The organism is Pseudomonas sp. Pse79, assembly GCF_024519615.1.
GTDB classification, from domain to species: domain Bacteria; phylum Pseudomonadota; class Gammaproteobacteria; order Pseudomonadales; family Pseudomonadaceae; genus Aquipseudomonas; species Aquipseudomonas veronii.
Genome location: NZ_JALJRR010000008.1, coordinates 169,391 through 226,199, shown reverse-complemented (window position 1 = coordinate 226,199; position 56,809 = coordinate 169,391). Strand labels below are relative to the sequence as shown.

Sequence of the window (56,809 nt, the reverse complement as noted above, 5' to 3'; positions counted from 1 at the left end):
TCGTAGGCGTCGCGCTCCTGCTGGGCGCTGGTGCGCCAGTATTGCGTCCAGCGCCGGTCGTCGAAGGTGTTGACGTAGGTTTTTGCCGACCAGGCCAGCGTCTCGGCCAGGTCGGTGTCGAAGTGCAGGCTGACCTGGTTCATCCGCCGCGTGCCTTTGTCGGTGGCGTTGTAGCTGTTGGTCATGGTCGGGTGCTGGTGGGCGTCCTCTTCACTCAAGTAGCCGGGTTCCTGCGCCTCGGTTTCGTAGTGACGGGCGATCAGGCCGATGCGGTAGCTGTTGTCGTCCGGGGTGTAGAACCATTTGCCGGACATGGAAAACTTGTCCGCCTCGGCGTGATCGCGGTAACCGTCGGATTTCTGGTAGGCGAAGAAGTAGTTCTGCGTCCAGTTGCTGCCTTCGATGCCTTTGGCCAGCTGGGTTTCCTGGGTGTTGTAACTGCCATAGCGCACCCGCGCCTTGGTGTAGTCGCCGCCGGTGCGGGTCAGCATATTGACGTTGCCGGCGATGTTGTTCAGGCCGTAGCGCGCATCGCTGGTGCCGCGCACCACTTCGATGCTGTCCAGCTCCATGGGGAAAATCATGTCCATGAACGGCATGTTGCCGTCGTTGCTGTTGCTCGGGATGCCGTCGATCAGCAACTTCACTGCGTTGACTTCGCCTTCGCCGTTGAAGCCGCGAAAGGAAATCTTGCCGGAGGTGGTGCCTTGGTTGAACTCGGTGAGGATCACCCCCGGCGCGCGACTGAACAGTTCCCAGCTGTAGTTGACCGGCATTTTTTCGAGGATGTCGGCGCCGAGAATGTCCACCGAGCTGAGCACGCTGCTGGTGCTCAGCGGGCCGCTGCTGGCGCTGGCGCCCTGGACCGTGACGGTGCCGAGGGTGAGGGTGGAGTCTTCGGTTTTACCGGTTTCGGCCAGTGCCGAGGACAGCGGGTTGAGGGCGAACAGGCCGATGGACAGCAAGGGCCATAGCGGGCGGGACACAGAGACACGCTTTGCGCGAGGCAAAGTCATTCGAGCAGGCATAACGCACCATTCCTGATGATCAAGACACTTCGAGGACGCCCAGGCGGGCGGCTGACAAGCAGATCGCGCCGCCTATGGGGCGGCGCGGGTGTCGATCAAACGGTAGGGGAGGCGCGCGGGCTCAGGCTCGGCCAGCGGATTCTGGGGTGCAGCGTCGGCAACTCGGGGTTGTCGAGGGTGGTGTCGGGGGCGTATCGCGGTAGGAAATGTCTGTAGTAGTCGGACGGCAGCGCCGCCAGTCCGGCATGACCGCAGCAGCAATCGCTGTGTTTCATGGCGGTTTTCGACGGCGCCGACTGGAGCGGGTCGATCAGCTTGCTCAAGTTGGGAGGCAGCGCTTGCGAGGCGCCCCCCGAGCAGAATCCGCCCCACATCAACAGTCCCATGTCCGGCGTCTGCATGGCGCGGCTGAGCGGCATGGCCAGCATGTTCAGCACGATGGCCAGGCAGGCTAGCCAGGGACTGATGCGTTTGAGACGAGCCATGAACGAAGTCGACTGAAAGGGGTGAACATTTAGCGGCAGTTCAGGCGCAAAGTAAAAGCCTGTCTGTGCGCTATTTTGCCGCAGATCGTGGGCGTGATCCGCAACTCCGGTTAGCGATGCAACGGCCTGTTTTTGCGTGGCTTATGCCGAAAAAAATGCCCCGAGCATGTCGGGGCATTGGTCAGGCGGGCGTTTTGGGGGGCGCCGTTCAGCGACGAACCTCTGTCGCGTTCGGGCGGTTTTTCAGGTTCTTGTCGGCCTTGTAGCGCAACGCAACGTCCGGCACCGAACCGCTCTTGCCGGTCTCGACCCAGTTGCGGATACGGCTGGCGTCGGCGAAGTGGGTGAACTTGCCGAAGGCGTCGAGGATCACCAGCGACACCGGGCGGTTACCCATGCTGGTCACCAGCACCAGGCAGTGGCCGGCCTGGTTGGTGAAGCCGGTCTTGGTCAGCTTGATGTCCCAGTTGGCGCGGTTGATCAGGTGGTCGGTGTTGGAGAAACCCAAGGTGTAGTTGGGCTTGCGGAACGCCACGGTCTTTTCCTTGGTGGTGCTCAATTGGCTCAGCATCGGGAATTTGCGCGCGTAGGCCAGCAGCTTGCTCAGGTCCCTGGCGGTCGACACGTTATGGATGGACAGGCCGGTAGGTTCGACGTAATGGGTGCTGGTCATGCCCAGCGCCTTGGCCTTGGCGTTCATCGCCGCAATGAAGGCTGCGTAGCCGCCCGGGTAGTGGTGAGCCAGGCTCGCGGCGGCGCGGTTTTCCGAGGACATCAGGGCGATCAGCAACATCTCTTTGCGCGGCATCTGGCTGCCGATTTTCACCCGGGAGAACACGCCTTTCATTTCCGGCGTGTCGGTGATGTTGATGTCGATGTACTCGTCCATGTTCTGCTTGGCTTCGAGCACGATCAGGCCGGTCATGAGCTTGCTCACGGAAGCGATCGGCACCACCACGTCCGGGTTGCTGGAATAGATGACTTTGTTGGTTTGCAGATCGACCAGCATGGCGCTGCCGGAAGCGATTTGCAGTTTTGAGGTGTCACGCGGGGCCAGGGTGGTTTCGGCGGCGTGCGCAAAGGTGCCGGTGAAAGCAAATAAAAGGCTGACGAGAGAGAGACGAATTTTCACGCGGATGAACTCGCTAAAAAAAGTAAGAAATACCGTTCTGCAACGGGCTTTATGAAAAATGACGTTACATTTTAGGAGTATGGATCAGAAAACGATAGAGAGCCTTTAAATAAAGGCTGTAAGGCGATGATTGGTTAGGCTTGTAGCCCATCGCGGGCAAAAAAAGGCCCGCTATGAGGGCGGGTCTAATGGGGATTTTCAAAGGAGTAGAGGTAGGTTGCGCCCGATCCTGTCGATGGCGGGTGAAAAGGATGTCGAAGAAACGCGAAACCGGGTGCTGCGCCTGGGTGAACGAGTCGGATGTTCGGGGGCGTGTTCTATTGGGCAAGCCCGTCAGCGTCGGCAGTTCAAGGCGGCTACCTGCATTTTGCCAGCGTCCCCCACATTGACGATGCTCAGGCTGTCAGCGCCAGCCTCGGCGGCTTTATTGAATGCCGTGTTCAGAGCGTCGCCGTTGGATGAGCCCTGCACCGTGAAGGCTTTGACGACGTGGCAAGCGTGGGCGGATGAGGCCGTGACGAGGTTGACCTGTTTGCCCGCTTCAGTCAGTTGGGTGGTGCAAGCGGGAATCAATACCGCGATGAGGATCAGCAGAGGGGCGGCATGTAGGTTGCGCATGGCTAAAGCACTCCTGGGGTTCCTGCGGCATCTGGCGGGTGCCGAACATGTCAGCCGCGGATGCACGATAGCAGAGCGTGAGGTTCATCAGAAACCAAAAGCCCTGCGACAAGGCAGGGCTCTTTTCAGCGCGGCAGTTGATCAGCCGTGCAGGGTTTCTGCTGCATACAGCGTGTTTTCCAGCAGGCAGGCACGGGTCATCGGGCCAACGCCACCCGGTACCGGGGTGATCCAGCCGGCACGGGGCAGGGCGGTTTCGTACACTACGTCGCCGACCAGCTTGCCGTCTGCCTGACGGTTGATGCCGACGTCGATGACGATCGCGCCTTCCTTGATCCACTCACCTTTGACCAGGCCCGGCTTGCCGGCAGCCACTACCACCAGGTCGGCGCGGCCGACGTGACCGGCGAGGTCCTTGGTGAAGCGGTGGGTCACGGTCACGGTGCAGCCGGCGAGCAGCAGTTCCATGGCCATCGGGCGCCCGACGATATTGGAGGCGCCGACGATCACGGCGTCGAGGCCGTAAAGGTTGACGCCGGTGCTTTCCAGCAGGGTCATGATGCCTTTGGGCGTGCATGGGCGCAGCAGCGGGATGCGCTGGGCCAGGCGGCCGACGTTATACGGGTGGAAACCGTCGACGTCTTTGTCCGGGCGGATGCGTTCGAGCAACTGGGAGGCGTCCAGGTGCGCGGGCAATGGCAGTTGCACCAGGATACCGTCGATGTTCGGGTCATCGTTGAGGCCGTCGATCAGGTCGGTAAGGGCCTGCTGGGTGGTCTCGGAAGGCAGGTCGTAGGCCTTGGAAATAAAGCCGACCTCTTCACAGTCTTTACGCTTGTGCGAGACATAAACCTGAGACGCAGGATCGCTGCCGACCAGGATCACCGCGAGGCCAGGCGTGCGCAAGCCTTGCTGGCTACGCTCGGTGACGCGTTTGGCGATCTGCTGGCGCAGGCTGGCGGCGATTGATTTGCCGTCGATAAGTTGTGCAGTCATTACGCGTGATTAACCATCGAGAGGGGGAAGAAAAGTGCGCGCATTCTCGCATGCCAAGACGTGGGGGCAAAGGCGCTTGGTCTGCAAATTGGCCTAACCCCTTAAATAAAATGAATTTTTTTCAAAAAAGATTTGACGGCTTTCCGGCGCGTCTATACTATTCGTCGCACTTGTCGGGCACAGCCTAGCACTGGTTAAGAAGGTCTAGCAGGATTGTTGTTCTGCAAGGCTGGAAGCACTTAGTTTGTAATCCTCCAAGAGTACAGATTAATCAGGCGCCCGTAGCTCAGCTGGATAGAGCATCCGCCTTCTAAGCGGATGGTCGCAGGTTCGAGTCCTGCCGGGTGCGCCATTAGGCAGCTTTGGCACAAGTAGCGTTAGATGGTGGGCGTAGCTCAGTTGGTAGAGCACGGGATTGTGACTCCCGTTGTCGAGGGTTCGATCCCCTTCGTCCACCCCATATTTTGAAAAGGCGCCAGATTAATCATCTGGCGCCTTTGCTTTAAGAGCTTCAAGCGCGGATGTGGTGGAATTGGTAGACACACTGGATTTAGGTTCCAGCGCCGCGAGGCGTAAGAGTTCGAGTCTCTTCATCCGCACCAATTAAAGCTTTGCCCGGCCGGAAGGCGGGGTCAGGCTCGACAAAGAAGTGGTTTGGTTTCTTTGTTAACGCAATATGGTGGGCGTAGCTCAGTTGGTAGAGCACGGGATTGTGACTCCCGTTGTCGAGGGTTCGATCCCCTTCGTCCACCCCATATTCGAAAGGCGCCAGATTTAACAGTCTGGCGCCTTTTTTGTTTTAGTGGTTCGAGTATTCCGCGGCTGCAGGTTCTGGGTCGCAAGGCAGGGCGTTTCGTCGTATTTATGTGTCTCGATGATGCCGCGCTGCCTGCCGGTCCTGTTCGCAGGGGCGGCCGTCAGGGAGATGATTGGCGACTTCTTCTATATATAGAAGGGTCGGCGCAGAGCCCTGGCACGATTGGCTGTATTTGTCACCGGGGCGAGGCGCAACAGTGTCTTCGTACCGATAAATTGCCTGCTGTTTTTTTACCCGTTTCCAGTAGGGTGACTTCTTGAGTTTGACCCACTAGAATGCATGCCCTTGATTCTGGGGTCGGAAACGGCCGGCTAACGTCTGTGCAACGAGGAATATCCATGCAAGTTTCTGTTGAAAATACTACTGCTCTCGAGCGCCGCCTGAGCATCACCGTGCCGGCAGAGCGCATCGAGACTGCGGTCAACAAGCGTCTGCAGCAGACTGCCCAAAAGGCCAAGATCGCTGGCTTCCGTCCAGGCAAAGTGCCAATGAGCGAAATCAAGCGCCGTTTTGGTGCTGATGCGCGTCAGGAAGCGGTAGGCGACGTGATCCAGGCGTCGTTCTACGAAGCGGTTGTCGAGCAAAAGCTGAACCCGGCTGGTTCGCCTTCGATCGAGCCTAAGTCCCTGGAAGCGGGCAAGGACCTGGAATACGTTGCTGTATTCGAAGTGTTCCCAGAGTTCGAAGTTGCCGGCTTCGACGGTATCACGATCGAGCGCCTGAGCGCCGAAGTGGCTGATGCCGACCTGGACAACATGCTGGAAATCCTGCGCAAGCAGAACACCCGTTTCGAAGTGGCCGAACGTGCTGCCCAGAACGAAGACCAGCTGAACATCGATTTCGTGGGCAAGGTTGACGGCGAAGCATTCGCTGGCGGCTCCGCCAAGGGTACTCAGCTGGTGCTGGGTTCCAACCGCATGATCCCGGGTTTCGAAGACGGCCTGGTTGGCGCAAAAGCCGGCGAAGAGCGCGTTCTGAACCTGACTTTCCCGGCTGACTACCAGAACCTGGACCTGGCCGGCAAAGCCGCCGAGTTCACCGTGACGGTCAACAGCGTGTCCGAGCCTAAGCTGCCAGAGCTGAACGAAGAGTTCTTCGCTCAATTCGGCATCAAGGAAACCGGCATCGACGGCTTCCGCACCGAAGTTCGCAAGAATATGCAGCGCGAGCTGCGTCAGGCCATCAAGTCCAAGGTCAAGAACCAGGTCATGGACGGTCTGCTGACCGCCAACCCGATCGAAGTGCCTAAGGCTTTGCTGTCCAACGAAGTGGATCGCCTGCGCGTACAAGCCGTTCAGCAGTTTGGTGGCAACATCAAACCTGACCAACTGCCGGCCGAGCTGTTCGAAGAGCAAGCCAAGCGCCGCGTCGTGCTGGGCCTGATCGTGGCTGAAGTGGTCAAGCAGTTCGACCTCAAGCCTGACGAAGACCGCGTTCGTGAAATGATCCAGGAAATGGCTTCGGCCTACCAGGAGCCTGAGCAGGTTGTGGCTTGGTACTACAAGAACGACCAGCAGCTGAACGAAGTACGTTCGGTTGTGCTGGAAGAACAAGTTGTGGATACTGTTCTGCAGAAGGCTAAGGTGACCGATAAAGCGGTCTCTTACGAAGAAGCAGTCAAGCCGGCGGAAGCAGCACAAGCCGACTGATTGTCCAACTCGTTTGAAATACAACCATAAGCCAGCCTCGCGCTGGCTTATGCGTTTTCAAGACATGACTATTTGGGAGTAACTGCAGAGCATGTTCCGTAATTCCTATATTCAGCAGAACTCTGATATCCAGGCCGCAGGCGGCCTGGTCCCGATGGTTGTCGAGCAGTCCGCTCGTGGCGAACGCGCCTACGACATCTACTCGCGCCTGCTCAAGGAGCGAGTGATCTTTTTGGTGGGGCCGGTAGAGGACTACATGGCCAACCTGATTTGTGCGCAACTGCTGTTCCTTGAAGCGGAAAACCCGGACAAGGACATCCATCTTTACATTAACTCGCCGGGCGGTTCGGTGACCGCGGGCATGTCGATCTACGACACCATGCAGTTCATCAAGCCAAACGTGTCGACCACCTGCATCGGCCAAGCCTGCAGCATGGGCGCTTTCCTGCTGACCGCAGGTGCCGAAGGCAAGCGTTACTGCCTGCCGAACTCGCGCGTGATGATTCACCAGCCACTGGGCGGTTTCCAGGGCCAGGCATCGGACATCGAAATCCATGCCAAGGAAATCCTCTTTATTCGTGAGCGTCTTAACACGCTGATGGCCAAGCACAGCGGGCACACCTTGGAAGAAATCGAGCGTGATACCAACCGTGACAATTTCATGAGCGCCGAAGCCGCGCGTGATTACGGGTTGATCGACGCAGTGATTGACAAGCGCCCCGCTTAATATAAGCAGCTCAAAATAGGCCAGGTCGGCAAGTCCGATCACCTGCGGGCTTGAAAAAGCCCGCATAAGCCTTCATCTTGTGTTGCAAGCCTATCGGATTTGGATCGAACGAATGACTGACACCCGCAACGGCGAGGACAACGGCAAGCTGCTCTATTGCTCCTTCTGTGGCAAAAGCCAGCATGAAGTACGCAAATTGATTGCCGGCCCCTCGGTCTTTATCTGCGACGAGTGCGTCGACCTGTGCAATGACATCATCCGTGAGGAGGTGCAGGAAGCCCAGGCCGAAAGCAGCGCGCATAAATTGCCTTCGCCTAAAGAAATCAGCGGCATCCTTGATCAGTACGTGATTGGTCAAGAGCGTGCAAAAAAGGTTCTGGCCGTAGCGGTGTACAACCACTACAAGCGTTTGAACCAGCGTGACAAGAAAAACGACGAAGTCGAGCTCGGCAAGAGCAACATCTTGCTGATCGGTCCTACAGGCTCGGGTAAAACCCTGCTTGCGGAAACCCTTGCTCGCCTGCTGAACGTTCCGTTCACCATCGCCGACGCCACCACCCTCACCGAGGCTGGCTACGTGGGTGAGGACGTCGAGAACATCATTCAGAAGTTGCTGCAGAAGTGCGACTACGACGTAGAGAAGGCCCAGATGGGTATCGTCTACATCGACGAAATCGATAAGATTTCGCGCAAGTCCGACAACCCGTCGATCACTCGGGATGTTTCCGGTGAAGGCGTGCAGCAAGCCTTGTTGAAACTGATCGAAGGCACGGTTGCTTCCGTACCGCCACAAGGCGGCCGCAAGCATCCACAGCAGGAATTCCTTCAGGTTGATACGCGCAATATCCTGTTCATCTGCGGCGGTGCGTTCTCCGGTCTGGAAAAGGTTATTCAAAACCGTTCCACCCGTGGCGGCATCGGCTTCAGTGCGGAAGTGCGCAGCAAGGAAGAAGGCAAGAAGGTGGGCGAGTCCCTGCGTGAAGTCGAACCTGACGATCTGGTCAAGTTTGGTCTGATCCCGGAATTCGTTGGTCGTCTGCCGGTCCTGGCGACGTTGGACGAGCTGGATGAGGCTGCTCTGATTCAGATCCTCACCGAGCCGAAAAACGCCCTGACCAAACAATATGCCAAGCTGTTCGAAATGGAAGGCGTAGACCTCGAGTTCCGTACCGACGCACTCAAATCAGTGGCCAAGCGGGCACTGGAGCGCAAAACCGGTGCGCGTGGCCTGCGTTCGATCCTCGAAGGCGTATTGCTCGACACCATGTACGAAATCCCCTCGCAGTCCGAGGTGAGCAAAGTGGTGATCGACGAAAGCGTTATCGAAGGCAAGTCCAAGCCACTGTATATCTATGAAAACAGTGAGCCGGCTGCCAAGGCTGCGCCAGACGCGTAAGCGTCCGGCTGCTGCATAACAACAAGGGGCCTTTAGGGGCCCCTTTTGTTTTAAGGGCGTGTTTTTCCTGCATTTAACTGCTGGCATTGAGCTTGTTTTTTTTGCCGGCAGCCCCCATCTTGGTTTCATGCTTACTTTTCAACTGTCATAGAGGCGAAATCATGAAGACAACCATCGAATTGCCTCTCCTGCCGTTGCGTGATGTCGTCGTCTATCCGCACATGGTTATCCCGCTGTTCGTGGGGCGCGAGAAGTCTATCGAAGCCCTCGAGGCCGCGATGACGGGCGACAAGCAGATCCTGCTGTTGGCCCAGAGAAATCCTGCTGATGATGATCCAGGCGAAGATGCCCTGTATCGCGTCGGTACCGTTGCGACTGTCCTGCAATTGCTCAAGCTGCCCGACGGCACTGTCAAGGTGTTGGTGGAAGGTGAGCAGCGCGGTGCGGTCGAGCGCTTCATGGAGGTGGACGGCCACCTGCGCGCCGAAGTGGCACTGATCGACGAAGTCGAGGCCCCGGAGCGCGAGTCCGAAGTATTTGTACGCAGCCTGCTCTCGCAATTCGAGCAGTATGTGCAGTTGGGCAAGAAAGTCCCGGCTGAAGTCCTGTCTTCCCTCAACAGCATTGATGAGCCTAGCCGCCTGGTCGACACCATGGCCGCGCACATGGCGCTGAAAATCGAGCAGAAGCAAGACATCCTCGAAATCATCGACCTGCCGGCCCGTGTCGAACACGTCCTGGCGCTGCTCGATGCCGAAATCGACCTGCTGCAGGTTGAAAAGCGCATCCGTGGTCGCGTGAAGAAACAAATGGAGCGCAGCCAGCGCGAGTACTACCTGAATGAGCAGATGAAGGCCATTCAGAAGGAACTCGGCGACAGCGAGGAAGGCCACAACGAAATCGAAGAGCTGAAAAAGCGCATCGATTCCGCCGGCCTGCCGAAAGACGCCCTGACCAAGGCCAACGCCGAGCTGAACAAGCTCAAGCAAATGTCGCCGATGTCGGCCGAAGCCACCGTGGTTCGTTCCTACATCGATTGGTTGGTGCAGGTGCCGTGGAAGGCTCAGACCAAGGTGCGCCTGGACCTGGCTCGCGCCGAAGATATCCTCGATGCCGACCATTACGGCCTCGAAGAAGTCAAAGAACGCATTCTCGAATACCTTGCCGTGCAAAAGCGCGTGAAGAAAATTCGTGGCCCGGTGTTGTGCCTGGTCGGTCCGCCGGGTGTGGGTAAAACCTCCCTGGCCGAGTCGATTGCCAATGCCACCAACCGTAAATTCGTGCGAATGGCCCTTGGCGGCGTGCGTGATGAAGCGGAAATCCGTGGTCATCGCCGCACATATATCGGTTCGATGCCAGGAAGATTGATTCAAAAGATGACAAAGGTCGGCGTGCGCAACCCGCTGTTCCTGCTCGATGAAATCGACAAAATGGGCAGCGACATGCGTGGCGATCCGGCATCGGCCTTGCTCGAAGTGCTCGATCCGGAGCAGAACCACAATTTCAACGACCATTACCTGGAAGTCGACTACGACCTGTCCGACGTAATGTTCCTGTGTACCTCCAACTCCATGAACATTCCGCCAGCGTTGCTGGACCGGATGGAGGTGATTCGTCTGCCGGGTTACACCGAAGACGAGAAGATCAACATCGCCGTCAAATACCTCGCGCCCAAGCAGATTTCGGCCAATGGCCTGAAGAAAGGCGAGATCGAATTCGAGGTCGAGTCGATCCGCGATATGGTGCGTTACTACACCCGCGAGGCCGGTGTACGGGGGCTTGAGCGCCAGATTGCGAAGATTTGCCGCAAGGCGGTCAAGGAACATGCGCTGGAAAAACGCTTCTCGGTGAAGATCACGGCCGATGTGCTGGAGCACTATCTGGGCGTGCGTAAATTCAGCTACGGGTTGGCGGAACAGCAGGATCAGGTAGGGCAGGTGACTGGCCTGGCGTGGACCCAGGTGGGTGGCGAATTGCTGACCATCGAAGCCGCGGTGATCCCGGGCAAAGGCCAATTGATCAAGACCGGTTCCCTGGGTGACGTGATGGTCGAATCCATCACCGCCGCGCAGACCGTGGTGCGCAGCCGCGCCCGGAGCCTGGGGATTCCCCTGGACTTCCATGAGAAGCACGACGTCCATATCCACATGCCGGAGGGGGCGACCCCGAAAGACGGCCCTAGCGCTGGCGTAGGCATGTGTACGGCCTTGGTATCGGCCCTGACCGGCATTCCGGTACGCGCCGATGTGGCCATGACCGGGGAAATCACCCTGCGTGGCCAGGTATTGGCCATCGGTGGTCTGAAAGAAAAATTGCTCGCCGCACACCGGGGTGGAATCAAGACCGTGATCATTCCTGAAGAGAATGTCCGCGACTTGAAGGAAATTCCTGACAATATCAAGCAAGATCTTCAGATTAAACCGGTTAAATGGATTGACGAGGTCCTGCAAATTGCGCTGCAATACGCGCCGGAGCCCTTGCCGGATGTGGCTCCGGAGATAGTCGCGAAGGACGAAAAGCGCGAGTCTGATTCCAAGGAAAGAATTAGCACGCATTAATGCGTTAAAGCCTGGGGGCTTCCTTGACAGCTTTTTAGAGCCCTTGTTATAAAGCGGCTCTTAAGTGTCTGTAGGCCATTCAGCACTGGTTTTTGCTTTCACCAAAAAACTTAGAATCATACTCAATAGATATATAAGGGGACTTAGAGTGAACAAGTCGGAACTGATTGATGCTATCGCCGCATCCGCTGATATCCCGAAAGCTGCTGCTGGCCGTGCGCTGGACGCAGTAATCGAATCCGTCACTGGCGCTCTGAAGGCCGGCGATTCGGTGGTACTGGTAGGCTTCGGTACTTTTTCTGTGACTGACCGCCCAGCTCGCACTGGCCGTAACCCACAGACTGGCAAAGCACTGCAAATCGCTGCTGCCAAGAAACCAGGTTTCAAAGCCGGTAAAGCCCTGAAAGAAGCCGTTAACTAAGCCTCGATCAAGCCTTTGCCTACCCGGGTCCGACGCAGGTCTGGCCTGGCAGCGGAGCGGCAGCTGACCCACGTATCCATCGGGTCACCACGCCGGGGGTGTGGGTTCTAACCCCCGTCCGCTCCGCCAGTTACGAGAGAAGGCGCATCCTCGGATGCGCCTTTCTTCTATCCGGACTCTACCCACGCTCCACGGTTGCCAATTTTTGAAGTTCAACCGTTTCTGGGGGACGCATGCTGCAAAATATCAGGGACAATTCACAAGGCTGGATTGCCAAGACCATTATCGGGATCATCGTCGCATTGATGGCGTTCACCGGTATCGAGGCTATTTTTCAGGCTTCGACCAACACCAAGCAGGACGTGGCCAAGGTCAACGGTGAAGCAATCACCCAGACCGAACTGAGCCAGGCCGTCGACATGCAACGTCGCCAACTGATGCAACAGATGGGCAAGGATTTCGATGCTTCCCTGCTGGACGAAAAACTGCTGCGCGACGCGGCGCTCAAGAGCCTGATCGATCGCAAGCTGGTACTGCAAGGTGCCGCTGATTCCAAGTTTGCCTTCTCTGACGCCGCGTTGGACCAAGTGATCCTGCAGACGCCGGAGTTCCAGGTGGACGGCAAGTTCAACGCCGAGCGTTTTGACCAGGTGATCCGTCAACTGGGCTACAGCCGTCTGCAGTTCCGTCAGATGATGACCCAGCAAATGCTGATCGAGCAGACTCGCTTGGGCATCCTCGGCAGCGCCTTCGTGACTGACGCGCAGGTGCTGGCATTCGCCCGCCTGGAAAAACAGACCCGCGATTTCGCCACCGTCAATATCAAGGCCAACCCTGCGGCGGTGAAACTCACCGACGACGAGGTCAAGGCTTACTACGACCAGCACGCCAAAGAGTTCATGACCCCGGACCAGGTGGTCATCGACTATCTGGAGTTGAAGAAGTCGTCTTTCTTCGACCAGGTCACCGTCAAGGACGATGAACTGCAGGCAGCGTATGAGAAAGAAACCGCCAACCTCGCTGAGCAGCGTCGTGCCGCGCACATCCTGATTGAAGTCAACGACAAGGTCACCGACGCCCAAGCCAAGGCCAAGATCGAGGAAATCCAGGCGCGCCTGGCCAAGGGTGAGCAGTTCGAAGCCCTGGCCAAGGAGTTCTCCCAGGACCCGGGTTCGGCCAGCAATGGCGGTGACCTTGGTTTTGCCGGTCCTGGCGTCTACGATCCGGACTTCGAAGCTGCCCTGTACGCCTTGAATAAGGACCAGGTCTCGGCACCGGTGCGCAGCACCTTCGGTTGGCACCTGATCAAGCTGTTGGGCGTTGAAGCGCCAGAAGTGCCATCGTTCGCCAGCCTGAAAGATAAGCTGACCCACGAGCTCAAGAACCAACAGGTTGAACAGCGTTTTGTCGAAGCGACCAAGCAATTGGAAGATGCGGCGTTCGAAGCCTCCGACCTGGCTCAGCCGGCCTCCGATCTGAAGCTGACCGTTCACACCTCTGCGCCGTTTGGTCGCGAAGGCGGTGAGGGTGTCGCGGCCAACCGTGCCGTGGTCACTGCCGCGTTCAGCCCGGAAGTGTTGGATGAGGGTGCCAACAGCACCGCCATCGAGCTCGACCCGGAAACCATCATCGTGCTGCGGGCCAAAGAGCATCTGAAGCCTACGCAACTGCCGCTGGAAAGCGTGGCAGCGGCGATCCGCACCCAGATGACCAAGGAACGCGCCAGCGCGGCCGCCAAGACTCACGCTGACGAGTTGATCGCCAGCTTGCGTGATGGCAAGACCCCGCTGAACCAGCCCGTTGATGGCCAGGCCTGGAAAGTCACCGAAGCGGCTACCCGTAGCCAGGAAACGATCGACCCGGTGGTGCTGCAAGCCTTGTTCCGCATGCCCAAGCCTGCGTCCAAGGACAAGCCGACCTTCACCACCGTGACCCTCGCTGATGGCAGCCTGGTGATCGTGCGCTTGAACGGCGTCACCGAAGCGGCGGCTCCATCGGACGATGAGAAGGCGCAATACCGTCGTTTCCTCGCTTCCCGTGTTGGGCAGCAGGATTTCGCGGCGTATCGCAAGCAGCTGGAAACCAAGGCTGAGATCAAGAAGTACTGATCTCGGTTTGAATAAAAAGCCCCCGGCCTGAAAAGACCGGGGGCTTTTTCATGGGCGTTTGCAAAGGGCCAGCAACATCAACGCCACTACCGCCCAGGGAAACGCGAGCACGCCCCAGCTCTGCAACAACAACCCGCCCGCCAGACCGCCACCGGCAATACCCAGGTTCCATACCGTCACCAGCATCGACTGCGCGGCGTCCGCCGACTCGCCCGCCGACTTGGCCAGGGCGGTTTGCAGCAAGGCCGGTAGGCCACCGAATGCCAGCCCCCAGGCCGCGACGGCGATGTAGATGATCGCCGGCGAGTCGATCCAGAACGCCAACGCCAGCGCCGACAGGCCAAACAGCATGCAACTGAACAGCACCAACGGGCGCAGCCATCGATCGATCAGCAGGCCCACCAGCCAGATGCTCAACAACGCCGTCAGGCCAAACACCAGCAGTACCCGGTCGATATCGGCCTGGATGCCGGCGGGCTCCAGCAGGGGGGCGATGTAGGTGTAGAGAATGTTGTGGGCCAGCACGTAGGTAAAGGTCACCCAAAGCACCGGACGAATACCGCGCAACCTCATCACCTGGCGCAGGCCCAGGCGCTGTTGTGCTGCTTGGCCGGCAAAGTCCGGGAGTTGCCAGCGCGCCCAGAGCAGCAATGCCAACGTCAGCCCGGTCATGATCGCAAAACTCAAGCGCCAGCCAACGAGGGTGCCCAGCAGGGTGCCGGCCGGCACGCCCAGGGTCAGGGCCAGCGGTGCGCCAAGCATTGCGATGGCAATCGCCCGGCCTTGCAGGTGAGGGGCGACCATACGACTGGCGTAACCCGCCAACAGGGCCCAAAGCAGCCCGGCGAATACCCCGGCGAAAAAGCGCGCTACCAGGGTCAGCCCGTAGTGGCTGGATACGGCCGTCACGCTGTTGACCAGGGCGAAGCCAGCAATGGCCACCAGCAGTAGGGGGCGTCGGCGCCAACCCCGCGTCAGCAGTGTCAAGGGGATGGCCGCGAGCAATGATCCGAGTGCGTAGAGCGTGACCAGTTGGCCAACCAGGGCGGGCGACACACCCAGGCCTGCGCCCATCTGCGGCAAGAGCCCCGCAGGCATGGCTTCGGTGAGGATGGTGATAAAACCCGCGCAAGCCAGGGCCAACAAGCCTCCCAGCGGCAGCACGTCAGGCTCGGTGTTCGCCGGGCAACGGGTAAGTGAAGGGTTGTCGCTCATGACGCTTTATCCATATAAAAGGGGCAAGGCGGCAGAGTAAGGGGCTGTGCTGTGCGGAAAAACAGGCTAAGGTTCCGAACTTAGCGGACGTATGTGTCCGTAATCAGTCGAGACGTGATCATGGACAGCTTGAGCAGCCTGTCGGTATTTGTGCAGGTGGCGGAGACGCGCAGCTTCACCGTCGCCGGTCGCGTGCTGGGGGTATCGTCGTCGGCCGTGGGCAAAAGTATCGCGCGCATGGAAGAGCGCCTGGGCGTCAGGCTGTTTCACCGCAGCACGCGCAGTATCACCCTGACCAGCGAAGGCTCGCTGTTTCTTGAGCGTTCGCGGCGCATTCTGGCCGAGGTCGAGGCGGCCGAGCAGGAATTGACGGACGCCAGCGCCACGCCGCGCGGCAAGTTGCGCGTCAGCCTGCCGCAGGTACGCGGCTTGTTGATGCCGGTGCTCAGCGACTTTATGCGCGCCTACCCGGATATCGAGTTGGATGTGGATTTTTCCGACCGCATGGTGGACGTGATCGAGGAAGGTTTCGATGCGGTGATTCGCACAGGCAAGCCCGAAGATTCGCGCTTGATGGCGCGGCATCTGGGCTATTACCAGTTGGTGCTTGTGGGCACGCCGGGCTACTTCGCTCAACACGGCACCCCGCAGCAACCGCAGGATCTCAATGATCACGCGTGCCTGCGGCACAAATTCTGCGCCACCGGCAAGCTGGAAAACTGGCCGTTGCGTCACCTGCCGGGCGCCGCCGAACCGACCTTGCGTACACCGCTGGTCAGTACCACCATTGAGTCCCTCAACCATGTGGTACACGAGGGATTGGGCATCGCCTGTCTGCCCGACTACATGGTCAACGAGGCCGTGGGGCAGGGGCGCTTGCTACGGGTGTTGGATGATTATCTCGAACACCGTGGCAGTTTCTGGATACTGTGGCCGTCAAGTCGTCATGCATCTGCCAAGTTGCGCGTGTTTATTGACCATATGTGCGCCGGGCTTTTCCCTGCAGGCACCGCTGTGTAGGCTTGTGACGTTTTATCGACAGGAATGCGCGCGCCAAGGCCTCGTTCTGTTGCACAATACCGCCCAGACCGTTTTCCTCAGGATTTTCAATGTCGACATCATTTCACTTGCGTAGCCTCGGGTTGGCGCTGGTGTTGGCGGGCGCCACGGGCTGCTCGTCACCCAAGACCGCTGTTTACGAGCACGAGAATTTCGACGACTCCGGTACGTTCTCCCGTAATTACCCGGTCAGTGACATCGCCGCGTGCGAGGCCGCACGCCGTGCCTTGCTGAGCCAGGGCTACATCATCACCAGCAGCGATCCGAAGCTGGTGGTGGGTAACAAGAGTTTCCAGCAGACCGGCGAAACTCACATGCAGATCAGTTTCAATGTGGTGTGTGCCAATGATGGCAAAGGTAAAAGCCACTCGACGATGTTTGCCAACGCCCTGCAGGATCGTTATGCGCTGAAGAAGGTCAACAACTCCGCCAGCCTGGGTGTGGGTGTGCTGGGCTCGGTGTCGATGCCGATCGGCTCCACCGACGACTCGATGGTGAAGGTGGCGAGTGAGACTGTCTCGGCGCCGAAGTTCTACGAGCGCTATTTCGCACTGGTGGATGTGTTCCTGCCCCAAGAGGTGAAGAAGACCGAACATATTCCCGAACAGCCCAAGGCTGAACTGGGGGTGCCGGAACCCAAAGTTGCCCCGGCAGCGGAGAAGGTGCCAGCGCCGAAGGAAGAACCTGTAGCGCCGGCCGTCTCGACGCCGGTTACACCGGCACCGGAGCCTGCGCCGATCGTCCCGCAGGCAGAACCGAGCCCTGCGCCGGCACCGGCACCTGCGCCAACCACGCCGGACCTGCCGCCGCCGACAGAGGCGATTCCGCCCCTGCCGACGCCCGCGCAGTGAGTCAGACCGCTACGGGATTGGTCTTGTCGACATTGATCCCGTAGCGACTGATCGCCTCACTGATTTTCTCGCGACCTATCAGCCCGTCATCGGCCAGCGCCTTCAGTGCCGCCAGCACAATGAAATGCCGGTCCACCTCGAAGAACTCGCGCAAGGCCTCCCGAGTATCCGACTGCCCGAAGCCGTCCGTGCCCAGCGCTACAAAGCGTCGGTTCGGCACAAAGGGGCGGATCTGGTCGGCGAACAGCTTCATGTAGTCAGTGGCCACCAGCACCGGACCCGTATGCCCGGCCAAGCATTGCTCGACGTAACTCAAGCGCGGCTCGTGTTCCGGGTGCAACAGGTTCCAGCGTTCGGCTTCATGCCCGTCACGGCGCAGCTCGGTCAGGCTGGGCGCACTCCATACGCTGCTGTGTACGGCGAAATCCTTGTCGAGCAACGCTGCCGCGGCAATCACTTCCCGCAGGATCGAACCGCTGCCCATCAATTGCACCTGTGCCTGCTGGTGTGTGCTCAGCGGATACAAGCCCTTGAGAATGCCTTCTTCCACGCCTTCGGGCATTGCCGGGTGCGGGTAGTTCTCGTTGAGCAGGGTGATGTAGTAGTAAATGTCCTCCTGCTCGACATACATGCGCCGCATGCCTTCGCGAATGATCACCGCCAGTTCGTAGGCAAAAGTCGGGTCATACGATACACAGCACGGAATCACCGACGCCAGGATATGGCTATGCCCATCATCGTGCTGCAAGCCTTCGCCCATCAGGGTGGTGCGCCCGGCCGTGGCACCCAGCAGGAAGCCGCGTGCCCGGGCATCGCCTGCCGCCCAGGCCAGGTCGCCGACGCGCTGGAAGCCGAACATCGAGTAGAAGATGTAGAAGGGCACGGTCATCAGAGCATGGTTGCTGTAGGACGTACTCGCCGCGATCCAGGAGGCAATCGCACCGGACTCATTCAGACCTTCCTGCATGATCTGTCCGTCTTTGCTCTCTTTGTAGTAGCTCAGTTGCCCGGCGTCTTGTGGGGTGTAGAGCTGGCCGACGGCGGAGTGAATGCCGATCTGACGGAACAGGCTTTCCATGCCGAAGGTGCGTGATTCGTCCGGCACGATGGGCACGATCAGCTTGCCCAGGTGCGGGTCCTTGAGCAGTGTGCCGAGGATCCGCACAAAGGCCATGGTGGTGGAGATGGCGCGCTCGCCGGTGGCTTTGAGCTGGGTCGCGAAAGCGCTCAGTTCAGGAATCTGCAGCGACTCGACGGCGCTGTGGCGCGCCGGCACGTAGCCGCCCAACGCCTGGCGCCGGGCTGCGAAGTAGCGCGCCTCTTCGCTGTCGGCAGCCGGCTTGAGGTAAGGAATTTCAGCCAACTGCTCGTCGGGGACTTCCAGGCCGAAGCGATCACGGAACGCTCTGACGGCGTCGGCGCCCATTTTTTTCAGCTGATGGTTGATGTTCTGGCCTTCGCCGGCTTCGCCCATGCCGAAGCCCTTGACGGTTTTCGCCAGGATCACCGTGGGTTGGCCTGAATGACTCATGGCGGCAGCATAGGCGTTATAGACCTTGTCCGGGTCATGGCCGCCGCGTGAGAGTTTCCAGATGTCCTCGTCTGAGAGGTCCGCAACCAATGCCAGCAACGCCGGGTATTTGCCGAAGAAATGTTCGCGCACGTAGGCGCCGTCCTGGGATTTGTAGTTCTGATAATCACCGTCCACGCACTCCATCATGCGTTGGCGCAGCAGCCCGCTCTGGTCTTTTTCCAGCAGCGCATCCCAGCCGCCGCCCCAGATTACCTTGATCACATTCCAGCCGGCCGCGCGGTAGAGGCTTTCGAATTCCTGGATCACCTTGGCATTGCCGCGTACTGGGCCGTCCAGGCGCTGTAGGTTGCAGTTGACCACGAAGATCAGGTTGTCGAGTTTTTCACGCCCGGCCAGGGAAATGGCGGCCAGGGATTCCGGCTGGTCCATTTCGCCATCACCGAGGAACGCCCAGACCTTGCGGCCCTGGTGCTGCTTGAGCGCACGCAACTCCAGGTAGCGCATAAAGCGCGCCTGGTAGGCGGCGGTGATCGGTCCGAGCCCCATGGACACGGTGGGGAATTGCCAAAAATCCGGCATCAGCCGTGGGTGCGGGTAGGACGACAAGCCAGCACCGCCCGTTTCGCGGCGGAAGTTGTCGAGCTGAGCCTCGCTGATGCGGCCTTCGAGATACGCGCGGCCGTAGATGCCGGGGGAGGAGTGGCCCTGGATGTAGACCAGATCGCCATCGAAGGTGTCGGTACGCCCACGGAAAAAGTGGTCGAAGCCGACGTCATACAGCACGGCGGCCGACGCGTAGGTGGCGATATGCCCACCGACGCCGGAGTGTTTACCGGCGCGCAGCACCATGGCCATGGCGTTCCAGCGGATAAACGCACTGGTGCGGCGTTCGAGGGCCAGGTTGCCAGGGTAGGGCAACTGGCGGTCCAGCGGGATCGTGTTGATGTAGGGCGTGGTTACCCGCCCGTAGACGTCACCATGTTGCGCCACGTCGAAATCCAGCAACTGGTCGATCAGGTAGTGGGCACGCGGGCGGCCTTCGGTGGACAGCACCGATTCGATGGCTTCCAGCCATTCGCGGGTTTCCTGTGGGTCGTCGTCCAGTCTTACTGCGGTATTCGGGGTCATGTGAGGCTCCAGGGTCGGCGAATATCAAGCAGCGAGCTCCTTGTGGGAGCGGCGCACATATAGTTGCAATTGCAACTACATGTCTGAATCTAGCGCGGGATGAGCTACTATTGCAACCTTCTTGAAATTCCCCGGATGGTGTTGCATGTCGTCGAAAGAGCCTGATGTCTGGTTCCGTTTTGTCAGGGCCCACAGGACGGTCATCCGTGAAATCGAGCGGCGCCTGGCTGCGGCCGACCTGCCGCCCTACGCCTGGTACGACGCATTGTGGGGCCTGGAAAGCGGCCCCGAAGGTACTCGGCGCATGCATGAATTGGCCGATGTGCTGGCCATCGAGCGCTACAACCTGACGCGCCTGGTGGACCGCCTGGAAAAAGACGGCCTGGTGGTGCGCTCCCGCTCCGACGGCGACGGCCGTGCCGCGTTTGCCACGATCACCGAGGCCGGCCGGGTGTTGCGCAAAAAGATGTGGGGCATCTACGAAAGCACGGTGGATGAGCTGTTCCTGTCGCAGATCGCACCGGAGCAGCGCCAGGGGTTTGCCGAAGCCCTGGAACGTACTGCCGGGTTGGCGATGGAGGCCGGTGTGCAGGTCCGTAGCCGGCGCAAATCCTGAGACACGACGATTCAACGTGGAAGATGACTGGGCCCCGAAAGCAGACGGCTGTCGACTGACCCGCCGCTGTCGGGAGCAAGCCCCTTGCGCCGTTGTTCGCATTCCGGCTCATTGCAGTGAGTAGCGCTTCATCGCCCGTTCGACCTGCTGTGCAGCGATGAGCCCGTCTTTCGCCAGGGCGCTCAATGCAGACACCGCAATCCAATAACGACTGGGCGCCGATGCCTGCACCGAGCCCGCGCCCAGCCCCACGAACCGCGCATCCACGTAAGCCGCCAACGGGTCGACAATCGGCTGTGCATAGCCGGTCACTGCAATCACCGGTGCGGCATTCCCGGCCAGGCACTCGCGCAAGTGGCTGCTGCGTCTGGGGGCGGTGGGGTGCAGGCGATTCCAGCGTTCGGCGGCCGCGGCCTCTCGGGCCAGCCGCGTGTAGCTGGGGCAACTCCACAGCTGCGCGGTGATATTCCAGTCCTCTGCCAACAAGCGTTTGGCCTGCACGACCTCTTCAAGCGCCCGACCTGCGCCGAGCAAGCGCACGTCCCCTGGGGCATCGCGCTGGAGCGGATACATACCCTTGAGCGCATCTTCACGGTCCTGCTCGGTCAACGGTACTGCGTTGTCGTCGTCATGCAGCGCCAGGTAGTAAAACCCGGGCTTGCCGTCGATATACAAGGTGCGCAGTCCCGCCAGCACGATCGCCCGGACTTCCTCACCCGTGGCAGGATCGTAGGGGGTGCAATGCGGATTGCTCGCCAGCCACAGCGGGAGAGAAGGCTGTGCGCCCTTGGGCCAGGCCGAGGGTTGGGTTTCGATGTCGTTGCACAGGATGCCGCGCTGTGCCGTCTCGGCCGACAAGGCACACAGTTGTGCCGACGACACCGCGCTGTGCAGGTACAGCAACGGTTTTTCCGCAGTTTTGCGCGCAAACCAGACGGGCCAACTGCCCACGCGCCGGGAACGGGACTGGCCGCGAATCACCCAGGCCTGCCGGCTGGCTTCCAGGGTGTTGGCCATGCTCATGACGGTATGCAATGGCGAACTTCGTGTATGTCCGGCCTGGTTCAACGCATCACAGCAAAGCTGTGCGGCGTGCGCGGTGGTGGCAATCATCGGTCTGACTCCTCGGCAAGGGAGGCTTACCCTAAGGGAAATCGACTTATAATTGCAATTGCAATTGTTTTTCGATGACCCAGTGCTAAATCCGCACAACGCTGCTACGTTTAATCTGAACGTGCAGGAACGTCATGACACCGACATTTTTCCGTCATCACGGCACATTAGGCTGGCTGTGCAGGTCATTTACCTGCGGCTGCTTTCAACTCAAAAAGGAGTTCACCATGGACGATTACCAAGAAGAACTGCTGGAGTACCAGGCCTTTGAGTGGGACCCTTTGGACCCTGCCGACGACGCTACTGAGCTGTAAGACCGGCTTCAGGCGGATTGCCGCTGACTGCGGCGAAATTCCCCTGGGGTCTGGTTGTTCCATCGCCTGAACGCCCGTTGAAAGGCCTGGGCCGAGGCAAAACCGAGCAAGTAGGCGATCTCGCCGAATGCCAGTTCCGTATCGCGGATATAGGTCATGGCCAGGTCGCGGCGGGTATCGTTGAGGATCGCCCGGAACTGAGTGCCTTCATCGGCCAGTTTGCGGCGCAGGGTCCAGGTCGGCAGCTTCAAGCGCGCCGCCACTTCTTCCAGGTCGGGTTCCCGGCCGCCATTGAGCATCGGCCCGAGCAAGCGGGTAATGCGCTCGCGCAGGCTGCGGGTGCGGGTCAACTGCTCCAACTCCCTTTCACACAGTTGTAACAGCAGTTGCCAGGTACTCGGGCAATGCTCCGGGTTGCGCAGCGCCAGGGTTGTCTGGCTCAGGCGCAGTTGATTGGCCTCGGCGCCGAAGTGGACCGGGCTGTCACCCAGCACGCTGTATTGTTCGCTGTAGTCAGGTGCTTCGAATTCGATCTCGATGCGCTGCGCCTGTACCGGCTGCTGGGCCAGGCTCGACAGTTGGTGCAGCCAGCCGGCGATGATCGAGTCGACCACAAAGCGGTTATAGGCGTTGTACGGGCTGATGGAGTAGAAACGCAGCCACGCGCCTTCGGCGTCTTCATGAAAGCTCGACTGCCCGCGATAGTTGGAGCCGTACAGCGCTTCAAAGCGCGTGAGGGTGCGGGCCGCTTCGCGCACGTTGGGCGCCTGGGCGGCCGTGACGCCGGCCAGGCCGGCCTGGCTCAAGCGGCTCGACCGGCCCATGCGCAGGCCGAGGCCCGGGTCGCCAGTCAGTTGAATGGCGGCATGGCCCAGGCGCATGTAACGCGGGATCGACAAGCGCGCGCCGGCTTCGGCGAGCCGTAGCGGGTCCAGGCCGTATTGCAGCAACAGCGGTTGCGGGTCCAGGCCGTGGCTGCTGATGGCGTCGGCCAGGGTGTGCACGAAGCCCACCGACAGATCCCCCAGGCGTACCGGCTTCACGGCGTTACAGCCAGATATTCAGCAAGCGCGCGCCACGGGCGTCGCCGTCGGCGAACATCTGGCCGTTGCTGCTGAGAAAGCTCTGGCCGGCGCTGCCCAGGTCCCAGAACTGCCCGCGCAGAAACACACTCATGCCCGCGATGGCCTGGCTGATGGGCGGCTGGCTGATCAAGGTCAGCCGCCGCCAGGCTTCGCCTTCGCTGAGTTCTTCGGGTTTGAGGCTGATTTCCGCGGGCGTCGACACGCTTTTGAAGCCGCGCCAAGGGCGGCCCCAGGTGTCGCGGCCGATAACAAACGCGGGGACGGCGATCAACCTTGCACCTTGCTCATTGAGCTTGCGGTAGTTGTCCGGGTACCAGCTGTCGCTGCCGATCAGGATGCCCAGGCGTCCGGCCGGGGTGTCGACCACGCTGACGGTGTTTTCATCCCCGGGCGCAATGAAGCCGCGCTCGTCGTAGATCGGGTAGAGCTGACGCTGCGGCTGGCCCAGGGGCAGGCCATCGGCCGCAAATACCAGGCTGGCGTTGTACAGCGCGCCATGCCCGACCTGCAGTTGCCCCTCGCTCACGCTGGGGTTGGGCAACGCGATGGAACCGGCCACCAGGGTCACGCCAAACTCCTTGGCCAGGCCGCCGAACAGCACTTGGTAGTCCCGCGCCATTGCCGGGGCTTTCATGCGCAAGTATGCGTCGTCCATGCGGTTGTCGCCGGTGGCGCTGATCCAGGCGCGCATGAACTGCAGCGGGTTGCTGATCGACAGCCAGTTCATCGCATCTTTCAGGTGGGTCGCCTGATACAGCTCGTTTTTTTCGCCGCTGAGCATCAGCCAGGTGCCGATGTGTTCTGGCAGCACCACGATGGTTTTTTCATTGATCAGCCCCTGATTTCGCGCCGTTTGCAGGTAGGCCGCGAGCTTCAGGTGCAGGCGTTCCAGGCTCTGGTAGTCGCCAGGGAACAGCTCCGGCTGAATGCCCAGCAGGTTGCCGCGATCGGCAGGCTGGCCTTCGTTGACGGCCAGGGTGATGCGCAGGTCGGACAGGTAATGCGCCACGGGGCGTTCCTGGGTCCAGACCAGATAGGCGGCGACGGCGGCAACCAGCGCCAGGGTGACGGTAAAAGCGAGAAGTTTACGCATGGGGAAACAGACAACGGACCGAGTGCAGGGTTCGCGACTAGGGTAGGGCCCGCGGCTCGGCTTGCCAAGGGGCGCTGTGCATTTGGATCAATAACTTGTCAGTTTCGGTCATTGAGTGCTAGCCGAACGCCTCTTAGTCTGTGGGACATAAACCGATGGCAAGCCGTAAGAGCGTGCCACGTCCCGTGATGATCCGTTGTGGAGCTTGACCATGACCGCTGCTGCGTACCCGCACCTGCTGGCCCCGTTGGACCTGGGTTTTACCACCTTGCGCAACCGTACCCTGATGGGCTCGATGCACACGGGGCTGGAAGAAAAACCGGGCGGTTTCGAACGCATGGCGGCCTACTTCGCCGAGCGCGCCCGTGGCGGCGTGGGCCTGATGGTCACCGGTGGCATTGGCCCGAACGATGAAGGTGGGGTGTATTCCGGCGCGGCCAAGCTGACCACCGACGAAGAGGCGCAGAAGCACAAGATCGTGACCCGCGCCGTACACGAAGCCGGCGGCAAGATCTGCATGCAGATCCTCCACGCCGGCCGTTATGCCTACAGCCCCAAGCAGGTGGCACCGAGCGCGATCCAGGCGCCGATCAACCCGTTCAAGCCCAAGGAACTGGACGAAGCGGGCATCGAGAAACAGATCCAGGATTTCGTCACCTGCTCGCTGCTGGCGCAGTCCGCCGAATACGACGGCGTGGAAATCATGGGTTCCGAAGGCTACTTCATCAACCAGTTCCTCGCCGCCCACACCAACCACCGTACCGACCGTTGGGGCGGCAGCTACGAAAACCGCATGCGCCTGGCGGTGGAGATCGTGCGCCGGGTGCGCGAAGCCGTCGGCCCGAACTTCATCATTATCTTCCGCCTGTCGATGCTCGATCTGGTGGAAGGCGGCAGCAGTTGGGAAGAAATCGTGCAACTGGCCAAGGCCATCGAGCAGGCCGGTGCGAGCATCATCAACACCGGGATCGGTTGGCACGAAGCGCGCATTCCGACCATCGCCACCAAGGTGCCGCGGGGCGCGTTCAGTAAAGTCACCGCCAAATTGCGCGGCGCGGTGCAGATCCCGCTGATCACCACCAACCGCATCAACACCCCGGAGATTGCCGAGCAGATCCTCGCCGCAGGCGATGCCGACATGGTCTCGATGGCGCGGCCGTTCCTCGCCGACCCGGAGTTCGTCAACAAGGCCGCGGCCGGTCGTGCCGATGAAATCAACACCTGCATCGGCTGCAACCAGGCCTGCCTCGACCACACCTTCGGCGGCAAGTTGACCACCTGCCTGGTCAACCCGCGCGCGTGCTACGAGACCGAGCTCAACTACCTGCCGGTCAAACAGATCAAGAAAATCGCCGTGGTCGGCGCCGGTCCCGCGGGCCTGGCCGCTGCCACGGTGGCGGCCGAACGCGGCCATCAGGTGACGTTGTTCGATTCGGCCAGCGAGATCGGTGGCCAGTTCAACATCGCCAAGCGCGTACCGGGCAAGGAAGAGTTTTTCGAGACCCTGCGTTATTTCAACCGCAAATTGCAGACCACCCATGTGGAGGTGTGCCTCAACACCCGCGTCGACGTCGCGCAACTGACGGCAGGCGGGTACGACGAGATCATCCTCGCCACCGGTATCGCCCCGCGCACGCCGGCAATTGCGGGCATCGATAACCCGAAGGTGCTGAGCTACCTCGACGTGATCCTCGAGCGCAAACCCGTGGGCAAGCGCGTCGCGGTGATCGGTGCCGGCGGTATCGGCTTCGACGTGTCGGAATTCCTCGTGCATCAGGGCGTGTCCACCAGCCTGGACCGCGATGCGTTCTGGAAAGAGTGGGGCATCGACACGCAGTTGCAAGCGCGTGGCGGCGTCGCCGGGATCAAGCCGCAACCGCACCCGCCGGCGCGCGAGGTGTTCCTGCTGCAGCGCAAGGCTTCCAAGGTTGGCGACGGGCTGGGCAAGACCACCGGCTGGATTCACCGCACCGGGTTGAAGAACAAGCAGGTGCAGATGCTCAACAGCGTCGAGTACCTGAAGATCGACGACGCGGGCCTGCATATCCGCATCGGCGCCGAGGGCGAGCCGCAGTTGTTGGCGGTGGACAACATTGTGATCTGCGCTGGCCAGGACCCGTTGCGCGAATTGCAGGACGGCCTGGTCGCTGCGGGCCAGAACGTGCACCTGATCGGCGGTGCCGACGTCGCCGCCGAACTCGACGCCAAGCGCGCCATCAACCAGGGCTCGCGCCTGGCAGCTGAGTTGTAAAACGCCGAGAAGGGGCAGTGTTAGACTACTGCCCCTTTTTCATACGGACTTGCGCCGATGGGCCCTTTCGACTGGCTCCCCCATGCGCCCCTGGAACCGCTGCCGCTGGATTGGCTGAACGGGGTCGAATTGGCCGTGCTGCGCCTGGACCGCATCGACCCGCTGATCAGCGGCAACAAGTGGTTCAAGCTCAGCGAACACCTGGCCCTGGCGCAACAGGCCGGTGCCGACGGGATCATCAGCCTCGGCGGGGCGTACTCCAACCACCTGCATGCGCTGGCGGCGGCCGGCAAGCGTTTTGATTTTCCCACCGTCGGCCTGTTGCGCGGCCATCCCCAAGACACACCCACCGTTCTCGATCTGAAAGCCTTCGGCATGCAGTTGCATTGGCTGGGCTATGGCGGCTACCGCGCGCGGCATGAACCCGGTTTCTGGCAGCCGTGGCGCGAACATTATCCCCATCTCTACCCGGTGCCCGAAGGCGGCGGGGGCATCGCCGGGGCGTTGGGTTGCGGCGTATTGGTCGAGCAGGCGCGTGCGCAATTGAGCAACGTGGGGTGGGACGATTACGACGCATGGTGGCTGGCGGCAGGCACCGGCACGACTGTGGCCGGGCTGGCGTTGGCCGAGGCGGGGAGACATCCGGTGTACGGTGCAATGGCGGTGCCGGACGATCACGGCGTGGCGCAGAACGTGCGCGCCATCGTGCAGGACGGCTTTGCGTTGTTGGACGCCAGCCGGGGCGGCTTCGCCAAGGTCGACCCGTGGTTGCTCGACTTTATCGAGACCACGCAACGGGCCTGCGGCCTGCCGCTGGAGCCGCTCTATACCGGCAAGGCACTGCTGGCGTTGAAGCAACAGGTCGAAGCCGGACGCTTCCCTCCCGGCACGCGTCTGATCTTCGTCCACACCGGCGGCTTGCAAGGCCGCCGAGGGTTGGCTGCCTAACGCTTGGGCAGCATGCGCAACACGGTGTTATCGCGGATGAAGTAGTGGTGGTACAGACCCGCCACGGCATGCAGGCCGATCAACCAATAACCGATGGAGCCGCCCAGCTCATGCCAGTCTTTGATCTGCTTGGACAAGTCCTTGTTTTCGCCGATCAGGGGCGGTAACTCGACCCCATAGAACATCACGGAATGCCCTTGGGCGCTGACGATCAGCCAGCCGGCGATCGGCATACCGATCATGAAGGCATACAGTGCAAAGTGCATCAGGGTCGCCAGCAGGCTCTGCCATTGAGGCGGTGCCGGTACGATTTTCGGTGCGACCCCCAGCGAGCGGGCAAACAGGCGCAGCCAGACCAGCACAAACACGGTCAGGCCGAACATGAAGTGCATTTCCACGATCAGCGCTCGCCCACCACTGCCTTTGGGGAAGATCCCGCGAAACTCAATACAGGCGTAGACCACCGCCAGCAACACCACCATCAACCAGTGCAACGCAATCGACATGGTGCTGTAACGTGAATCGGAATTTTTCCACGGCATCGCTTGATTCCTCACTCATCAGGGCAAACCTCCGTTCTTTGGCGACGAAGTCCTTTTACTGTAAGCCTGTTTTGCAGGGTTTGCTCGGCGCGAATGCCGTTGAGTTGACCTCGATCAGTGGCTTTGCGGCATTTCACCGCGGGCCAGGCGCTGGTTGATGTCGGCGATCACCGCTGGCAGGTCGCTGATGGTGTCGATCATGTAGTGCGGGCGCGAACCTTCGAACATCGCTTCGATACGCGTGCGCTCATGGGCCAGGCCGGCGCTGTCCAGGGCGCGGAACTGCGCGTAGGTCAGGCCCAGGGCGTTGCCGGAACAGGTCAGCGCCACGGTCCACATCCCGGCGCGACGGCCTTCGAGAATGCCCGGTACGGTGTCGTCGACCTTGACGCATGCCGCCACATCGTCAACGCCCAGGGCGATCACGTTGGCCAGCGCCTGCGCCGGCCATGGGCGGCCGTTGGGCACTTCGTCGGTGGCGACCACATGGTCGGCGACGTAGCCGTTGGTGGCGGCCAGCGCGACGACCTTGTCCATCACTTGCTTGGGATAGCCGGAACAGGAACCGATCTTGAGCCCTTGCGCACGCAGCACAGCGATGCAGTCGAGGGCGCCGGGGATCAGCGCCGAGTGCTCGGCGATCTTTTCGATCTGCAGCGGCATGAAGCGCTGGTAGATCGCGCTCACGTCCTCGTCGCTGGGCGTGCGGCCGAACGCCTGGCGGTAACGCTCGGCGACCTGCGGCTGGTTGCACAGGGTGCGGATATGGTCCCATTTGCCCATGCCCATCGGGCCACGGGCTTCTTCGATGGAGACCTGTACGCCGAACTCGGCGAAGGCTTCGACAAAAATCTGCGTCGGCGCGAACGAACCGAAGTCGACCACGGTGCCGGCCCAGTCGAGGATGACAGCCTGCAGGGTATTGGGGTGTTGATAGTTCATGGTTCAGATCCTGGGGGTAAAAAGGGCAATCAGATGTCCAGCACTTGCATCGCGTGCAGCGCCTGCGCAATGGCCGCGACCGCCGCGCGCATCTCGGTCGCATCGACGTGGCCGATGCAGCCCACGCGAAAGGTGTCCACTTCGGTCAATTTGCCGGGGTACAGAATGAAACCCTTGGCCTTGACCCGTTCGTAGAACGCCTTGAACTGGTAGCGCGGGTCTGTCGGCGCGTGGAAGGTGACGATGATCGGTGCCTGGATCGCCGCCGGCAGGAAGCTGCGCAGGCCCAGTTCGGCCATGCCGTCCAGCAGCACCTGGCAATTGTTGGCATAGCGTCGCAGGCGCGCGGGCAGGCCGCCGTCTTCGTGGTATTGCAGCAGCGCTTCGTGCAGCGCGGCGACCACGTGGGTCGGTGGGGTGAAGCGCCACTGGCCGGTCCTGGCCATGTACTCGTGCTGCTCGAACAGGTCCAGCGCCAGGGAGTGGCAGTTGCCTTGGGCGGCGCCCAGCGCGTGTTTTTCAGCGAAGACAAAGCCCATGCCCGGCACGCCTTCCAGGCACTTGCCCGAGGCGGCGATGAGGGCGTCGAACGGTACTTCGCGGGCATCGATCGGCAGCGCGCCGAAGGAACTCATCGCGTCGACGATCAGGCGCTTGCCATGCTCTTTGACCACCTGGGCGATCTGCGGCAGCGGGTTGAGCAGGCCGGTACTGGTTTCGCAATGGACCAACGCGACGTGAGTGATGGCCGGGTCGGCGTGCAGCAGGCGGTCGACGTCGGCGGCGGTGGTGGGTTCGTCCTCGGCGATTTCAAAGGTGCTGAAATCGCGGCCGAGCACTTCGCAGATCTTCGCCAGGCGCTTGCCATAGGCGCCGTTGATCAGCACCAACACCTTGCCGTTGCGTGGCACCAGGGTGCCGATGGCTGCTTCGACGGCGAAGGTGCCGCTGCCTTGCAACGGCACGCAATGGTGAGTGGCGGCGCCGTTGAGGATCGCCAGCAGTTGCGAGCAGACGCTGGCGGTCAGTTGATTGAAGCGCTCATCCCATGAACCCCAGTCCACCAGCATTGCCTGGCGGGTGCGGGCAGAGGTGGTCAGGGGGCCTGGGGTCAGCAGGATCGGCGCGGCGCTGCTCATTTCAAGTCCTCGCAAAGTGTTCGGGGTGGACGTTACGGCGCCTAAATTGCAGTTTGGCTTGTCATCAATCAAATTGTTTGTTGTTATGCGAGCTATCAGTCAGGCCGATAGAAAGGTCACTCAACATGAATTTGTTCCAACTGCGCGCATTCGACGCAGTGGCCCGCGAGGGCAGCTTTACCTGCGCGGCGGCGCGGTTGTTCATCAGCCAGCCGGCGGTGACCGGGCACATCAAGGCCCTTGAAGAGCACTACCAGATCCCCTTGTTGCGCCGCACCGCGCGGCGCGTCGAGTTGACCGAAGAGGGGACACGCCTGGCAGCGATCACCCGGGCGATCTTTGGCCTGGTGGACGAAGCCCAGGCCCTGCTGGAGGCCAATCGGCAGTTGCTCAGCGGGCGCCTCGAAGTGGCGGCCGATGGCCCGCACCTGGTGATGCCGATGATCGCCAGCCTGCGCGCGCGCTACCCAGGGATCACCGTGAACCTGCGCCTGGGCAATGCCCAGGAAACCCTGGCAGCGCTGCTGTCCGAGCATGCGGATGTGGCGGTGCTCACCGAAGTCGAACCACGCAACGGTCTGCACTTGCAGGCGCTGGGCGAATCGAGGATCTGCGCGTTGGTGCCGGCCGGCCACCCGTGGGCGATGCTGGCCCAGGGCATTCAGTTGGAGCAATTGCACGAGGTGATCATGGTGCTGCGCGAGCCGGGCTCCATTACCCGGCGCACCTTCGATCACGCCTGCCTCGGCGCCGGGGTGCAGCCGAAAGTGCTGCTGGAGCTGGACAGCCGTGAAGCGGTGACCGAAGCCGTTGCCGCCGAGTTGGGGGTTGGCGTGGTGTCCTCGATGGAGGTCAGCCCGGACCCGCGCGTGTGTGCGCTGCCGATCCACGGGCAGGGGCTGCTCAACCGACACATGTTGGGGTGCATGGAGCGCCGTCGGTCGCTGCGTTTGATTCAGGCGTTTTTCGAGCTGGCGCCGTGAAGGTTTTTTGGTGGAACGTTGCGTTTTTGCCCTATAAACTCTGCCCCCAAAGCGCCGGCCAGTAGACGTCTCGGCGCGATGGATGAGGAAGAGAGCAAGTCATGGGCGCACAGTGGAAAGTCAAACATAAAGAAGCGGCAGCCAATGCCAAGGGCAAGATCTTCGGCAAACTGGTGAAAGAGATCACCATCGCTGCCCGTAACGGTGCCGACACCGCGACCAACGCCCACTTGCGTCTGGTGGTGGAGCAGGCCAAAAAAGCCTCGATGCCCAAGGAAACCCTGGACCGCGCCATCAAGAAAGGCGCCGGTCTGCTCGGGGAAACCGTGCAGTACCACCGCGTGACCTACGAAGGGTTCGCCCCGCATCAGGTGCCGCTGATCGTTGAGTGCGTGACCGACAACATCAACCGCACCGTGGCGGAAATCCGCGTGGCGTTCCGCAAGGGCCAACTGGGCGCTTCCGGCTCCGTGGCCTGGGACTTCAACCACGTCGGCCTGATCGAAGCCGCGCCGGACAGCCCGGACGCCGATCCTGAAATGGCGGCCATTGAAGCCGGCGCCCAGGATTTCGAAGAGGGCGAAGAAGAGGGCACCACCCTGTTCATCACCGAAACCACCGACCTCGACGCCGTGCAGAAAGCGCTGCCGGAGCAGGGTTTTACCGTGCTGTCGGCCAAACTGGGCTATATCGCGAAGAACCCGGTGACGGGGTTGACCGACGAGCAGATGGCTGAAGTCGAAGCCTTCCTCGAAGGCCTGGACAACCATGACGACGTGCAGGATATGTTCGTCGGCCTGGCCGGCTGATCCATGCCTGAATAAACGCGCTCAAAACTGTGGGAGGGGGCTTGCTTCCGATAGCGGTGTGTCAGTCAACGATGATGTTGAATGGGCCACAGCCATCGGGAGCAAGCCCCTTCCCACGTTGGGTTCAGTGCTGTGGAATAGATTGCAGTAGCGCTTCGACTTCCTCGAAGCCCGGCCGCGCCAGCACTTCGGGCTGACAGCAGCGCGCCTGCAAGCTTTCCAGGATCTGGCGTGTGGTGTCGCTCAAGCCTACGTCGATCCGCTGCAACAACTCCCCGAGCAACACTCCGAACGCACGCACTTCAATGCGTTGCAGTGCCCGGGTTTCTACGGTGTCGGCGGTGGCATGGAACGACGCCGCGCCGAAATCCCCGAGCAAGCAGTCGCCCGCCGCGTTCCACAGAATATTGTGGCCGTACAGGTCGCCATGGGTGATGCCATGGCGGTGCAGGTGCGCGCCCACCGAGGCGATGCCGCGAGCCATGCGCAATGCCACCGCGAGGCTGAAGCGGGTAGCCGGTTCGTAGATGTCGCGGGTGCAGGACGCCAGGCTCGGCAGGGCGGCGAGGTTGCGGTAGCTCGGCTCGATCAGGTCCATCACCAGCGCGGCCTGGTCGTCGGGGTGGCCAACCACGCGGCCTTCCACCTTGATCAGGTTGGGGTGCAGCCCGGCGGCAATGCATGCCTGCATTTCGTGCAGCGGTGAGCCGTCGCTGGTGATGCTGCCCTTGTACAGCTTGACCGCCACCGGCTTGGCCGAGGGCTGCCAGAGCGCCTTGCGGATCACCCCGGAGGCGCCTTCCCCGAGCACCTCGGCCAGTTCCAGCGCCGACCATGGAATGTCGGGCGTCGCATCGTCGGCGGCCACGTCCGCCGCCGTTTCCACCGGGTTGCCGGCGTAGGCCAGCCAGGTCAGGCTGGGCAGCGCCAGGAGCCAATCGGGCAGGCCGGTGAGGCGGTTGGAGGCGATGCGGATCAGCTCCAGGTTGTGACAATTGGCCAGGCTTGGCGGCAGGTGCGCCAGGTGGTTGCCGGCCAGCATCAGTTTTTGCAGCAGCGGCCGCTCGCCCAATTCGTCGGGCAGTTGGCTGATGCAGTTATCGGTGAGGATCAACCAGCGCAACAGCGGCGGCAACGCGGCGGCCGGCACGTGGCGGATGCGGTTGGCCTTGAAGCCGATCATGCTCAGCTTTGCGCATTGGCCCAGGCAGGCCGGCAGTTCGGTAAAGGCGTTGTCCGAGCAGAACAACACACGCAGGTGCGGCAGGCGATGCAGGTCGTCGGGCAGGCTGCTCAGGGCGTTGCCGCTGAGGTTGAGGATTTCCAGTGAGTCGGCCAGTTCGAAGATTTCCCGGGGGAATTCGGTCAGCCCACAGGACAGGTCCAGGCGCTGGATGCCGGCCAATTGGCCGGCCTTGAGTTGGGCGAGGGTATTCATGAACGGCGCGGTCACTCGGCAAGGGGGCGTAAAAAGGCGCTCATGATACCGGGTCGGGCGTGTGTTGCGGGCGGACCGCCTGCAATTGGTTCAGGCGACTGGCGGTGCGCGCCAGATCGATGGCCTGGCCGCTCAAGGCCTGCTCCAGCGGGTGCGCGCCGATCAGGATCAGCTGTTTATCCTGGTCGTAGAGCACGTCCACCAGGTTGATAAAGCGCTGTTGCACGGCGATCGGACAGTCTGCCAGATGCGGTAGCCCGTCGATGATCCACTCGTCGAAGTCCTGGCACAGCAGCAGGTAATCCATCACCGCCGTGAGTTGTTCGCAGAGGTCATGGAAGGTGAAGGCGATGCGCCGTGCCTGCTGGCTGCGGCAGCGCAACTGGCGGTTGCCGACCGTCAGCACCTGCGCCGGGCAATCCGTGGCCGGCAGCCCGAGCGCGGTTCGCTGCGCCGGTGTCCCCGGCCACACGTACCGACCGCTGCTGAAGCGCTGTTCGGCATGGGCCTGGGGCAGGCTGCGGAAGTCCTTGGGCGAGCTGACTTCCAGCACGTCCATGCGCGCTGCGATCAGGTCGATCACCGGCTTGAATCGCTCGTGGTACAGCGGGTTGGGCAACAGCCCTTGCGGCGGATAATTGGACGTCACCAGCACCAGGACGCGACGTTGGAACAACGCCTTGAACAGGCGGTTGATCAGCATCGCATCGCCGATATCGTGGACATGGAATTCGTCGAAACACAGCACGCGGCAGCCGTCCAGCAGCGCATCCAGGGTCACCGCCAGTGCGTCGTGGTGCTGACGGTGGGCGAACATGCCCCGGTGCAGGCGGGCGAAAAAATCATGGAAATGCACGCGTTGTTTTTCGGCGATCGGCAATGCCTGGAAAAACCCGTCCAGCAGCCAACTTTTGCCGCGCCCCACCGGCCCGTGCAAATACAGGCTGCGGGTGGGCTGGCCGGCGAGCAGGTGGTGGGTCTCGCGCGCCATCGCCGCAATCGCCCGGGCCTGTGCGGCGCTGAGGGTATAGCCGTGCTGCTCGGCCTTGGTCTGAAAGAAGGTGGGGATGGGGGAGTCGTCGTGGGTGGGGTGTTTTTTACCGAGCAAACGACGGATCAGGGAACGCGGCGCCAAGGGGAGTCACTCTGTGTGCGGTGGTCGCTCACTTTAGGGCGACAATCGGGATTTGACCAATAGCGAAGCGCGCCGCCAGCCATCTCGAAAACGCATGGCCTTTACGGGGCGTGGGCTTCAGAACTGCAGCAGCGGCGTGGTCGGCAGCCCCTGCGGGCTGACCATTGCGTAGTTGTACCCGCCGCCGGACCAGTACTCGGCGAGCAAACCATCGGCGCTGCGGCTGCCGCGGGGCAGGAAGTTATTTTCCGGGCCCGGCGGGCGGATGTAGAAACTGATGTGCCGGCCTTGCCGATCCTCGTACAGCACCATCGCCGCCGCGCCTTGTTCAGTGCTGAGCAAGCGCCCGCTGACAGGGCTGAAACCCGCCTGGCTCAAGTCGGGCAGACGCTGGGCCTGGTTGAAATAGCGGTCGAGCCAGGTTTGCATCGTGGCGTTGCCCTGGGCGTGATAGTCGGCGGGCAGCACACCGTCCTGGGCAAACAGGCGGTAAGCCTGCATGGCATCGGCCATGGGCAGCATGGGCGGTTGCGTGGCTTCGCGCGCCTGCCAGCCACCCAGGCCGCCGAGGCTGACCGCCATCAGCAACACCGCCGCCGTGGCGAAATGGCGGCGCGACTGCTGCTTGATGCGCTGGCGGATCAGCGCCGGGTCCAGGGCCGGGTTGGCTGGCTGCTGCAACGCGCCACTCAAGGCAGCGCGCAATACGTGCGCGTCCTGCTGCCAGGCATGCACCTGGGCGGCGACCTCGGGGTGGGCGGCCAAGTAGGTTTCCAGCACGCGTCGATCGCTCTCCGGCAGTTGCTGGTCGACGTAGGCATGCAAATCGCGTTCGCTGGGGGGCAGGCTGATCATTTGAGTATCCGCAGGGAAGGGCTGGTCATTTCGCCATCGCTGAGTTGACGCAGGGCTTGGCGCGCCCTGGACAGACGCGACATCACAGTGCCGATGGGCACGTCAAGAATCTGCGCGACTTCCTTGTAGCTCAAGCCTTCGACCGACACCCACAACAGCAGGGCGCGCTGTTCGCTGTTGAGCCGGTCGAAGGCTTGCAGGGTCGACTGGGCGATTACCGTGCGTTCGACCGACGGCTGCACATCGTCGCGGCCGGTGAAGAACTCGAGCATGCGCGCATAGCGCCGGGTGCGCCGATGGGCATCGAGGAACTGCCGGTAGAGGATCGAGAACAGCCAGGCGCGCAGGTCGCCGTCGACGGTTTTGTCGGCCCAGCGGGTGATCGCCCGTTCCAGGGTCGATTGCACCAGGTCGTCGGCGCTGCTGGCGTTACGGCTCAGGGACAGGGCAAAGCGCCGCAGCCTGGGGATGAGTTCACGTAACTGTTCGTCGAGTTCATGCATGGGGAGTCGAGTCTAACCGGTTGTGTGCAGGTAGACGCTGCTCCCTGTAGGTTATTCCACTCGCGATGAAAAGAAACTTTACGCGTGTCGGTGAGAAGTTTCTGTAAAGCCTGAGCGCCTGTAATCGCGGGCTCGTACCTCAATCCACCCTCGTACCTGCCAGCCATTTTTCGGCAGTCAACCGATGAGGGTGTATCCATGATGTTTTCACCGACCGAAAAACCGCTTTTTTCCCCGCCCATGCTGGCGCCTCTGCCTGTCCTGCAGCGCGCCTTGCTTGAACAATGGGGCTTTGGCCCATCGACCCCGCCGAGCGCCGCCTGTATCCACCACGCCATCGAAGCGCAAGCGGCGCTGGCACCGCATGCGACGGCGGCAGTGTGTGCGGGGCAGCGCATCAGTTATGAACAACTCAACCGCCAAGCCAATCGTTTGGCCGCGGGCTTGATCGAGCAGGGCGTCAAACGCGGCGACACTGTGGCGCTGTTCGTCGAGCGTTCGATCCCCATGCTGGTGGGCCTGTTGGCCGTGTTGAAGGTCGGCGCCGCGTATGTGCCGCAGGACGCCAGAATCGTCCCGCCCCTGCAACTGGCCATGGTCCTCGAGTCATTGACCAGCCCGCTGATCCTGACCCTGTCGCACCTGGCGGATCGCATCCCGTCAGACGCCGCCCATCGCAGCTTGTGCCTGGACACGTTCCTGGCCGAAGTGCCCTGGATCACCCAGGACAATAAGCCGGTGGGCGCCGTCGTCGACACCCACGACTTGTGTTTCGTGCTGTTCACGTCCGGCACCACGGGGCGCCCCAACGGCGTGTGTGTCAGTCACCGTAACGTATGCAACATCCTGTTGACGCAGCCCGGGCGGATGGGCATGGCGCCGGGCCGCAACGTCGGGCAGATCCTCAATATCGGCTTCGACATGGCGGCCTGGGAAATACTCGGCTGCCTGGCCCATGGCGCGACGTTGCTGATTCGCGGCAAAGCCATTGCGCAGACCGCTGCACAGTGCCATGTGTTGATCGCAACCCCTTCGATCCTGGCCGGCCTCGATCCTCGGCAGTGCCCCGATCTCCAGGTGGTCGCGGTCGCCGGAGAACCCTGTTCCCAGGCCCTGGCCGAGCGTTGGGCGGCGTATTGCACGTTCTACAACGGCTGCGGCCCCACCGAAACCACCATCGTCAATACGCTGCATCGGCATGTGCCTGGCACCCCATTGACCATCGGCCAGCCGACCCCCAACAACAGCGTGTATGTGCTCGACGAACAGGGCCGCCCCTGTGAGGCGGGGAAAGCCGGGGAAATGTGGGCGGGCGGCGCCGGGGTAACGGCGGGTTATCTGAACAACCGCGCATTGACCCACGAACGGTACCGCCCGGACCCCTTTGTGGGCGGCGACGCCATGATGTTCCGCACACGCGACCTGGGACGCTGGACGGCCGACGGGCAACTCGAGCACCTGGGGCGCGTCGATGACCAAGTGAAAGTCCGCGGGTTCCGGGTAGAGCTGGACGCGGTGTCCAGCGCCCTGGAAGCCGGCGATGGCTGCACGCGGGCCGTCACGCTAAAACTCGACAGCCGCACCTTGGTCGCCTTTGTTTCGCCGGCCAGCGCCGATGTGGCGTCCTGCCGACGCCAATGCGAGCAGCGCCTGGCCTACTACTGCGTGCCGGCGCTGATCGACGCAGTGGAGCATTTTCCACTGACCGCCCGCGGCAAGATCGACAAGGCGCTGTTGCTGCAACGGGCGCGTGAAAGGTGGGTGGCCGTGCAGGCGTTCGCGGTGCAGGAGCCCGGCCATGCTTGATGCCCTGAGCCAAACCGTGGTGCCGCCCAAACCGGCGCTTTGGCGGCGCTGGACGGCGTTGCCGGTGTTTTCCTACTACAACCGCCTGGCGGCGTTGGTGTTGCTCAGCAACCTGGCGTTTGCGGTGCTGGGCGTCGGCCTGCAGGGCGTCAGCACCCAGACGTTGTCGTCGCTGGTGCTGATCAACCTGTCGCTGGCCATCCTGATTCGCCAGCAATACCTGATCAATGCGTTGTTCTGGCTGGCGACGCGCATCCCCGTCACCTGGCCGCTGCGTGTGCGGCGCAGCGCGGCCAAGGTGTACCACGTCGGCGGGCTGCACAGTGGCGCGGCCCTGGCGGCCACGGGCTGGTTCGCGGGGTGGGTCGGTGTGCAGGCCACGGACTATCTGCAGCGGCCGGGCAGCGTTTCGTTCGCTGGGTTGTGGCTTGGCGCGACGCTGCTCGGCGTGTTGCTGTTGATGGTGGGCATGGCGCAACCGCGCATCCGGGGGCGATTTCACAATGGCTTCGAGCGGGTTCATCGGTTTGCGGGGTGGGCCGCGTTGCTGTTGTTTTGGGTGCTGACCTTGCTGGCGTCCGTCGAACGCGGTGCGAGCCTGCTGCACAGTGGCGCGTTCTGGATGCTGGTGCTGTTGACGCTGAGCATCGCGCTGCCCTGGCTGCGGCTGCGCAAGGTCGCCGTTGAGCACACGCGGCCTTCCGGGCATGCGGTGATTACGCGCTTTACCCACACCACGCCATTCGCCGGTTCGTCGACCGCGATCAGCCGACATCCGCTGTTGGAGTGGCACTCGTTTGCCAACATCCCCACACCGGGCCAAACCGGGTTTCGGCTGACCATTTCCCGCGCCGGGGATTGGACGGGGCGGTTTATCGAGGACCTGCCGCGCCATGTGTGGGTCAAGGGCATCACCACCGCTGGCGTGGCCCATGTGGAAACCCTGTTCAAGTCGGTGGTGTACGTCGCCACCGGCAGCGGGATCGGCCCGGTCATGCCGCATTTACTTGCGGCGCGGCTGCCGATCCAGCTGATCTGGTCGACCCGCAGCCCGCGCAAGACCTACGGCGACGAATGGGTCGACGAGATCCTGGGTGCCCAGCCCGACGCGTTGATCTGGGACACCGATGAGCGCGGCAAACCTGACCTGGTGCAGTTGGCCTACGGCGCCGTGCAAGCCTGTGGCGCGGAGGCTGTGATCTGTATCGCCAACCAACGACTGACGCAGCAGGTCGTGCAAGAGCTGGAAGCCCGGGGGATACCCGCCTATGGCGCGATCTGGGATTCGTGAAGCGTGTGTGTTCATTAAACGATATCAATCAATGGAGGTGCCTATGAATGTAGTGATCGAGCGTCAGGGTCGGGTGGTCCTGGTCAGGCTCAATCGTCCCCAGGTCAAGAATGCGCTGAACTCGGCGCTGATGACCGAGCTGGTTTCTTGTCTGGAGGCCCTGGACCAGGACCCTCAGGTCGGGTGTTTTGTCATCACCGGCGGTGCACAGTATTTTGCCGCCGGAGCCGATATCAAGGAGATGAGCGGCAAGACCTATCAGGACATGCTCAACGAGGATTACTTCGTCGGCTGGGAGGCATTTACCCGCTTGCGCACGCCGACCATCGCCGCCGTCAACGGTTACGCCTTCGGCGGAGGGTGCGAACTGGCGCTGATGTGCGACATGATCTTTGCCGCCGATAGCGCCACCTTTGCCCAGCCGGAGATCAAGCTCGGCGTGATCCCTGGCATGGGGGCGACCCAACGTCTGACAGGCTTGATCGGCAAGGCCAAGACCATGGATCTGGTGCTGACCGGGCGGCCGATGACGGCTCATGAGGCTGAACAGGCCGGGTTGGTGTCGCGTGTCTATCCGGCGGCGAGCTTGCTGGAGCAGACGCTGGCAGTGGCCGCGCAAATCGCCGGTTTTTCTCGCCTGGCCACCCGGGCGGCGCGCGAGGCGGTCGAGCAATCCCTGCAGCTCGGGCTGCACGAGGGCGTGCGGCTGGAACGCCGACTGTTCCACAGTCTGTTCGCCACGCCCGATCAGCAGGAGGGCATGCAGGCGTTTCTCGACAAGCGACCGGCCGCGTTTAATCGGGTGTAGGAGGGCCAAGGACTCGGCGCTGGGCTGCTCTGAAAAAAAACTACAGTGAAGGAGGAATAAACCTACATGGGATTCGTCTCATAGCTCAATTTCCCCTTGGCCATGTGCCCTGGAGCTTTTCATGGTAGATCACTCATCACCGCCCCGTCCGCCACTCAGCACGGCCAGCCTGGCGATCAGGCTGGCGTGTATCGGTGGCGTGGTAGCGGCTGTCGCCGGGGCGTTTGCCTACGTCAACGGCACCTTCGACCCACAACGCCTGCAGCCCAAAACCCTGGTCAATGCCCTGGAAACCAATAACGGCATCCACCCGGGGTTTCGGCGCAACCATGCCAAGGGCGTATGTGTCGCGGGGTACTTCGAGAGCAGCGCCGAGGCGCGTGCCTACTCCAGTGCCCAGGTATTCAATGCGGCCAGGACCCCATTGATCGGCCGGTTTGCCTTGCCCAGCGGTAACCCCTACGCGCCGGACAGCAGTGTGCCGATCCGCAGTTTTGCCGTGCAATTCAGCCAGGCCAACGGCCAGCAGTGGCGCACCGGGATGAACAGCATGCCGGTGTTTCCGGTGGGCACCCCCGAGGCGTTCTACCAACTGCTCAAGGCCGGCGCGCCCGATCCGGCCACCGGCAAGCCCAACCCGGCGAATATGCCGGCGTTCTTTGCGGCCCATCCCGAGGCCGCGCCGTTCCTGGCGTGGGTCAAGACGGCCAAGCCATCCGCCAGCTATGCGACGGAAACCTACAACGGCATCAACGCGTTTTTCCTGGTGGGCGCCGATGGCAAGCGCCAGGCCGTGCGTTGGGCGGTTGTCGCGCAAAGCCAGGATGCTGTGGGCGATACCGCGCCAGCCGGCAGTGACTTCCTGGAAAAAGACCTGGTGCAACGCCTGGCTTCCGGACCGCTGCGTTGGCAGTTGAACCTGACCCTGGCCAACCCCGGCGATCCGCTCGACGATGCAAGCAAACCCTGGATCGGCGAACACAAAATACTCAACGCCGGCACCCTGGTGCTGCAAAGCAGCCAAGCGCAAGCAGACGGCGATTGCCGCGACATCAACTTCGATCCGCTGATTCTGCCAAGCGGCATCGAGGCTTCGAATGACCCGCTATTGGCCGCGCGTTCGGCCGCCTATGCCAGTTCCTACCTGCGCCGCGCCGCAGAAGTCAGCCCGTTGCACCGCACCCCTCAGGAGTCGAAGCCATGAATGCCCAACCACGGTTTTTCGCCCCCCTGGCACGCCTGCTGCACTGGCTGATGGCGCTGATGATCATCGCCATGCTGTTTATCGGCGCGGGCCTGGCAGCGTCGGTTTCCGAACGGCATGAATGGTTGATCCACCTGCACAAACCGCTGGGTATCGCGATCCTGGCGTTGGTGATCGTGCGTTTGGCGGTGCGTTTTTCCACGCGCCAACCGCCGTTGCCTGGCGATTTGCCGCGATGGCAAGTGTTGGCGGCCAAGGCTTCCCATTGGCTGCTGTATGCCTTGATGCTGGTGTTGCCGCTGCTCGGCTGGGCGATGATTTCGGCGGCGGGCGACCCGGTGATGCTCAGCCATTCGGTGCAACTGCCGGCGCTGGTGTCGGCCAACGCACCGCTGTTCGCGGTGCTGCGCAAGGCCCATGGCTATCTTGCCTACGTGCTGTTTTTCACGGTGTTGTTGCACCTGGCGGCGGCGCTGTTCCATGGGTTGATTCGCCGTGACGGCGTGCTGCAGAGCATGACGGGCACCCAGGACTGAGGCCCGCGCTTGATCCGTGTGGCGAGCACGCTCGCCACATTCAGCGCAACAGGCTGACGATATCGGCCACGCTGCTCAACACATCCTTGCCCAACTGCATCGAGCGTTTGCCCGACCAGCCGGTGTTCGGGTTGGGCGCGTCGTCGTTGTCCTTGAAGGGCATCTCCAGGGTCAGCGACAGGCAGTCGTACTTCTCACCGACGGCATTGCAGGCCAGGGTCATATTGGCTTCGCCCGGCAGGTCGCGGGTGTAGCCGTGGGTGGTCTGGAAGTCACGGGTCAAGGCGCTCAGGTGGCTGCGAAAGTGCTTTTCCAGGGCTTCGATACGCGGGGTGTAACCGGGGTTGCCTTCGCAGGCGGCGGCGAATACGTAGGGGATTTCTTCGTCACCGTGGATATCGAGGAACAGGTCGACGCCATACTTTTCCATTTGCGTCTGGACGAACAGCACTTCCGGGCTGATCTCCTGGCTGGCGCTCTGCCAGGCGCGATTGAGGTCCTGGCCCATGGCGTTGGTGCGCAGGTGGCCGTGAAACGCGCCGTCGGGGTTCATGTTCGGCACCAGGTACAGGTCGGCGACGGCCAACAGCTTTTTCAGCTCGGCGTCGCCGTCCTGTTGCAGGCGTTCGATGATGCCTTCCATAAACCATTCGGCCATGTGCTCGCCGGGGTGCTGCTGGGCGATGATCCACACCTTGCGCCGACCTTCGCCACCTTTGCCACGGCGCAACAGTTGGATATCGCGGCCTTCGACACTTTTACCGGTGGCCAGCAAGCGGGTGCCCGCATGGTTCAGCGCCTGGTCGATGAGCCAGTCGTGGCGCTCGCGGCTGTAGGGTTCGAAGTAGGCAAACCAGGCGTGTTTCTCACGGGTTTCGAGACTGATGTGCAGGGTTTCGCCGTCGAAACGCGTAGGCACCCGAAACCAATTGACATGGTCATACGACGCCACGGCGTTGTAGCCGCTCCAGGCGTGTTTATAGGACGATTGCCCGGCATTGCTCAGGCGGAAGGTGTGGGTGTGGCCCACGTGCATGCCTTCGGCCTTGAAGTGGAACCATTGGAAATGGTGACTGCGGGTATCGGGTTTGATTGCCAGCAACAAGTGATAGGCATCGCTGGCATCCAGAACCTGGATGTTGCCGCTGTCGAAGTTGGTGCTGATTTTGATGGAGGTCAAGGCCACGGTCATAGTCTGGCTGCCTGAGTATGAGTGTTGTGGCGGTTATCTTACACAGAGGCCGGGCAAAATCCGGATGCAAAATTGTTGCGGGAGGAGGGGGGCGTCATCCTTGACGCCGCAGCAGCTTAGAATCTATGAGATTGATTCTCAAGTGCTATTTCGCAAAGGTCTGAGCCAGAGCGGTCGCCCGACTTTCTTTTGACGATGGTCTTTTGCTATCATGCGTGCCATCAAGCAACACACAGTCTTCATTAGCCTGAAGCCAAGCCAGAAACACTGGCAAAAAAAAGACCCGGCCAAAGAGCCGGGTCAAAAACCGTGATTAGCCTGATGAGGAGATATTCCAAGAGTCCGACCTAAGGTCCCTTGGTCTATCGACTGATCTCGCGATCAGCTTGATCCAATAATAATCATTATCATTTGCAAGTCAAATGTTTTTATCCGTGGGATAGAAATATTTTTCTTTCGCGTGGCTCATGCACCGTCCTGAGCCTGCGGCGCCTGCAACGATCGCTCCACCATCGCCTTCGCCATATCAATCAAATACACCACTGAAAATGCCAGGTCACGCTGGTTGCCTTGATGGCTGCTCGCCGATTCGTAGGCTGTGGCAGCCGCGCTGCGTAACAGGTCCGAGGCATGCACCAGGGCTTCCTCCGGGCTGACACCGGGCTTGATGCTGAAGAAGGCGTCGTTCGGGGCCGAGGCGCACATCTCTTCTTTCAAATAGTAATCCAGCGCACGTTGGGCGGCGCCGCTGCTGCGCATGTCGAGCAGCTCATGGGATTCGGGTTCGCAGGGCAGGCGATACGGGCTTGTCGTCATAGGGCGGTACTCGGGTTGGGTGTCGAAACGCTGATACCCGATGATAGTACGTATCGTATTTATGTCGTTTTATGGATTACTACAAACTGTTTATTGCCCTGAAAAATACGCGACGTATTGTCAGGCCCCATGGATAAATGGATCGCGTTGGTCAGGGCCAACATGAAAGACCGCAAGGTCACGCAGGATGAACTGGCCGAACGCCTGGGCATGTCCCAGGGCGGTGTCGGGCATTGGCTGAACAAGCGCCGGGTGCCAAGCCTGGCGGACATGAACCGGGTGCTGGAGGCGCTGGGGCTGGGCTCCCTGGAAGTCGCGCTGGATATTCGTCGCAAGGCCGATGCGCTGCCGGTTGGGCCACCACACTACAACCCGTACTTCCGCTACCCGGTCAGCGATTGGAAAGGCGTGTGCGAACTTCGCGAAGAGCGCCCGGCCTACGGCGCGGCGCGCTTCGAACTGACGGACTACCATGCCCGGGGCGAGGCTTACTGGCTGCCCGTGGTCGGCGACGCGATGACCGCGCCCAGTGGCCTGAGCATCGGTGCCGGGATGATGATCCTGGTGGACCCGGCCATCGATGCCGAACCCGGCAAGCTGGTGGTCGCGCAGTGGGCGCACAGCCCGCAGGCGACCTTCCGCCAGTTGCGCGAAGAGAGCGGCCAGCTGTACCTGGTGCCGCTCAATCCGACTTACCCCAAGCGCCTGTTCAGCGACGATTGCCGCATCCTCGGCGTCGTCGTGCAGGCCACGGCGAAGTTCTAGTCCGCGGGTTCAAGCTCGACCAGCGCGCAACCTTCGGCAACCATTTCGCCTTCCTGGCAGAACAGTGCCTTGACCACGCCGGCCTGGGGCGCGCGGATGCTGTGTTCCATCTTCATCGCCTCCAGCACCACCAACTGCGTGCCGGCTTCGACGGTCTGGCCGATGTCCACCAGCACCCGCACGATGCTGCCGTTCATCGGCGCGGTGAGGCCGCCTTGGTGGGATTGGTTGGCTTCGACCGCCGCAATCGGATCGAACAGGCTGACGGCATGCATGTCGCCCTCCCAGCGCAGGAACAGCGTGCCTGCGCTACGCACGGCCAGATGGGCACGGCGCACGCCCTGATGGTCGATCAGCAGCTGTTCGCCTTGCAGTCGCGGCGTGTGTTGCGCCAACGTCACCAGGCGATCCTGGCCGTTGCAGCTCAAGTGCAGCGAGACTTCGGCGGGCAGCCCTGCGCGAAAGCCGCGAGTGTCTGCCCACGGCCCGTCGCCGGCCGGCAGGCTCTGCATGAAGGCCGAACCCGCGGCCTGCCAGAATTCGTCGCTCAACGCTCCGGGCACCGGCAGCAGTTCGTCCTGATAGCGCGGAATAAAGCCGGTATCCAGCTCGGCGGCGGCAAACGCCGGATGGGCGATGATACGTCGCACAAAGCCCAGGTTGGTCTTGAGTCCGCCGACGGCGAACTCGTCGAGCATGCTCAACAGCCGCAGCCGCGCTTGTTCGCGGTCCTCGCCCCAGGCAATCAGCTTGCCGAGCATCGGGTCGTAGAAGGGCGAAACGCTGTCGCCTTGCTCGACGCCGCTGTCCACGCGGCGGCCCGGGCCGGGTGCGGATTCGCGGTACAGCGTCAGGTGGCCGGTCGCGGGGAGGAAATCATTGGCCGGGTCTTCGGCATACAAGCGTACCTCGATCGCATGGCCGATCAACGGCACCTGCGCCTGGGTGATCGGCAGCGCTTCGCCCTGGGCCACGCGAATCTGCCAGGCCACCAGGTCGAGGCCGGTAATCGCCTCGGTCACCGGGTGCTCCACTTGCAGCCGCGTGTTCATCTCCATAAAGAAAAACTCGCCACGGGCATCCAGCAAAAACTCCACCGTGCCCGCGCCCACATAACCGATGGCCTGGGCCGCACGCACCGCGGCTTCACCCATCGCCCGGCGCTGGTCGGCGCTCAAGCCGGGCGCCGGGGCTTCCTCGACGACTTTTTGGTGGCGCCGCTGGATCGAACAATCGCGCTCGTTGAGGTACAGGCAGTGCCCCTGCTGATCGGCAAATACCTGGATCTCCACATGGCGTGGCTTGAGTAAGTACTTCTCCACCAGCATCTGCGCGTTACCGAAGGACGACAGCGCCTCACGCTGGGCGGAAGCCAGGGCTTCGGCCAGTTGACTGACGTCCTCGACCACTTTCATGCCCTTGCCGCCGCCACCGGCCGTGGCCTTGAGCAGCACCGGGTAGCCGATGCGCGCGCAGGCGGCGCGGAAGGTGTCCAGGTCCTGAGCTTCGCCGTGGTAGCCCGGCACCAGCGGCACGCCGGCGGTTTCCATCAGTGACTTGGCGGCGGATTTGCTGCCCATGGCGTCGATTGCCGAGGCGGGCGGGCCGAGGAAGATCAGCCCGGCCGCCTCGACGGCACGGGCAAAACCGGCGTTTTCGGAAAGGAAGCCGTAGCCCGGATGAATCGCCTGGGCGCCGCTGGCCTGGGCGGCGGCGATCAGTTTGTCGATTTGCAGGTAACTGTCGGTCGCTTTGCTGCCGCCCAGGTCGACGCGGATATCGGCTTCGCGGCTATGGCGCGCATCGCGATCGGTGGCGCTGTGGACCGCCACGGTGGTCAACCCCATCGCCTTGGCGGTACGCATCACGCGGCAGGCAATTTCGCCACGGTTGGCCACCAGTATCGTGGTCAGTGTGCTCATGAGCGTGGCTCCTGCGACTGCCAGCTGGGTGGGCGTTTTTGCAGGAATGCGCGTAAACCTTCCTGGCCTTCGGCGCTGACGCGGATCCGGGCGATGGCATTTTCGCAATAGCGCCGCAGCGCCGGGGTGAGGGCGCCGTTACCGACTTCGCGCAGCAGATCCTTGCTTGCACGCATCGCTGCCGGGCTGTTTTGCAGGAGGTTGGCAATCCAGTGGTCGACCTGTTGATCCAGGGTTTCGGCCGGATAGCTTTCCGCCAGCAAGCCGATGTCGCGCGCGCGTTCGCCGCCAAAGCGTTCGGCCGTGAGCGCATAACGACGCGCCGCGCGTTCCCCGATGGCTTGCACCACAAACGGGCTGATCACCGCAGGCGCCAAACCGATGCGTACTTCCGACAGGCAGAACTGCGCGTCATCGGCCCCGATCGCCATGTCGCAGCAACTGATCAGGCCCAGCGCGCCACCGTAGGCTGCGCCTTGCACCACTGCCAGCGTCGGGATTTTCAGCTTGGCCAGGTTGTACATCAGCTCCGCCAGTTCGCGTGCGTCGTCGAGGTTGGTGGCGTAATCCAGTTCGGCCGACTGTTGCATCCAGGCCAGGTCGGCGCCGGCGCTGAAGTGTTTGCCGCGCCCGCGCAGGACCAGAAAGCGTAGCGACGCATTGCCCTGCACCTGGTCGAGGGCGATGATCAGTTCGCGGATCATCTCGGCGTTGAACGCGTTGTGCTTGGCTTCGCGACTGAGCCACAGCGTGGCGAAACCACGGCTGTCGGTGATCAGTTCGAGGGTGTTGAAATCGTTCATGGGGTACAGCTCCATTTACATGCGGAACACGCCGAAGCGGCTCGGCTCGATGGGGGCGTTCAGTGCGGCAGACAGGGCCAGGGCCAGCACGTCGCGGGTCTGCAACGGGTCGATGACGCCGTCATCCCACAGGCGTGCGCTGGAGTAATACGGGTGGCCCTGGGTTTCGTACTGGTCGAGGATCGGCTGTTTGATCGCCGCTTCCTCTTGCGCGCTGAAGCCGTTGCCGGCGCGTTCGGCCTGCTCGCGCTTGACCTGCACCAACACGCCGGCCGCCTGTTCGGCGCCCATCACGCCGATGCGCGCGTTGGGCCACATCCACAAAAAACGCGGGTCGTAGGCGCGGCCGCACATACCGTAGTTACCCGCGCCAAAACTGCCGCCGATGATCACGGTGAATTTCGGCACCTTGGCGCAGGCCACCGCCGTGACCAGCTTGGCGCCGTGCTTGGCGATACCGCCGGCCTCGTACTTCTGGCCGACCATAAAACCGGTGATGTTTTGCAGGAACAGCAACGGAATCCCGCGCTGACACGCAAGCTCGATAAAGTGCGCGCCTTTTTGCGCGGCTTCGGCGAACAGAATCCCGTTGTTGGCCAGGATCGCTATCGGGTAGCCGTGCAAGTGTGCAAAGCCGCAGACCAGGGTGGTGCCGAACAGCGCCTTGAACTCATCGAACACCGAGCCGTCCACCAGTCGCGCAATCACTTCGCGCACATCGAACGGCTGCTTGGCATCGGCCGGGATCACGCCGTACAACTCTTCGCCGCTGTACAGCGGCGCCACTGGCGTGCGTTGCAGCAACTGGCCTTGTTTGCGCCAGTTGAGGTTGGCCACGCTGCGCCGGGCCAGGGCCAGGGCGTGTTCATCGCTGTCGGCATAGTGGTCGGCCACGCCGGAGATCTTGCAGTGCACGTCGGCACCGCCGAGGTCTTCGGCGCTGACCACTTCGCCGGTGGCGGCCTTTACCAGCGGCGGGCCGGCGAGGAAGATGGTGGCTTGCTGGCGCACCATGATTGCTTCGTCCGCCATCGCCGGCACATAGGCGCCGCCGGCGGTACACGAGCCCATCACCACCGCAATCTGCGGGATGCCCTGGGCGCTCATGTTGGCCTGGTTGAAGAAGATCCGCCCGAAGTGCTCGCGGTCGGGGAAGACCTCATCCTGGCGCGGCAGGTTGGCGCCGCCGGAATCCACCAGGTAGATGCATGGCAGGCGGTTCTGTTCGGCGATGGTCTGCGCGCGCAGGTGTTTCTTGACCGTCAGCGGGTAGTAGGAGCCGCCTTTCACCGTGGCGTCGTTGGCGACGATCATGCATTCGACGCCTTCCACGCGGCCGATCCCGACAATCACCCCGGCGGCCGGCACGTCTTCGCCATACACCTGATGGGCGGCCAGTTGGCTGAGTTCCAGGAACGGCGATCCAGGGTCGAGCAAGCGGTTGATCCGCTCGCGTGGCAGCAGTTTGCCGCGCGAGGTGTGGCGCTCCTGGGCCTTGGCGCCGCCGCCTTGCTGCACCTGGGCGAGCAGGGTGTGCAGGGCGTCGACCTGTTGGCGCATCGCCGCGCTGTTGGCGGCGAACTCCGCCGAGCGCGGGTTGAGCTGGGTGTGCAAGGTGGCCATGGCGCGCTCCTTCAGCGGGTTTCGTTGAAGAGTTCGCGACCGATCAACATGCGCCGGATCTCACTGGTGCCGGCGCCGATTTCGTACAGCTTGGCGTCGCGCAGCAGGCGTCCAGCGGGGAATTCATTGATGTAGCCATTGCCGCCCAGGATCTGGATCGCGTCGAGGGCCATTTGCGTGGCGCGTTCGGCGCTGTAGAGGATCACCCCGGCCGCGTCCTTGCGCGTGGTTTCGCCGCGCTCGCAGGCCTGGGCCACCGCGTACAGGTAGGCGCGGCTGGCGTTGAGTTGGGTGTACATGTCGGCGACCTTGCCCTGGATCAGCTGGAATTCGCCGATGCTCTGGCCGAACTGCTTGCGGTCGTGGATGTACGGCACGATCAGGTCCATGCAGGCTTGCATGATCCCGGTCGGGCCGCCGGACAGTACGACGCGTTCGTAGTCCAGGCCGCTCATCAGCACTTTGACGCCGCCGTTGAGCACGCCGAGGATGTTGTCCTCCGGCACTTCCACGTCATCGAAGAACAGCTCGCAGGTGTTGGAGCCGCGCATGCCGAGCTTGTCGAACTTGTTACTGCGGCTGAAGCCTTTCCAGTCGCGCTCGACGATGAACGCCGTGATGCCGTGGGCGCCTTTGTCCAGGTCGGTCTTGGCGTAGATCACGTAGGTGCTGGCGTCGGGGCCGTTGGTGATCCAAGTCTTGCTGCCGTTGAGCACGTAGTGGTCGCCGCGCTTGTCGGCGCGCAGTTTCATCGAGACCACGTCGGAGCCGGCATTCGGCTCGCTCATGGCCAGGGCGCCGACGTGTTCGCCGCTGATCAGCTTCGGCAGGTACTTGAGTTTCTGTTCATGGCTGCCGTTGCGGTTGATCTGGTTCACGCAGAGGTTGGAGTGGGCGCCGTAGGACAACGCCACCGACGCCGAACCACGGCTGATCTCTTCCATGGCCACCACATGGGCCAGGTAGCCCAGGCCGGCACCGCCGTATTCTTCGGCCACGGTAATGCCCAGCAGGCCCATGTCACCGAACTTGCGCCACAGGTCGGCGGGGAACAGGTTGTCGATGTCGATTTGTGCCGCGCGCGGAGAAATCTCCTTGGCCACGAAGGACTGCACTTGGTCGCGCAGCATGTCGATGGTTTCGCCGAGGGCGAAGTTCAGGGAGGGGTAACTCATGGACAGGCACCTTTATTGAGCTTTGTTGTTGTGGGGTGACGGCACCGGGGGAGGGGATGCTCACCTTTACGTTAACGTAAGCTTGCGTTGCGGCGCTGTCAATCGTAGTTTACGTTTACGTCAACCTACAAAAAAGACAACAGGGGTCGTTATGGATCAACCGAATCAGAGCTACAGCCGTGGCTCTCAGGACAAGACCTTGTTGGCCATGACGATCGGTCAGGCCTTCGATCACACGGTTGCGCAGTATCCCGATGGGGAAGCCTTGGTGGTGCGTCACCAGCAACGCCGCTACACCTGGCAGCAACTGGCCGAGACCGTCGACCTGCACGCCCGCGCGCTGCTGGCGTTGGGCCTGCAGCGCGGCGATCGCCTGGGCATCTGGGCGCCGAACTGCGCCGAGTGGTGCATCAGCCAGTTGGCCAGCGCCAAGCTCGGGGTGATTCTGGTCAATATCAATCCGGCCTATCGCAGCACTGAGCTGGAATACGTGCTCAAGCAATCCGGCTGCCAATGGCTGGTGTGTGCCGGTTCGTTCAAGACCTCCGATTACCACGCGATGTTGCAGGAACTGCTGCCCGAGCTGGCGGAGCAACCCGTCGGCCGCTTGAACTGCGAAAAACTGGCGGACCTGCGCGGCGTGATCAGCCTTGCGCCGCGCCCGCCCACGGGCTTTTTGCCCTGGTCGCAACTGGCGGCCCTTGGTGCGGGCATCCCGCCTGAGCGATTGATCGCGCGCCAAGCCAGCCTGCACTTCGACCAGGCCGTCAATATCCAGTACACCTCCGGCACCACCGGCTTCCCCAAGGGCGCCACCCTCAGTCATCTCAATATCCTCAACAACGGCTACATGGTCGGCGAAAGCCTGGGCTTGACCGCGCAGGACCGCCTGGTGATCCCCGTGCCGCTGTATCACTGTTTCGGCATGGTGATGGGCAACCTGGGCTGCATCACCCACGGCACCACCATGATTTACCCGAACGACGGCTTCGACCCGCTGCTGACCCTGGCCGCCGTCGCCGAAGAACGCGCCAGCGCCCTGTACGGCGTGCCGACCATGTTTATCGCCATGCTCGACCATCCGCAACGCGGCGAGTTCGACCTGTCCAGCCTGCGCACCGGGATCATGGCCGGTGCCACCTGCCCGATCGAAGTGATGCGTCGGGTCATCGGCGAAATGCACATGAGCGAAGTGCAGATTGCCTACGGCATGACCGAAACCAGCCCGGTGTCCCTGCAGACCGGCCCCGATGACGACCTGGAGCGCCGCGTCACCACGGTCGGCCGCACCCAGCCGCAATTGGAAAGCAAGATCGTCGACCTCGCCGGTCACACCGTCGCGCGTGGCGAGATCGGTGAGCTGTGTACCCGTGGCTACAGCGTGATGCTCGGTTACTGGAACAACCCCGACGGCACCCGCGACGCAATCGACGACGCCGGCTGGATGCATACCGGTGACCTGGCGACCATGGACGAGCACGGCTACGTGTGCATCGTCGGGCGCAACAAGGACATGATCATTCGCGGTGGCGAGAACGTGTACCCGCGCGAGCTGGAAGAGTTTTTCTTCACGCACCCGGCGGTGGCCGATGTGCAGGTCATTGGTATTCCGGATGAGCGTTATGGCGAAGAGATTGTTGCCTGGGTCAAGTGTCACCCCGGGCATGTGGCCAGCGCGCTGGAGTTGCACACGTGGTGCAAGGGGCGTATCGCGCACTTCAAGACGCCCAAGCATTTCAAGTTCGTGGATGAATTCCCGATGACGGTCACCGGCAAGATCCAGAAATTCCGCATGCGCGAGATCTCGATCGAAGAGCTGCGAACGCAGTCTTAGTCGTTTCGCTGAAAACTTGTGGGGGAGGGAGCAAGCCCCTCCCACAGTTTAAATTGCGTAATCCCAGACAGCACAAAGGGGACCCGAAGGTCCCCTTTAATTTGTTGTTACGTGCTCTTTTTTTATTATTGAGGGGCGGTCTATTGTTGTTTTTGGCAACCGTTACCCTTTACCGCTGTTTTTGGCGACCCCATCCAGGGTCAAGAGCAAACGTATTTTTTTGAGCGCTGATCTGCTTCTTCGTACACGATCCAACCAGTGGGTAGCTACCTGAGGTAGTTTTATTTTTCTCTATCCGGTTGCGGGTTTCGGCATGCCGTACCCTGCGAAGCACATCTTCTCCAAAAAAATCTGTTAGCTGCGTCTCTGCCGTGTTGTTTTTGTTATGTCAGAGTCGTTTCGTCTTATTTTTATTAGGTTTGGCGCTTTTTATTCTTGTTATGCCATAGAGATAGCAGAAGCCGTGCCAACTTTTAAAAATCTTTTAAAATCAATGAGTTGAGTTTTTTGTGGGAAATGCCCTACGGTAAACACGGGAAAATATGTTCCCGTGTTACTCGTCCGGCCGGCCTGCGGTAACACATTGTCACGGCTAAGCTACTCAACTGGCGTTACGCGCCCGGGCAACGCGCGAGCCGCTGGGCCGGCCGAGCACGTCACTGATCTGCCGGCCCGCGAGAATCAATCGCTCCAGGTCGATGCCGGTCTCGATCCCGAGGCCGTTGAGCAGGTACACCACATCTTCGGTGGCGACGTTACCGCTGGCGCCCTTGGCGTATGGGCAACCGCCGAGGCCGGCGATAGAGCTGTCGAACACGTTGATCCCTTCCAGCAGGCTGGCGTAGACGTTGGCGACGGCCTGCCCATAGGTGTCATGGAAGTGCCCCGCCAACTTGTCCCGTGGCACGTGCGCGCCCACCACCTCGAACAGCCGGCGCGTAGCCCCCGCCGTGCCGGTACCGATGGTGTCGCCCAGGGACACTTCATAGCAGCCCATGGCAAACAGCTCGCGGGCCACCGCCGCCACTTGTTCCGGGGCGACCGCGCCTTCGTAAGGGCAACCCAGCACGCAGGACACATAGCCGCGCACACTGACACCCTGCTGTTTGGCGGCCGCCATGATCGGCACGAATCGCTCCAGGCTTTCGCTGATCGAGCAGTTGATGTTGCGCTGCGAAAACGCCTCGGACGCCGCAGCAAACACCGCGACCTCCTTGACCCCGGCGGCCAGCGCATCTTCAAAGCCGCGCAGGTTCGGCGCCAGCGCGCCGTAGGTCACGCCGGGCTTGCGCTGGATCTGCGCAAAGACTTCGGCGGAACCGGCCATCTGCGGCACCCATTTGGGCGAAACAAAACTGCCGACTTCGATGTAGCTCAGGCCCGCGGCACTGAGGGCATCCACCAACTGCACCTTGTCGGCCACGCTGATGGGTTGGGCTTCATTCTGCAAACCGTCGCGCGGGCCGACTTCGACCAGGCGCACGTGGGAGGGGAGGGACATGGCAACTACCTTATGATCAATGGCCAGCCTGGCCTTGGATGGTTTCGGCCAGGGCCTGGGTGCAGCGCTCTTCGGCGGTGTCCAGTTCCAGCTTCATTTGTTCGATGTCCAGTAACTGCTGCTCCAACTGTTCGCGACGCTCGGCGATTTTCACCAGCATGCTGTTGAGTTGGACATGGTTGCCGCTGGTGGGGTCGTAGAGTTCGATCAGTTCACGGCATTCGGCCAGGGAAAAACCGATGCGCTTGCCGCGCAGGATCAGCTTGAGGCTGACCTTGTCCCGCGCTGAGTAGATGCGTTCCTGGCCCCGGCGTTCCGGGGCCAGCAGGCCTTGTTCCTCATAGAAGCGAATGGCGCGGGTGGTGATGTCGAGCTCGCGGGCGAGGTCGGAAATGCTGTAGGTCGTGCTCATGAAGGCGCTCAAGAAAGTCTTGGCGCTAAGCTAATGTCAGGTTTACGTAAACGTCAAGGTCGATCGTCAATCCCTGTAGGAGCGAGCTTGCTCGCGAAAAACGTCAACGAGAACGCGGTAGCCCTGATACCCAAAGGCGCCCTCGGGTTTTTCGCGAGCAAGCTCGCTCCTACACGGCGACAGGTTCAGGCTTGCAGCTTGTCGAGTTTCTTCTCGTGCGCCGTGACCTGCTGGCACAACTCGATCATTTGCTCGCGCATCCAGCGGTTGGCGGGGTCCTGGTCGGTGCTCTCGTGCCAGTACAGGTGGGTTTCCACCGGCGGCACGTCGTTGACCGGCAGGTTGAACCAGTGCAGTTCATGGCGGCGGGCGAAGCGCTCGGGCACGGTCATCACCATGTCGGTCTGTTGCAACACTTGCGAGGCCATCAGGTAATGCTGGGAGCGCAGGGCGATCTTGCGCTGGATGCCCATCTTGCCCAGGGCCAGGTCGACATGGCCCAGGCCGTTGCGGCGACTGGAGATATGGATATGGGTCAGCGACAGGTAATCATCCAGGGTGAACTTGTCCTTGCCCGCCATCGGGTGGCCCTTGCGCATGGCGCACACGTAGCGGTCTTCCATCAGCTTGACGTGGCGCACCTGCGGGTCGGTGTTGAGCGGTGCGTCGACGGCAAAATCCAGGCGCCCGGCGGCCAGCTCCTTGGTGGTCTCACGGCGTTTGGACAGGAAACTCTCGATCACCACCGTCGGCGCCAGGCGACGCAAGCGCTGGAACAGCAGTGGCAGGATCACCGCTTCGGTCAAGTCGGTCATGCTGATGCGGTAGGTCTTGGCCGCCTGTTGCGGGTTGAAAATCCGGCTTTCCTGCACCGACACGCGCAGCAATGACAGTGCGTTGCGCACCGGGCCGATGATGTTCTGCGCCATCGGCGTGGGCACCATGCCTTGGGCGGTCCGCACGAACAGCGGGTCGTTGAAGGTCTCGCGCAGGCGTGCCAGAGCGTTGGACACCGCCGGTTGGGTGATGCCGACAATCTGCCCGGCACGGGTCAGGTTGGCTTCGGTGTAGATCGCGTCAAAGACGATAAACAGGTTGAGGTCGACCTTGCTCAGATTCATTTCGTTGCGCTCTTATTGTTAGGTGGCCATGCCCCGATCATATATCGGTGATGAATGTTAATACACGCCGAGAATAGGCTAGGTAAATTATCAACGCTGTTCTAGCATCGATTGCATGACCTAAACAACCTCTCAAAGAAGGGAGCTGCTCATGGATTTCGCCTATTCGCCCAAGGTTCAGGAACTGCGTGAACGCGTCACTGCGTTCATGGACGCTTACGTTTACCCGGCCGAACCGGTGTTCGAACGCCAGGTCAGCGAAGGCGACCGCTGGCAGCCCACCGCGATCATGGAGGAACTCAAAGCCAAGGCGAAAGCCGAAGGCCTGTGGAACCTGTTCCTGCCCGAATCCGAACTGGGCGCTGGCCTGACCAACCTTGAATACGCGCCGCTGGCGGAAATCATGGGCCGTTCGCTGCTGGGCCCGGAGCCGTTCAATTGCTCCGCGCCGGACACCGGCAACATGGAGGTGCTGGTGCGCTACGCCAACGCCGAACAGAAACAGCGCTGGCTCGAACCGCTGTTGCGCGGCGAGATCCGCTCGGCCTTCGCCATGACCGAGCCCGACGTGGCCTCCTCGGACGCGACCAACATGGCCGCCCGCGCCGAGCGCCAGGGCGATGAGTGGGTGATCAACGGCAAAAAATGGTGGACCTCCGGCGCCTGCGACCCGCGTTGCAAGATCCTGATCTTCATGGGCCTGAGCAATCCCGATGCGCCGCGCCACCAGCAGCACTCGATGATCCTGGTGCCGGTGGACGCCCCTGGCGTGAAAATCGTGCGCCCGCTGCCGGTGTTCGGTTACGACGATGCGCCCCACGGCCACGCCGAAGTGCTGTTCGACAACGTGCGCGTGCCGTATGAAAACGTCCTGCTGGGTGAAGGTCGCGGCTTTGAAATTGCCCAGGGGCGTCTTGGCCCGGGCCGCATTCACCACTGCATGCGCTCCATCGGCATGGCCGAGCGTGCGTTGGAACTGATGTGCAAACGCGCCATCAGCCGCACCGCGTTCGGCAAACCGTTGGCGCGCCTGGGCGGCAATATCGACAAGATCGCCGACTCGCGCATGGAAATCGACATGGCACGCCTGCTGACCCTGAAAGCCGCCTACATGATGGACACCGTGGGTAACAAAGTGGCGAAAAGCGAAATCGCCCAGATCAAGGTGGTGGCGCCGAACGTGGCGTTGAAGGTGATCGACCGCGCGATCCAGATCCATGGCGGCGCTGGCGTCTCCAACGACTTCCCGTTGGCCTACATGTACGCCATGCAACGCACCCTGCGCCTGGCCGACGGCCCGGACGAAGTCCACCGTGCGGCGATCGGCAAGTTCGAGATCGGCAAGTATGTGCCTAAAGAGTTGATGCGCGGCGGGCAGTAACACCGCGTCGCCTGCCATCGCGGGCAAGCCCCCTCCCACAGTTGACCGAGTTGTGCATGAGAACGCGGTCTAGTGTGGGAGGGGGCTTGCCCGCGACGAGGCCCGTGCGAACAACACAAAACACAAACCTCAGTACACCCAAACCTCCACCCGCCGATTCTTGATCCGACCCTCATCCGCAGTATTCGCCGCCACCGGCATCTGCGCGCCAAACCCGCGGATATCGCGGAGCACTACGCCGCTCTTGACCAATTCCCGACGCACCGCCATCGCCCGCAGCTTGGACAACAGCGCCGCGCGTTGCGGGTCATTCTTGATATCGCCGAACCCTACCAGCGTCACCTGCTTGTCGAGCTTGCCGTGGCCTTTTATATACGCCACCACGCGCTGCACATCCTGGCGCGCCTTGTTGTCCAGGCTCGCGCTGCCTTCCTCGAAGCGGAAATTCACCGTCAGGCGCTGGGCCTCGCGGGCAATTGCCTGATAGTCCTCGGGCATGGACGGGCGCGGCTCCACGCTTATCGCCTGGACCCGCTGCGCGATAAACCCGTTGGCCGCCACGATCGCCTGGCCCTTGCTGCTCTGGGTGAAGTCCACCAGCGCCTTGGCCCACGGATTGTGCGTGGTCGGCGGTAGGTAAAAGAACAGGCGGCGCGACAGCGGGTAGTCCTCGGTGGCAATCAGGCTGTTCAGCGGCAGCATCGGTTGCGAGTCACCGTCGACGATCGCCACCGCCTTGGCCTGGCGCACATAGGGCAGGCCGATGAAACCGATGCCTTGCGGGTCCTGGCTCACCGCGTCCGACAGTTGCTCGCTGGCCTCGAACCGCTTGGCCGACGCGGCGAGGGGCTTGCCGCGACGGCTCAGGACCAGGTCCTTGAAGGTGTCATAGGTGCCCGACCGATCATCCCGCGCATATAAATGAATCGCCCCGCCGATGCCGCCGAGTGCTTCCCAGGTGCTGATCTCACCGTTGAAGATTTGCGCCAGTTGCTCGGTATTCAGCGTATTCAGCGGGTTGCGCGGGTTGAGGATGATGGCCAGGCCGTCGATGGCGATCACCTGTTCGGCCTCGGGGCTTTTCAGGTCGCCCAGGGGTTCGAGGTCCACCAGTTCGCTGTCTTTGATCGG

General features: G+C 61.7%; 49 protein-coding genes and 4 tRNA genes (2 of these 53 cut by a window edge). 26 read left to right on the top strand and 27 right to left on the bottom strand.

Annotated features, from left to right (window positions below; translation table 11 throughout):
* From NR164_RS13170 to folD, 5 genes are all read right to left on the bottom strand, one after another.
* On the bottom strand, positions 1-1,028 hold the 5' end (the start) of the coding sequence (locus NR164_RS13170) for a TonB-dependent receptor (protein ID WP_086005487.1). 1,060 nt of this gene lie to the left of the window's left edge; only the first 1,028 of its 2,088 coding nucleotides appear in the window; it begins with the start codon at positions 1,026-1,028; the stop codon falls past the left edge of the window.
* Positions 1,029-1,123: 95 nt separating this feature from the next.
* Positions 1,124-1,513 carry a DUF2946 domain-containing protein gene (locus NR164_RS13165; protein WP_126585755.1) on the bottom strand — a complete coding sequence of 130 codons (390 nt, stop codon included), beginning with the start codon at positions 1,511-1,513 and terminating at the stop codon, positions 1,124-1,126.
* 208 nt (positions 1,514-1,721) lie between these two features.
* Positions 1,722-2,645: a D-alanyl-D-alanine endopeptidase gene (gene pbpG / locus NR164_RS13160; RefSeq protein ID WP_017848215.1), complete on the bottom strand. Its 924-nt coding sequence runs from the start codon at positions 2,643-2,645 to the stop codon at positions 1,722-1,724.
* Positions 2,646-2,978: 333 nt separating this feature from the next.
* The gene (locus tag NR164_RS13155) at positions 2,979-3,263 is read right to left on the bottom strand and encodes a hypothetical protein (RefSeq protein WP_046382845.1); all 285 of its coding nucleotides are present in this window, start codon (positions 3,261-3,263) and stop codon (positions 2,979-2,981) included.
* A gap of 141 nt (positions 3,264-3,404) precedes the next feature.
* The gene (folD, locus tag NR164_RS13150) at positions 3,405-4,259 is read right to left on the bottom strand and encodes a bifunctional methylenetetrahydrofolate dehydrogenase/methenyltetrahydrofolate cyclohydrolase FolD (protein ID WP_017848149.1); all 855 of its coding nucleotides are present in this window, start codon (positions 4,257-4,259) and stop codon (positions 3,405-3,407) included.
* A gap of 275 nt (positions 4,260-4,534) precedes the next feature.
* Between folD and NR164_RS13145 the strand changes: the two genes are divergently transcribed.
* The 10 genes from NR164_RS13145 to NR164_RS13100 all read left to right on the top strand — a co-directional run bounded on the left by NR164_RS13145 (position 4,535) and on the right by NR164_RS13100 (position 13,935).
* Positions 4,535-4,611, top strand: a tRNA-Arg gene (locus NR164_RS13145).
* A gap of 32 nt (positions 4,612-4,643) precedes the next feature.
* A tRNA-His gene (locus NR164_RS13140) sits at positions 4,644-4,719 on the top strand.
* Positions 4,720-4,776: 57 nt separating this feature from the next.
* Positions 4,777-4,861 (top strand) — tRNA-Leu (locus tag NR164_RS13135).
* Positions 4,862-4,938: 77 nt separating this feature from the next.
* A tRNA-His gene (locus NR164_RS13130) sits at positions 4,939-5,014 on the top strand.
* Positions 5,015-5,414: 400 nt separating this feature from the next.
* Positions 5,415-6,725 carry a trigger factor gene (gene tig / locus NR164_RS13125; protein ID WP_256822836.1) on the top strand — a complete coding sequence of 437 codons (1,311 nt, stop codon included), beginning with the start codon at positions 5,415-5,417 and terminating at the stop codon, positions 6,723-6,725.
* 91 nt (positions 6,726-6,816) lie between these two features.
* Entirely contained in the window at positions 6,817-7,452 is a 636-nt protein-coding gene (clpP, locus tag NR164_RS13120; RefSeq protein ID WP_017848147.1) for an ATP-dependent Clp endopeptidase proteolytic subunit ClpP, read from the top strand.
* 112 nt (positions 7,453-7,564) lie between these two features.
* Complete coding sequence (gene clpX, locus NR164_RS13115; RefSeq protein ID WP_017848146.1) at positions 7,565-8,848, top strand: ATP-dependent Clp protease ATP-binding subunit ClpX; 1,284 nt, start codon at positions 7,565-7,567, stop codon at positions 8,846-8,848.
* A gap of 161 nt (positions 8,849-9,009) precedes the next feature.
* Positions 9,010-11,406 carry an endopeptidase La gene (lon, locus tag NR164_RS13110; RefSeq protein WP_046382847.1) on the top strand — a complete coding sequence of 799 codons (2,397 nt, stop codon included), beginning with the start codon at positions 9,010-9,012 and terminating at the stop codon, positions 11,404-11,406.
* Between the two features lie 148 nt (positions 11,407-11,554).
* Entirely contained in the window at positions 11,555-11,827 is a 273-nt protein-coding gene (locus NR164_RS13105) for an HU family DNA-binding protein (RefSeq protein ID WP_003174819.1), read from the top strand.
* Positions 11,828-12,060: 233 nt separating this feature from the next.
* Entirely contained in the window at positions 12,061-13,935 is a 1,875-nt protein-coding gene (locus tag NR164_RS13100; protein WP_057004465.1) for a SurA N-terminal domain-containing protein, read from the top strand.
* A gap of 48 nt (positions 13,936-13,983) precedes the next feature.
* Here the strand turns inward: NR164_RS13100 and NR164_RS13095 are convergent, their stop codons facing one another.
* Positions 13,984-15,150 carry an MFS transporter gene (locus NR164_RS13095; RefSeq protein WP_256822835.1) on the bottom strand — a complete coding sequence of 389 codons (1,167 nt, stop codon included), beginning with the start codon at positions 15,148-15,150 and terminating at the stop codon, positions 13,984-13,986.
* Between the two features lie 120 nt (positions 15,151-15,270).
* On the opposite strand from NR164_RS13095, the gene NR164_RS13090 reads away from it, so the two are divergent.
* Positions 15,271-16,170 carry a LysR family transcriptional regulator gene (locus NR164_RS13090; protein WP_046382850.1) on the top strand — a complete coding sequence of 300 codons (900 nt, stop codon included), beginning with the start codon at positions 15,271-15,273 and terminating at the stop codon, positions 16,168-16,170.
* A gap of 89 nt (positions 16,171-16,259) precedes the next feature.
* Entirely contained in the window at positions 16,260-17,060 is an 801-nt protein-coding gene (locus NR164_RS13085; protein WP_057004463.1) for a DUF2242 domain-containing protein, read from the top strand.
* A gap of 1 nt (position 17,061) precedes the next feature.
* Here NR164_RS13085 and aceE read toward each other — a convergent pair whose 3' ends face one another.
* Positions 17,062-19,722 carry a pyruvate dehydrogenase (acetyl-transferring), homodimeric type gene (aceE, locus tag NR164_RS13080; protein WP_177032379.1) on the bottom strand — a complete coding sequence of 887 codons (2,661 nt, stop codon included), beginning with the start codon at positions 19,720-19,722 and terminating at the stop codon, positions 17,062-17,064.
* A 145-nt stretch (positions 19,723-19,867) separates the two neighbouring features.
* On the opposite strand from aceE, the gene NR164_RS13075 reads away from it, so the two are divergent.
* Positions 19,868-20,338, top strand: a complete 471-nt coding sequence (locus NR164_RS13075; protein ID WP_108525050.1) for a MarR family winged helix-turn-helix transcriptional regulator — start codon at positions 19,868-19,870, stop codon at positions 20,336-20,338.
* Positions 20,339-20,446: 108 nt separating this feature from the next.
* On the opposite strand, the gene NR164_RS13070 is transcribed toward NR164_RS13075, so the two are convergent.
* On the bottom strand, positions 20,447-21,451 hold the full coding sequence (locus tag NR164_RS13070) for a pyruvate dehydrogenase (RefSeq protein WP_079444228.1): 1,005 nt from the start codon (positions 21,449-21,451) through the stop codon (positions 20,447-20,449).
* Between the two features lie 134 nt (positions 21,452-21,585).
* Between NR164_RS13070 and NR164_RS13065 the strand changes: the two genes are divergently transcribed.
* Positions 21,586-21,765 (top strand): hypothetical protein, encoded by a 180-nt coding sequence (locus tag NR164_RS13065; protein ID WP_126585751.1) that lies wholly within the window; start codon positions 21,586-21,588, stop codon positions 21,763-21,765.
* 8 nt (positions 21,766-21,773) lie between these two features.
* Here NR164_RS13065 and NR164_RS13060 read toward each other — a convergent pair whose 3' ends face one another.
* Positions 21,774-22,808, bottom strand: a complete 1,035-nt coding sequence (locus NR164_RS13060) for an AraC family transcriptional regulator (protein ID WP_256822834.1) — start codon at positions 22,806-22,808, stop codon at positions 21,774-21,776.
* Between the two features lie 4 nt (positions 22,809-22,812).
* Positions 22,813-23,943, bottom strand: coding sequence for a carbon-nitrogen hydrolase family protein (locus tag NR164_RS13055; protein WP_256822833.1), 1,131 nt, complete (start codon positions 23,941-23,943; stop codon positions 22,813-22,815).
* A 211-nt stretch (positions 23,944-24,154) separates the two neighbouring features.
* Between NR164_RS13055 and NR164_RS13050 the strand changes: the two genes are divergently transcribed.
* Positions 24,155-26,194, top strand: a complete 2,040-nt coding sequence (locus tag NR164_RS13050; protein ID WP_017848135.1) for an NADPH-dependent 2,4-dienoyl-CoA reductase — start codon at positions 24,155-24,157, stop codon at positions 26,192-26,194.
* 57 nt (positions 26,195-26,251) lie between these two features.
* Positions 26,252-27,142, top strand: coding sequence for a 1-aminocyclopropane-1-carboxylate deaminase/D-cysteine desulfhydrase (locus NR164_RS13045; RefSeq protein WP_256822832.1), 891 nt, complete (start codon positions 26,252-26,254; stop codon positions 27,140-27,142).
* On the opposite strand, the gene NR164_RS13040 is transcribed toward NR164_RS13045, so the two are convergent.
* The 3 genes from NR164_RS13040 to NR164_RS13030 form a co-directional block, all read right to left on the bottom strand.
* Positions 27,139-27,684 (bottom strand): cytochrome b, encoded by a 546-nt coding sequence (locus NR164_RS13040; protein WP_256822831.1) that lies wholly within the window; start codon positions 27,682-27,684, stop codon positions 27,139-27,141. The genes NR164_RS13045 and NR164_RS13040 overlap by 4 nt on opposite strands.
* Before the next feature lie 114 nt (positions 27,685-27,798).
* Positions 27,799-28,626 carry a phosphonoacetaldehyde hydrolase gene (gene phnX, locus NR164_RS13035; protein ID WP_256822830.1) on the bottom strand — a complete coding sequence of 276 codons (828 nt, stop codon included), beginning with the start codon at positions 28,624-28,626 and terminating at the stop codon, positions 27,799-27,801.
* A gap of 29 nt (positions 28,627-28,655) precedes the next feature.
* Complete coding sequence (locus tag NR164_RS13030; protein WP_256822829.1) at positions 28,656-29,765, bottom strand: 2-aminoethylphosphonate--pyruvate transaminase; 1,110 nt, start codon at positions 29,763-29,765, stop codon at positions 28,656-28,658.
* Between the two features lie 125 nt (positions 29,766-29,890).
* Between NR164_RS13030 and NR164_RS13025 the strand changes: the two genes are divergently transcribed.
* Positions 29,891-30,748: a LysR substrate-binding domain-containing protein gene (locus NR164_RS13025; protein ID WP_256822828.1), complete on the top strand. Its 858-nt coding sequence runs from the start codon at positions 29,891-29,893 to the stop codon at positions 30,746-30,748.
* Positions 30,749-30,849: 101 nt separating this feature from the next.
* Positions 30,850-31,557: a YebC/PmpR family DNA-binding transcriptional regulator gene (locus NR164_RS13020; RefSeq protein WP_017848129.1), complete on the top strand. Its 708-nt coding sequence runs from the start codon at positions 30,850-30,852 to the stop codon at positions 31,555-31,557.
* Positions 31,558-31,681: 124 nt separating this feature from the next.
* On the opposite strand, the gene NR164_RS13015 is transcribed toward NR164_RS13020, so the two are convergent.
* The 4 genes from NR164_RS13015 to NR164_RS13000 form a co-directional block, all read right to left on the bottom strand.
* Entirely contained in the window at positions 31,682-32,995 is a 1,314-nt protein-coding gene (locus NR164_RS13015; RefSeq protein ID WP_256822827.1) for a leucine-rich repeat-containing protein kinase family protein, read from the bottom strand.
* A gap of 40 nt (positions 32,996-33,035) precedes the next feature.
* Positions 33,036-34,130: a cell division protein ZapE gene (zapE, locus tag NR164_RS13010; RefSeq protein WP_169864386.1), complete on the bottom strand. Its 1,095-nt coding sequence runs from the start codon at positions 34,128-34,130 to the stop codon at positions 33,036-33,038.
* Between the two features lie 117 nt (positions 34,131-34,247).
* Positions 34,248-34,985, bottom strand: a complete 738-nt coding sequence (locus NR164_RS13005) for an anti-sigma factor (protein WP_256822826.1) — start codon at positions 34,983-34,985, stop codon at positions 34,248-34,250.
* Entirely contained in the window at positions 34,982-35,488 is a 507-nt protein-coding gene (locus NR164_RS13000) for a sigma-70 family RNA polymerase sigma factor (protein ID WP_046382864.1), read from the bottom strand. The genes NR164_RS13005 and NR164_RS13000 overlap by 4 nt, the downstream gene beginning before the upstream one ends.
* A gap of 198 nt (positions 35,489-35,686) precedes the next feature.
* On the opposite strand from NR164_RS13000, the gene NR164_RS12995 reads away from it, so the two are divergent.
* The 5 genes from NR164_RS12995 (at position 35,687) to NR164_RS12975 (ending at position 41,133) form a co-directional block, all read left to right on the top strand.
* Positions 35,687-37,294, top strand: a complete 1,608-nt coding sequence (locus tag NR164_RS12995) for an amino acid adenylation domain-containing protein (RefSeq protein WP_256822825.1) — start codon at positions 35,687-35,689, stop codon at positions 37,292-37,294.
* Complete coding sequence (locus NR164_RS12990; RefSeq protein WP_256822824.1) at positions 37,287-38,585, top strand: hypothetical protein; 1,299 nt, start codon at positions 37,287-37,289, stop codon at positions 38,583-38,585. The genes NR164_RS12995 and NR164_RS12990 overlap by 8 nt, the downstream gene beginning before the upstream one ends.
* A 43-nt stretch (positions 38,586-38,628) precedes the next feature.
* Positions 38,629-39,393, top strand: coding sequence for an enoyl-CoA hydratase-related protein (locus tag NR164_RS12985; RefSeq protein ID WP_017848122.1), 765 nt, complete (start codon positions 38,629-38,631; stop codon positions 39,391-39,393).
* Positions 39,394-39,514: 121 nt separating this feature from the next.
* Positions 39,515-40,597, top strand: a complete 1,083-nt coding sequence (locus NR164_RS12980; RefSeq protein WP_046382865.1) for a catalase family peroxidase — start codon at positions 39,515-39,517, stop codon at positions 40,595-40,597.
* Entirely contained in the window at positions 40,594-41,133 is a 540-nt protein-coding gene (locus NR164_RS12975) for a cytochrome b (RefSeq protein ID WP_017848120.1), read from the top strand. The genes NR164_RS12980 and NR164_RS12975 overlap by 4 nt, the downstream gene beginning before the upstream one ends.
* A gap of 40 nt (positions 41,134-41,173) precedes the next feature.
* On the opposite strand, the gene NR164_RS12970 is transcribed toward NR164_RS12975, so the two are convergent.
* Entirely contained in the window at positions 41,174-42,325 is a 1,152-nt protein-coding gene (locus tag NR164_RS12970) for a M14-type cytosolic carboxypeptidase (RefSeq protein ID WP_017848119.1), read from the bottom strand.
* 465 nt (positions 42,326-42,790) lie between these two features.
* Positions 42,791-43,141, bottom strand: coding sequence for a DUF6124 family protein (locus tag NR164_RS12965; RefSeq protein WP_026140171.1), 351 nt, complete (start codon positions 43,139-43,141; stop codon positions 42,791-42,793).
* A 129-nt stretch (positions 43,142-43,270) separates the two neighbouring features.
* Here NR164_RS12965 and NR164_RS12960 point away from each other — a divergent pair, with 129 nt between their 5' ends.
* Positions 43,271-43,906 (top strand): LexA family transcriptional regulator, encoded by a 636-nt coding sequence (locus tag NR164_RS12960; RefSeq protein WP_017848116.1) that lies wholly within the window; start codon positions 43,271-43,273, stop codon positions 43,904-43,906.
* On the opposite strand, the gene NR164_RS12955 is transcribed toward NR164_RS12960, so the two are convergent.
* Genes NR164_RS12955 through NR164_RS12940 form a run of 4 tightly spaced genes read right to left on the bottom strand, consistent with a single transcriptional unit; the run spans position 43,903 to position 49,429 of the window.
* Positions 43,903-45,828 carry an acetyl/propionyl/methylcrotonyl-CoA carboxylase subunit alpha gene (locus NR164_RS12955; protein WP_256822823.1) on the bottom strand — a complete coding sequence of 642 codons (1,926 nt, stop codon included), beginning with the start codon at positions 45,826-45,828 and terminating at the stop codon, positions 43,903-43,905. The genes NR164_RS12960 and NR164_RS12955 overlap by 4 nt on opposite strands.
* Positions 45,825-46,631 carry a gamma-carboxygeranoyl-CoA hydratase gene (locus NR164_RS12950; RefSeq protein WP_017848114.1) on the bottom strand — a complete coding sequence of 269 codons (807 nt, stop codon included), beginning with the start codon at positions 46,629-46,631 and terminating at the stop codon, positions 45,825-45,827. Before NR164_RS12950 ends, NR164_RS12955 begins: the two co-directional genes overlap by 4 nt.
* Before the next feature lie 15 nt (positions 46,632-46,646).
* Positions 46,647-48,254 (bottom strand): carboxyl transferase domain-containing protein, encoded by a 1,608-nt coding sequence (locus NR164_RS12945; protein ID WP_046382869.1) that lies wholly within the window; start codon positions 48,252-48,254, stop codon positions 46,647-46,649.
* Positions 48,255-48,265: 11 nt separating this feature from the next.
* A complete protein-coding gene (locus NR164_RS12940) occupies positions 48,266-49,429 on the bottom strand; it encodes an isovaleryl-CoA dehydrogenase (protein WP_057004448.1) in 1,164 nt (387 codons plus the stop codon).
* Between the two features lie 151 nt (positions 49,430-49,580).
* On the opposite strand from NR164_RS12940, the gene NR164_RS12935 reads away from it, so the two are divergent.
* On the top strand, positions 49,581-51,263 hold the full coding sequence (locus NR164_RS12935) for an AMP-binding protein (protein ID WP_256822822.1): 1,683 nt from the start codon (positions 49,581-49,583) through the stop codon (positions 51,261-51,263).
* Between the two features lie 601 nt (positions 51,264-51,864).
* On the opposite strand, the gene NR164_RS12930 is transcribed toward NR164_RS12935, so the two are convergent.
* From NR164_RS12930 to NR164_RS12920, 3 genes are all read right to left on the bottom strand, one after another.
* Positions 51,865-52,764 carry a hydroxymethylglutaryl-CoA lyase gene (locus tag NR164_RS12930; RefSeq protein WP_046382872.1) on the bottom strand — a complete coding sequence of 300 codons (900 nt, stop codon included), beginning with the start codon at positions 52,762-52,764 and terminating at the stop codon, positions 51,865-51,867.
* Positions 52,765-52,780: 16 nt separating this feature from the next.
* Complete coding sequence (locus NR164_RS12925; protein ID WP_017848109.1) at positions 52,781-53,176, bottom strand: MerR family DNA-binding transcriptional regulator; 396 nt, start codon at positions 53,174-53,176, stop codon at positions 52,781-52,783.
* Between the two features lie 185 nt (positions 53,177-53,361).
* On the bottom strand, positions 53,362-54,297 hold the full coding sequence (locus NR164_RS12920; protein ID WP_017848108.1) for a LysR family transcriptional regulator: 936 nt from the start codon (positions 54,295-54,297) through the stop codon (positions 53,362-53,364).
* 151 nt (positions 54,298-54,448) lie between these two features.
* On the opposite strand from NR164_RS12920, the gene NR164_RS12915 reads away from it, so the two are divergent.
* Positions 54,449-55,678 (top strand): acyl-CoA dehydrogenase, encoded by a 1,230-nt coding sequence (locus NR164_RS12915; RefSeq protein ID WP_017848107.1) that lies wholly within the window; start codon positions 54,449-54,451, stop codon positions 55,676-55,678.
* Positions 55,679-55,807: 129 nt separating this feature from the next.
* On the opposite strand, the gene NR164_RS12910 is transcribed toward NR164_RS12915, so the two are convergent.
* Positions 55,808-56,809, bottom strand: the 3' portion of a protein-coding gene (locus NR164_RS12910; RefSeq protein WP_256822821.1) for a substrate-binding domain-containing protein. It continues 330 nt past the right edge of the window; 1,002 of the gene's 1,332 nt are visible here — the last part of the coding sequence; its start codon lies off the right edge, out of view; its stop codon occupies positions 55,808-55,810.

Coding starts and splice junctions, on each gene's coding strand:
- NR164_RS13165 (WP_126585755.1), bottom strand. CDS start 1,513: ATGGCTCGTCTCAAACGCATCAGTCCCTGGCTAGCCTGCCTGGCCATC.
- NR164_RS13155 (WP_046382845.1), bottom strand. CDS start 3,263: ATGCGCAACCTACATGCCGCCCCTCTGCTGATCCTCATCGCGGTATTG.
- folD (WP_017848149.1), bottom strand. CDS start 4,259: ATGACTGCACAACTTATCGACGGCAAATCAATCGCCGCCAGCCTGCGC.
- tig (WP_256822836.1), top strand. CDS start 5,415: ATGCAAGTTTCTGTTGAAAATACTACTGCTCTCGAGCGCCGCCTGAGC.
- clpP (WP_017848147.1), top strand. CDS start 6,817: ATGTTCCGTAATTCCTATATTCAGCAGAACTCTGATATCCAGGCCGCA.
- clpX (WP_017848146.1), top strand. CDS start 7,565: ATGACTGACACCCGCAACGGCGAGGACAACGGCAAGCTGCTCTATTGC.
- lon (WP_046382847.1), top strand. CDS start 9,010: ATGAAGACAACCATCGAATTGCCTCTCCTGCCGTTGCGTGATGTCGTC.
- NR164_RS13100 (WP_057004465.1), top strand. CDS start 12,061: ATGCTGCAAAATATCAGGGACAATTCACAAGGCTGGATTGCCAAGACC.
- NR164_RS13095 (WP_256822835.1), bottom strand. CDS start 15,150: ATGAGCGACAACCCTTCACTTACCCGTTGCCCGGCGAACACCGAGCCT.
- NR164_RS13090 (WP_046382850.1), top strand. CDS start 15,271: ATGGACAGCTTGAGCAGCCTGTCGGTATTTGTGCAGGTGGCGGAGACG.
- NR164_RS13085 (WP_057004463.1), top strand. CDS start 16,260: ATGTCGACATCATTTCACTTGCGTAGCCTCGGGTTGGCGCTGGTGTTG.
- aceE (WP_177032379.1), bottom strand. CDS start 19,722: ATGACCCCGAATACCGCAGTAAGACTGGACGACGACCCACAGGAAACC.
- NR164_RS13075 (WP_108525050.1), top strand. CDS start 19,868: ATGTCGTCGAAAGAGCCTGATGTCTGGTTCCGTTTTGTCAGGGCCCAC.
- NR164_RS13070 (WP_079444228.1), bottom strand. CDS start 21,451: ATGATTGCCACCACCGCGCACGCCGCACAGCTTTGCTGTGATGCGTTG.
- NR164_RS13065 (WP_126585751.1), top strand. CDS start 21,586: ATGACACCGACATTTTTCCGTCATCACGGCACATTAGGCTGGCTGTGC.
- NR164_RS13055 (WP_256822833.1), bottom strand. CDS start 23,943: ATGCGTAAACTTCTCGCTTTTACCGTCACCCTGGCGCTGGTTGCCGCC.
- NR164_RS13050 (WP_017848135.1), top strand. CDS start 24,155: ATGACCGCTGCTGCGTACCCGCACCTGCTGGCCCCGTTGGACCTGGGT.
- NR164_RS13045 (WP_256822832.1), top strand. CDS start 26,252: ATGGGCCCTTTCGACTGGCTCCCCCATGCGCCCCTGGAACCGCTGCCG.
- NR164_RS13040 (WP_256822831.1), bottom strand. CDS start 27,684: ATGCCGTGGAAAAATTCCGATTCACGTTACAGCACCATGTCGATTGCG.
- phnX (WP_256822830.1), bottom strand. CDS start 28,626: ATGAACTATCAACACCCCAATACCCTGCAGGCTGTCATCCTCGACTGG.
- NR164_RS13030 (WP_256822829.1), bottom strand. CDS start 29,765: ATGAGCAGCGCCGCGCCGATCCTGCTGACCCCAGGCCCCCTGACCACC.
- NR164_RS13025 (WP_256822828.1), top strand. CDS start 29,891: ATGAATTTGTTCCAACTGCGCGCATTCGACGCAGTGGCCCGCGAGGGC.
- NR164_RS13020 (WP_017848129.1), top strand. CDS start 30,850: ATGGGCGCACAGTGGAAAGTCAAACATAAAGAAGCGGCAGCCAATGCC.
- NR164_RS13015 (WP_256822827.1), bottom strand. CDS start 32,995: ATGAATACCCTCGCCCAACTCAAGGCCGGCCAATTGGCCGGCATCCAG.
- NR164_RS13005 (WP_256822826.1), bottom strand. CDS start 34,985: ATGATCAGCCTGCCCCCCAGCGAACGCGATTTGCATGCCTACGTCGAC.
- NR164_RS13000 (WP_046382864.1), bottom strand. CDS start 35,488: ATGCATGAACTCGACGAACAGTTACGTGAACTCATCCCCAGGCTGCGG.
- NR164_RS12995 (WP_256822825.1), top strand. CDS start 35,687: ATGATGTTTTCACCGACCGAAAAACCGCTTTTTTCCCCGCCCATGCTG.
- NR164_RS12990 (WP_256822824.1), top strand. CDS start 37,287: ATGCTTGATGCCCTGAGCCAAACCGTGGTGCCGCCCAAACCGGCGCTT.
- NR164_RS12985 (WP_017848122.1), top strand. CDS start 38,629: ATGAATGTAGTGATCGAGCGTCAGGGTCGGGTGGTCCTGGTCAGGCTC.
- NR164_RS12980 (WP_046382865.1), top strand. CDS start 39,515: ATGGTAGATCACTCATCACCGCCCCGTCCGCCACTCAGCACGGCCAGC.
- NR164_RS12975 (WP_017848120.1), top strand. CDS start 40,594: ATGAATGCCCAACCACGGTTTTTCGCCCCCCTGGCACGCCTGCTGCAC.
- NR164_RS12970 (WP_017848119.1), bottom strand. CDS start 42,325: ATGACCGTGGCCTTGACCTCCATCAAAATCAGCACCAACTTCGACAGC.
- NR164_RS12965 (WP_026140171.1), bottom strand. CDS start 43,141: ATGACGACAAGCCCGTATCGCCTGCCCTGCGAACCCGAATCCCATGAG.
- NR164_RS12960 (WP_017848116.1), top strand. CDS start 43,271: ATGGATAAATGGATCGCGTTGGTCAGGGCCAACATGAAAGACCGCAAG.
- NR164_RS12955 (WP_256822823.1), bottom strand. CDS start 45,828: ATGAGCACACTGACCACGATACTGGTGGCCAACCGTGGCGAAATTGCC.
- NR164_RS12950 (WP_017848114.1), bottom strand. CDS start 46,631: ATGAACGATTTCAACACCCTCGAACTGATCACCGACAGCCGTGGTTTC.
- NR164_RS12945 (WP_046382869.1), bottom strand. CDS start 48,254: ATGGCCACCTTGCACACCCAGCTCAACCCGCGCTCGGCGGAGTTCGCC.
- NR164_RS12940 (WP_057004448.1), bottom strand. CDS start 49,429: ATGAGTTACCCCTCCCTGAACTTCGCCCTCGGCGAAACCATCGACATG.
- NR164_RS12935 (WP_256822822.1), top strand. CDS start 49,581: ATGGATCAACCGAATCAGAGCTACAGCCGTGGCTCTCAGGACAAGACC.
- NR164_RS12930 (WP_046382872.1), bottom strand. CDS start 52,764: ATGTCCCTCCCCTCCCACGTGCGCCTGGTCGAAGTCGGCCCGCGCGAC.
- NR164_RS12925 (WP_017848109.1), bottom strand. CDS start 53,176: ATGAGCACGACCTACAGCATTTCCGACCTCGCCCGCGAGCTCGACATC.
- NR164_RS12920 (WP_017848108.1), bottom strand. CDS start 54,297: ATGAATCTGAGCAAGGTCGACCTCAACCTGTTTATCGTCTTTGACGCG.
- NR164_RS12915 (WP_017848107.1), top strand. CDS start 54,449: ATGGATTTCGCCTATTCGCCCAAGGTTCAGGAACTGCGTGAACGCGTC.